48 protein-coding genes and 1 other RNA gene (1 of these 49 only partly in view) are annotated in these 57671 nt (G+C 61.5%); 24 read left to right on the forward strand and 25 right to left on the reverse strand.

Going from position 1 to position 57671, the window contains the following annotated elements; all coding sequences use genetic code 11:
• A protein-coding gene (locus GJA_RS05025) for a putative bifunctional diguanylate cyclase/phosphodiesterase (RefSeq protein ID WP_061301581.1) crosses the window boundary here: on the forward strand, positions 1-648 show its 3' end. 1224 nt of this gene lie to the left of the window's left edge; only the last 648 of its 1872 coding nucleotides appear in the window; its start codon lies beyond the left edge, outside the window; the stop codon is at positions 646-648.
• 222 nt (positions 649-870) lie between these two features.
• On the opposite strand, the gene GJA_RS05030 is transcribed toward GJA_RS05025, so the two are convergent.
• The gene (locus GJA_RS05030) at positions 871-1206 is read right to left on the reverse strand and encodes a DUF3649 domain-containing protein (RefSeq protein ID WP_051780334.1); all 336 of its coding nucleotides are present in this window, start codon (positions 1204-1206) and stop codon (positions 871-873) included.
• Positions 1207-1559: 353 nt separating this feature from the next.
• On the opposite strand from GJA_RS05030, the gene GJA_RS05035 reads away from it, so the two are divergent.
• Positions 1560-3191, forward strand: a complete 1632-nt coding sequence (locus GJA_RS05035) for an alpha-D-glucose phosphate-specific phosphoglucomutase (protein ID WP_038489392.1) — start codon at positions 1560-1562, stop codon at positions 3189-3191.
• Between the two features lie 395 nt (positions 3192-3586).
• Here the strand turns inward: GJA_RS05035 and GJA_RS05040 are convergent, their stop codons facing one another.
• On the reverse strand, positions 3587-5143 hold the full coding sequence (locus GJA_RS05040) for a POT-type proton-dependent oligopeptide transporter (RefSeq protein ID WP_038489395.1): 1557 nt from the start codon (positions 5141-5143) through the stop codon (positions 3587-3589).
• 271 nt (positions 5144-5414) lie between these two features.
• Between GJA_RS05040 and GJA_RS05045 the strand changes: the two genes are divergently transcribed.
• A complete protein-coding gene (locus tag GJA_RS05045; RefSeq protein ID WP_038489399.1) occupies positions 5415-5933 on the forward strand; it encodes a PadR family transcriptional regulator in 519 nt (172 codons plus the stop codon).
• 36 nt (positions 5934-5969) lie between these two features.
• Positions 5970-7238 (forward strand): MFS transporter, encoded by a 1269-nt coding sequence (locus GJA_RS05050; protein ID WP_038489402.1) that lies wholly within the window; start codon positions 5970-5972, stop codon positions 7236-7238.
• A 10-nt stretch (positions 7239-7248) separates the two neighbouring features.
• Here the strand turns inward: GJA_RS05050 and GJA_RS05055 are convergent, their stop codons facing one another.
• The 3 genes from GJA_RS05055 to groES form a co-directional block, all read right to left on the reverse strand.
• Complete coding sequence (locus GJA_RS05055; RefSeq protein WP_038489406.1) at positions 7249-7764, reverse strand: hypothetical protein; 516 nt, start codon at positions 7762-7764, stop codon at positions 7249-7251.
• 221 nt (positions 7765-7985) lie between these two features.
• Entirely contained in the window at positions 7986-9635 is a 1650-nt protein-coding gene (gene groL / locus GJA_RS05060) for a chaperonin GroEL (protein ID WP_038489409.1), read from the reverse strand.
• 55 nt (positions 9636-9690) lie between these two features.
• Positions 9691-9981, reverse strand: a complete 291-nt coding sequence (groES, locus tag GJA_RS05065; protein ID WP_010400979.1) for a co-chaperone GroES — start codon at positions 9979-9981, stop codon at positions 9691-9693.
• 664 nt (positions 9982-10645) lie between these two features.
• On the opposite strand from groES, the gene GJA_RS05070 reads away from it, so the two are divergent.
• The 10 genes from GJA_RS05070 (at position 10646) to GJA_RS05110 (ending at position 21006) form a co-directional block, all read left to right on the forward strand.
• Positions 10646-10894, forward strand: a complete 249-nt coding sequence (locus GJA_RS05070) for a hypothetical protein (RefSeq protein ID WP_038489413.1) — start codon at positions 10646-10648, stop codon at positions 10892-10894.
• Positions 10891-11202 carry a cell division protein ZapA gene (locus GJA_RS05075; protein WP_038489416.1) on the forward strand — a complete coding sequence of 104 codons (312 nt, stop codon included), beginning with the start codon at positions 10891-10893 and terminating at the stop codon, positions 11200-11202. Before GJA_RS05070 ends, GJA_RS05075 begins: the two co-directional genes overlap by 4 nt.
• Before the next feature lie 58 nt (positions 11203-11260).
• Positions 11261-11438: non-coding RNA, 6S RNA (ssrS, locus tag GJA_RS26545), on the forward strand.
• 90 nt (positions 11439-11528) lie between these two features.
• The gene (locus GJA_RS05080; RefSeq protein ID WP_038489419.1) at positions 11529-11987 is read left to right on the forward strand and encodes an EVE domain-containing protein; all 459 of its coding nucleotides are present in this window, start codon (positions 11529-11531) and stop codon (positions 11985-11987) included.
• A 435-nt stretch (positions 11988-12422) separates the two neighbouring features.
• Complete coding sequence (vioA, locus tag GJA_RS05085; protein ID WP_051780336.1) at positions 12423-13733, forward strand: flavin-dependent violacein biosynthesis tryptophan-2 monooxygenase VioA; 1311 nt, start codon at positions 12423-12425, stop codon at positions 13731-13733.
• Positions 13730-16780 (forward strand): iminophenyl-pyruvate dimer synthase VioB, encoded by a 3051-nt coding sequence (gene vioB / locus GJA_RS05090; RefSeq protein WP_038489422.1) that lies wholly within the window; start codon positions 13730-13732, stop codon positions 16778-16780. The genes vioA and vioB overlap by 4 nt, the downstream gene beginning before the upstream one ends.
• 1 nt (position 16781) lies before the next feature.
• Positions 16782-18071: an NADP-dependent violacein biosynthesis oxygenase VioC gene (vioC, locus tag GJA_RS05095; protein WP_038489425.1), complete on the forward strand. Its 1290-nt coding sequence runs from the start codon at positions 16782-16784 to the stop codon at positions 18069-18071.
• Positions 18071-19189 (forward strand): flavin-dependent violacein biosynthesis monooxygenase VioD, encoded by a 1119-nt coding sequence (vioD, locus tag GJA_RS05100; protein ID WP_038489429.1) that lies wholly within the window; start codon positions 18071-18073, stop codon positions 19187-19189. The genes vioC and vioD overlap by 1 nt, the downstream gene beginning before the upstream one ends.
• A 9-nt stretch (positions 19190-19198) precedes the next feature.
• On the forward strand, positions 19199-19822 hold the full coding sequence (gene vioE / locus GJA_RS05105) for a violacein biosynthesis enzyme VioE (protein ID WP_242404451.1): 624 nt from the start codon (positions 19199-19201) through the stop codon (positions 19820-19822).
• A 20-nt stretch (positions 19823-19842) separates the two neighbouring features.
• Positions 19843-21006: an MFS transporter gene (locus GJA_RS05110; protein WP_038489434.1), complete on the forward strand. Its 1164-nt coding sequence runs from the start codon at positions 19843-19845 to the stop codon at positions 21004-21006.
• A 55-nt stretch (positions 21007-21061) separates the two neighbouring features.
• Here the strand turns inward: GJA_RS05110 and lgt are convergent, their stop codons facing one another.
• Both lgt and GJA_RS05120 read right to left on the reverse strand, forming a co-directional pair.
• Positions 21062-21883 carry a prolipoprotein diacylglyceryl transferase gene (gene lgt, locus GJA_RS05115; protein ID WP_038489437.1) on the reverse strand — a complete coding sequence of 274 codons (822 nt, stop codon included), beginning with the start codon at positions 21881-21883 and terminating at the stop codon, positions 21062-21064.
• Positions 21877-22779, reverse strand: a complete 903-nt coding sequence (locus tag GJA_RS05120) for a LysR family transcriptional regulator (protein WP_038489440.1) — start codon at positions 22777-22779, stop codon at positions 21877-21879. Before GJA_RS05120 ends, lgt begins: the two co-directional genes overlap by 7 nt.
• Positions 22780-22910: 131 nt before the next feature.
• Here GJA_RS05120 and ilvD point away from each other — a divergent pair, with 131 nt between their 5' ends.
• Positions 22911-24773, forward strand: a complete 1863-nt coding sequence (ilvD, locus tag GJA_RS05125) for a dihydroxy-acid dehydratase (RefSeq protein ID WP_038489444.1) — start codon at positions 22911-22913, stop codon at positions 24771-24773.
• Between the two features lie 42 nt (positions 24774-24815).
• Here the strand turns inward: ilvD and GJA_RS05130 are convergent, their stop codons facing one another.
• Positions 24816-25040 carry a TIGR04438 family Trp-rich protein gene (locus GJA_RS05130; protein ID WP_038489446.1) on the reverse strand — a complete coding sequence of 75 codons (225 nt, stop codon included), beginning with the start codon at positions 25038-25040 and terminating at the stop codon, positions 24816-24818.
• 189 nt (positions 25041-25229) lie between these two features.
• Between GJA_RS05130 and GJA_RS05135 the strand changes: the two genes are divergently transcribed.
• Both GJA_RS05135 and GJA_RS05140 read left to right on the forward strand, forming a co-directional pair.
• Positions 25230-25547 carry a c-type cytochrome gene (locus tag GJA_RS05135; RefSeq protein WP_038489450.1) on the forward strand — a complete coding sequence of 106 codons (318 nt, stop codon included), beginning with the start codon at positions 25230-25232 and terminating at the stop codon, positions 25545-25547.
• Positions 25548-25732: 185 nt separating this feature from the next.
• On the forward strand, positions 25733-26983 hold the full coding sequence (locus tag GJA_RS05140) for a glycoside hydrolase family 99 protein (RefSeq protein WP_144241428.1): 1251 nt from the start codon (positions 25733-25735) through the stop codon (positions 26981-26983).
• Positions 26984-27074: 91 nt separating this feature from the next.
• On the opposite strand, the gene GJA_RS05145 is transcribed toward GJA_RS05140, so the two are convergent.
• The 8 genes from GJA_RS05145 to folD all read right to left on the reverse strand — a co-directional run bounded on the left by GJA_RS05145 (position 27075) and on the right by folD (position 35616).
• A complete protein-coding gene (locus GJA_RS05145) occupies positions 27075-28211 on the reverse strand; it encodes a branched-chain amino acid ABC transporter substrate-binding protein (protein ID WP_038489453.1) in 1137 nt (378 codons plus the stop codon).
• 268 nt (positions 28212-28479) lie between these two features.
• Positions 28480-29616, reverse strand: coding sequence for a branched-chain amino acid ABC transporter substrate-binding protein (locus GJA_RS05150; protein ID WP_038489456.1), 1137 nt, complete (start codon positions 29614-29616; stop codon positions 28480-28482).
• A 208-nt stretch (positions 29617-29824) separates the two neighbouring features.
• Positions 29825-30961 (reverse strand): branched-chain amino acid ABC transporter substrate-binding protein, encoded by a 1137-nt coding sequence (locus GJA_RS05155; protein ID WP_038489460.1) that lies wholly within the window; start codon positions 30959-30961, stop codon positions 29825-29827.
• A 153-nt stretch (positions 30962-31114) separates the two neighbouring features.
• On the reverse strand, positions 31115-31507 hold the full coding sequence (locus GJA_RS05160) for a hypothetical protein (protein WP_038489463.1): 393 nt from the start codon (positions 31505-31507) through the stop codon (positions 31115-31117).
• Positions 31504-31935 carry a DNA polymerase III subunit chi gene (locus tag GJA_RS05165; RefSeq protein WP_038489466.1) on the reverse strand — a complete coding sequence of 144 codons (432 nt, stop codon included), beginning with the start codon at positions 31933-31935 and terminating at the stop codon, positions 31504-31506. The genes GJA_RS05160 and GJA_RS05165 overlap by 4 nt, the downstream gene beginning before the upstream one ends.
• 68 nt (positions 31936-32003) lie before the next feature.
• Positions 32004-32609: a glutaredoxin family protein gene (locus tag GJA_RS05170; protein WP_144241429.1), complete on the reverse strand. Its 606-nt coding sequence runs from the start codon at positions 32607-32609 to the stop codon at positions 32004-32006.
• Positions 32610-32625: 16 nt separating this feature from the next.
• Positions 32626-34704, reverse strand: coding sequence for a M3 family metallopeptidase (locus GJA_RS05175; RefSeq protein WP_038489471.1), 2079 nt, complete (start codon positions 34702-34704; stop codon positions 32626-32628).
• A 66-nt stretch (positions 34705-34770) separates the two neighbouring features.
• Entirely contained in the window at positions 34771-35616 is an 846-nt protein-coding gene (gene folD / locus GJA_RS05180; RefSeq protein WP_038489473.1) for a bifunctional methylenetetrahydrofolate dehydrogenase/methenyltetrahydrofolate cyclohydrolase FolD, read from the reverse strand.
• Between the two features lie 288 nt (positions 35617-35904).
• Here folD and aceE point away from each other — a divergent pair, with 288 nt between their 5' ends.
• The 4 genes from aceE (at position 35905) to GJA_RS05205 (ending at position 43628) form a co-directional block, all read left to right on the forward strand.
• Entirely contained in the window at positions 35905-38601 is a 2697-nt protein-coding gene (aceE, locus tag GJA_RS05185; protein WP_038489476.1) for a pyruvate dehydrogenase (acetyl-transferring), homodimeric type, read from the forward strand.
• A gap of 100 nt (positions 38602-38701) precedes the next feature.
• Positions 38702-40390, forward strand: a complete 1689-nt coding sequence (aceF, locus tag GJA_RS05190; protein ID WP_038489479.1) for a dihydrolipoyllysine-residue acetyltransferase — start codon at positions 38702-38704, stop codon at positions 40388-40390.
• Between the two features lie 10 nt (positions 40391-40400).
• Entirely contained in the window at positions 40401-42176 is a 1776-nt protein-coding gene (gene lpdA / locus GJA_RS05195) for a dihydrolipoyl dehydrogenase (RefSeq protein WP_038489482.1), read from the forward strand.
• 294 nt (positions 42177-42470) lie between these two features.
• Positions 42471-43628: an STAND family AAA ATPase gene (locus tag GJA_RS05205; protein WP_038489488.1), complete on the forward strand. Its 1158-nt coding sequence runs from the start codon at positions 42471-42473 to the stop codon at positions 43626-43628.
• Here GJA_RS05205 and GJA_RS05210 read toward each other — a convergent pair.
• Positions 43618-44364, reverse strand: coding sequence for a TetR/AcrR family transcriptional regulator (locus tag GJA_RS05210; protein ID WP_081905260.1), 747 nt, complete (start codon positions 44362-44364; stop codon positions 43618-43620). The genes GJA_RS05205 and GJA_RS05210 overlap by 11 nt on opposite strands.
• A gap of 136 nt (positions 44365-44500) precedes the next feature.
• Between GJA_RS05210 and GJA_RS05215 the strand changes: the two genes are divergently transcribed.
• The 3 genes from GJA_RS05215 to GJA_RS05225 are packed head-to-tail and all read left to right on the forward strand — an operon-like array spanning position 44501 to position 48785.
• Entirely contained in the window at positions 44501-45667 is a 1167-nt protein-coding gene (locus tag GJA_RS05215) for an HlyD family secretion protein (protein WP_038489490.1), read from the forward strand.
• 9 nt (positions 45668-45676) lie between these two features.
• Entirely contained in the window at positions 45677-47275 is a 1599-nt protein-coding gene (locus GJA_RS05220; RefSeq protein ID WP_038489493.1) for a DHA2 family efflux MFS transporter permease subunit, read from the forward strand.
• Between the two features lie 43 nt (positions 47276-47318).
• Entirely contained in the window at positions 47319-48785 is a 1467-nt protein-coding gene (locus GJA_RS05225) for an efflux transporter outer membrane subunit (RefSeq protein WP_038489496.1), read from the forward strand.
• A gap of 18 nt (positions 48786-48803) precedes the next feature.
• On the opposite strand, the gene GJA_RS05230 is transcribed toward GJA_RS05225, so the two are convergent.
• The 8 genes from GJA_RS05230 to pcaH form a co-directional block, all read right to left on the reverse strand.
• Complete coding sequence (locus GJA_RS05230) at positions 48804-49484, reverse strand: chitosanase (protein ID WP_277914393.1); 681 nt, start codon at positions 49482-49484, stop codon at positions 48804-48806.
• A 760-nt stretch (positions 49485-50244) separates the two neighbouring features.
• Positions 50245-51150, reverse strand: a complete 906-nt coding sequence (locus tag GJA_RS05235) for a chitosanase (protein WP_081905261.1) — start codon at positions 51148-51150, stop codon at positions 50245-50247.
• A 302-nt stretch (positions 51151-51452) separates the two neighbouring features.
• Positions 51453-52325, reverse strand: a complete 873-nt coding sequence (locus GJA_RS05240) for a chitosanase (RefSeq protein WP_197539782.1) — start codon at positions 52323-52325, stop codon at positions 51453-51455.
• A 300-nt stretch (positions 52326-52625) separates the two neighbouring features.
• Positions 52626-53492 carry a chitosanase gene (locus tag GJA_RS05245; RefSeq protein ID WP_051780342.1) on the reverse strand — a complete coding sequence of 289 codons (867 nt, stop codon included), beginning with the start codon at positions 53490-53492 and terminating at the stop codon, positions 52626-52628.
• A gap of 271 nt (positions 53493-53763) precedes the next feature.
• Complete coding sequence (gene pcaCD / locus GJA_RS05250; protein WP_038489505.1) at positions 53764-55026, reverse strand: bifunctional 4-carboxymuconolactone decarboxylase/3-oxoadipate enol-lactonase PcaCD; 1263 nt, start codon at positions 55024-55026, stop codon at positions 53764-53766.
• Positions 55023-56411: a lyase family protein gene (locus GJA_RS05255; protein WP_038489508.1), complete on the reverse strand. Its 1389-nt coding sequence runs from the start codon at positions 56409-56411 to the stop codon at positions 55023-55025. The genes pcaCD and GJA_RS05255 overlap by 4 nt, the downstream gene beginning before the upstream one ends.
• Before the next feature lie 18 nt (positions 56412-56429).
• Positions 56430-56951, reverse strand: coding sequence for a peptidase associated/transthyretin-like domain-containing protein (locus GJA_RS05260; RefSeq protein WP_038489510.1), 522 nt, complete (start codon positions 56949-56951; stop codon positions 56430-56432).
• A 10-nt stretch (positions 56952-56961) separates the two neighbouring features.
• Complete coding sequence (pcaH, locus tag GJA_RS05265; RefSeq protein ID WP_038489513.1) at positions 56962-57654, reverse strand: protocatechuate 3,4-dioxygenase subunit beta; 693 nt, start codon at positions 57652-57654, stop codon at positions 56962-56964.
• Positions 57655-57671 lie beyond the last annotated feature (17 nt).

The following is a 57671-nucleotide window of genomic DNA, read 5'->3' on the forward strand; positions in this document are numbered from 1 at the left end:
TTCCTGCCGATCCTGGAAGAGAGCGCGCTGATCCTGCCGGTCGGCGCCTGGGTGCTGGCCACCGCCGCCGCGCAAGCCCGGCGCTGGATGCTGCAGGGCCAGCCCTTGCGGGTCTCGGTCAGCCTGTCGGCGCGGCAGTTTTACCAGCGCGACATCGTGCAGAATTTCACCGCGATACTGGATGCGGCCGGCGTGCCCGGTTCCTGCATCGAGCTGGAAATCGCCGCCGCGATCCTGATCGACAGCAACCAGAATTGCGAAGCGATCCTGCGCCAGTTCCGCCAGATGGGCATGGCGATTTCGATCAGCGATTTCGGCACCGGCGACGCGTCGCTGAATTACCTGAAACGCTTCCCGGTCGATGCCGTGAAAATCGAAAAATGCTTCATCGAAGATCTCGACAAAACCGATGCGGAGGGCGACGCCGAAGCCGGTGCGATGGCGCGCGCCATCGTGGCGATGGCGCACACCCTGAAGTTGCGCACCATCGCCAGCGGCGTCGAAACCAGCGCGCAACTGGAACAGCTGGCGTTGATGGGCTGCGATGAAGCGTTCGGCTTTTACCTGGGCCGCGCGGTGGCGCCGGCCGAGATCGACGGTTTGATCAAGAGCGGCATCGATCCTTCCGCGCTGGCCTGGCCCGATTAAGAGCCTATCCCAGTAGATGAATACGTCCCCTGCTGGCGCCCCTCAGCAGCGGGGACTGCGTTGATCGTCGTCGCGTGGCGCGCCACGCTTGCTCCTCACGCCTGGTCCGCGCTGCTGATGCGCGGCCAGAACAAGACGCTTACTACTGGGATAGTCTCTAAGACCACCAGATAAACGCTCATCTGCATCCGTAGCGTGATTTCATGCGTCTGAAACCTTCTTTCATGCGGCACTCCAGGGCAGGCGATCCATCGCATATAACAGCGCCGCGATCACCAGCGACGGCGTTAATAGCCCCAGCCAGGCGCGCCATGCGCTACGGGCGGCGAACACCCACAGTACCGCGCACGCATAGATGGTGAACGACAGCAGCGTGGCGCTCGGCGCCGCCTCGGCGCGGGCCAGCGGCAGGCCGGCCGCCATCAGCGCGGTGACCAGCGCCGCCAGCAGATAGCCGCCGCAAATGGCGGCCAGCGCGCGCGAGGCGACCGCCAGGCGGTCGCGCACCACGCCGGTCAAGCCGATTCGCCGCAGCGGGGGCAGTTTGAAGGACGGCATCGGCGGGTCAATACTGGTAACGCAGGTTCAGCGACGCATTGCGCGGATCGCTGGCGGCACGGATGGAAAGAGCGTGGCGTCGCGCCATGAAGCATCCTTTGATGACGGCGCCTGGTCGGGGCCGGAAGTGGTCAAGGCAAGGCTGGCGTGGCGGGAAGCGTGCTGGCGGTCTGGTCGCCAGCGGCGGCGTTGGCGGCGGGCCTGTCCGCACTGGCGGCGATCATTTACCCGCATAAATGAGAGTGATTCCTATTCTATTGCAAAGATAATAGTCATGCAAGTGTGTCAACTTGCTATGGATGCGCCGAGTACCGTATGGCTACGGTAAAATTGACCATGAATATGGAGGCAATATGGCGATTCTGACAGTCAACACTACGCCGATTCCCGATCAGCGTCCCGGCACGTCCGGCTTGCGGAAGAAAGTCGCGCTGTTCCGGCAAGCGGCTTATCTGGAAAATTTCGTGCAAAGCGTGTTCGACACGCTGGGCGATTGCAGCGGCCAGACGCTGGTGCTGGGCGGCGATGGACGATTTTATAACCGCACGGCGATCCAGACCGTGCTGCGCATGGCGGCGGCGCACGGTTATGCGCGGGTGCTGCTGGGGCGCGGCGGCATCCTGTCGACGCCGGCAGTCAGTTGTGTGATCCGTAAACATCGCGCCTCGGGCGGCATCATCTTGTCGGCCAGTCATAATCCGGGTGGCCCGGACGGCGATTTCGGCATCAAGTACAACATCGCCAACGGCGGCCCGGCGCCGGAAAAGATCACGGAAGCCATTTTTGCACATACGCAAACCATCGCTGCCTACCGCATCAGCGATACGCCTGACATCGACCTCGATACGCTGGGCTCGGTGCGCATCGGCACCATGCTGGTCGAGGTCATCGATCCGGTGGCCGACTATGCGGAACTGATGCAGGACCTGTTCGATTTCGACGCGATCCGCGCGCTGTTCGGCGGCGGTTTCCGCATGTGCTACGACGGCATGCACGCGGTTTCCGGACCGTACGCCAAAGCCATCCTGGAAGACTTGCTGGGCGCACCGGCCGGCACGGTCATCAATGCGCTGCCGCTGGAAGATTTCGGCGGCCACCATCCCGATCCGAACCCGGTCAACGCCGCTGAATTGATTGCGCGCATGGCCGGCCCCGACGCGCCCGATTTCGGCGCCGCGTCCGACGGCGACGGCGACCGCAACATGATCGTCGGCCGCGACTTCGACGTGACCCCGTCCGACAGCCTGGCGCTGCTGGCCGAACACGCGATGCTGACGCCCGGCTACCGCGGCGGCATCAAGGGCATCGCGCGCTCGATGCCGACCTCGCGCGCGCCCGACAAGGTGGCGGCCGCGCTGGAAGTCCCCTGTTTTGAAACGCCGACCGGCTGGAAGTTTTTCGGCAACCTGCTCGACGCCGGCAAAGTGACTTTGTGCGGTGAAGAAAGCTACGGCACCGGATCGTGTCATGTGCGCGAAAAAGATGGCTTGTGGGCAGTGCTGTTCTGGCTCAACGTGCAAGCGGCCAGCGGCAAACTGGTGCCGCAACTGGTGCGCGAACATTGGCGCCGCTTTGGCCGCCACTATTATTCGCGCCATGATTACGAAGCGATCGACGGCGCTGCCGCCGACGGCCTGATGCAGCAGCTGCGCGGCAAGCTGGCCGGATTGGCAGGGCAAACGCTGCAAGGTTACACGGTGGAGTTGGCGGACGATTTCTGCTACACCGATCCGGTCGACGCTGGCGTCTCCGAGCGGCAAGGCGTGCGCATCTTGCTGACCGACGGTTCGCGCATCGTATTGCGGCTGTCCGGCACCGGCACCGAAGGCGCGACATTGCGGGTCTACCTGGAGCGCTACGAAGCCGACCCGGCGCAACATGCGATCCCGACCCAGCAAGCGCTGGCCGGCCTGATCGCGCTGGCGGAACGGATCGCCGACATCAAGGCGCGCACCGGCCGTGCCGCACCAACCGTGACAACTTGAATGTCCGGCTTTCGGTTTTATCTGGTTAGCTGTAGAGATTTCGCCGATTGCCGGTTTGCCCCATCGGTTTGTCTATGCGCTGTTCAGTGTCTGGGGCGAGTTGGACGGATATGCTCATGTCGCCTCTCCTTGTCGCTACATCCGCATGGCATCACTGTAGCGCAAGCGAAGAGCCTATCCCAGTAGTGAGCGTCTTGTTCTGGCCGCGCATCGGGAGCGCGGAGCAGGCGTGAGGAGCAAGCGTGAGGAGCAAGCGTGGCGGGCCACGCGACGACGATCAACGCAGTCCCCGTTACTGAGGGGCGCCAGAACAGGACGTATTCATCTACTGGGATAGGCTCTTAAGCGGCACACCGTGGACAGAGCACAATGATGTGGCCTGTCCACGGTTGTATTCAAGCTTTGCGGTAGTTGTCGAGCATTTTGTAGCGCTTCGCATACAGGCCGAAGGCCAGCGTCGCCAGTGCGGCGAAGGCGGCGAAGAAGAACATCTGGAAGGCGGTCACGCTGATGCCGCTGTGGCCGATCTGGCCGATGACGGTTTCATTCATGACGCTCTTGTTGACGATTAAGACCCACAGGTTGCCGACCGTGGTGGACAAGTTCCAGAAGCTCATGATCGCGCCTTTCATCGACGCCGGCGCCTGGCTGTACGCGAACTCCAGGCCGGTTGCCGACACCAGTACTTCGCCGAAGGTCAGCAGCGCATACGGCAGGATTTGCCACATGATCGACACTGCCGAACCGCTGTCGAGCGACAGTTGCAAGGTGCCGATGACGATCCAGGCCAGCGCCGAAAAGCCGATGCCGGCGGTCATGCGGCGCAATGCCGTCGCTTCCCAGCCGAAACGGTTCAGCATCGGGTACAGCACTAGGTTGTTGAATGGAATCAGCAGCATCACCAGCATCGGGTTCAGCGCCTGCATTTGCGCCGGCAAGAACCACTCGGGCTTGGTCATGCCGTTGGCCTGCACGATCCAGGTCGACGCTTTTTGGTCGAACAGCGAAAAGAAGGGCGTGACCAGCGCGAAGATGATCAGGATGCGCAATACCGCGCGCACGCCTTCGACCGCTACGTCCGGATGGATGCCGCGCGCCCGCTCCAGTTGCAGCGCGGTGCCGATGCCGCCGAACGCCAGCAGCAAGACCAGCGCGGTACAGGCCGAGATGACGAAGCCCCACGCACCGGCCATGCACAGCGCGCCGAACGCCGCCGCCGCGCCGAAGCCGGCCACCACCAGGCCCGGACGCGACTGGCCCGGCGCGCGCGCCAGCAAGGCGCTGCGCGACACGCGCAGGAATGAATCGGGATTCGGCGGCGCCGGCGGCACGTGCACGTATTTCTTGCTGCCCATCCAGAACACGATGGTCGCCATCAGCATCATCACGCCTGGAATGCCGAAGGCAATCGCCGGACCGTAGTCGCGCAGGAAGATCGGCATCAGCAGCGATGCGAAGAACGAGCCGAAATTGATGATCCAGTAAAACATGTCGAACACCAGCTTGGCTTTGTGCTTGTTGCTCTGGTCGAACTGGTCGCCGACAAACGACGCCACCAGCGGCTTGATGCCGCCGGAACCGAAGGCGATCAGGAACAGGCCGAAATAAAAGCCCTTGATATTGTCCTCAAACACGGCCAGGCAGGCGTGGCCGGCGCAATAGACCAGACTGAGCCATAAGATGGTGTTGTATTTGCCGAAGAAGCGGTCGGCCAGCCAGCCGCCCAGCAGCGGAAAGAAATACACGCCGATGACGAAGGTGTGGAACACATCCTTGGCTTCGCCGGTGCGCTGTTCGTACGGGATCAGCAGCAGCAGGGTGCTGATCAGGAATGGCGTCAGGATGTTGCGCATGCCATAGAAACTGAAGCGTTCACACCCTTCATTGGCGATGATGTACGGTATTTGCCGGGGCATGCGCCCGGTTGCGGTGGGTGTTTCGGCCTGTGACATGGCGCGCGCTCTCCTAATTTTTATAAGTCCGCGATGCTAAGCTGAAGCGGCGCGCACTGGCAACACCAAATGTGGCTTTGATGCTATTTGTCGTGTTTTTTTGATAGATAAAGATCATACAGGTATAAGGCTGATAATATTTTTCTATCTGCAATATTTTGTGCTGTTGCCGTGCCGTGCTTGCGATTGAATGTCATGCTGAAATAAAACTTGAATTTTTACATTGTCAAGTTAAGATATATCTTATTACGATATATCTTATGGGACTATCATGTTGCATTTATTGCGCGGTTCGCACCGCTTGCACGTTCATGCCCATCATGGCGGCGCTGCTGGCGGACGTGGTCCGAAGCGCTTCGACGCCGGTGCGATGCGTTATGTCGTCTTGCAACTGATCGCCGATAAACCACGCCATGGCTACGAAATCATCAAGGCTATCGAGCAGCGCGCCGGCGGCGGTTATGCGCCGAGTCCGGGGGCGATTTATCCGCTGCTGGCGATGTTGCTGGACCTGGGCCATGTATCGGCGACCCCGGATGGCAACAAGAAGTTGCACAGCATTACGCCGGAAGGGCTGGTTTTCCTGCAAGATAACCGGCAATACGCCGATGCGATCCTGGCGCGGATGGATGGCGCCGGCGAACATTGCGACGACTTGCGCCATTTGATGCATCAACTGAAGGAAGCGGTCGCGTCGCGTGTCCATCTCGACGGCCCGACGACGGCGCGGGCCGATGGCGTGCGCGCGATATTGCGCCAGGCCATACGCGATATCGATGCACTGAAGTAACTCCGGGTTCCCCCTTTACCTGTAAAAGAAGAAAAAATGCATACACCTGTCTTACCCTCTGCCTTACCGTTATTATCGGCCGGCCGCGAACGAGCCCTGCTGTGGCTGCTGGCGCTGATTCAATTTACCGTCATCATGGATTTCATGGTGATGATGCCGCTGGCGCCGCAATTGATGCACGCCTTCGCCATCGGTCCGGCCGCCGTGTCGGGCGCGGTGTCGGCCTACGCCTGGTGCGCCGGTTTGTCCGGCTTGCTGGCCATCACGTATATCGACCGTTTCGACCGCAAGAACTTGTTGCTGATGATGTTTTGCCTGTTCACGCTGTCGAACCTGGCGTGCGCGATGGCGCCGAATTTCCACGTGCTGGTGCTGTCGCGCGCGTTTGCCGGACTGACCGGCGGCGTGCTGGGCGCCATCATCATGGCCATCATCGGCGACGTGATTCCCGCCGAGCGCCGCGGCGCCGCGTCCGGCATCGTCATGACGTCGTTCAGCCTGGCCGCGGTGGCCGGCGTGCCGCTCGGCGTCAGCCTGGCGGCGCACTTCAACTGGGCCGCGCCGTTTTATTTGCTGGTCATCTTTTCGCTGCTGATCTGGCTCGGCGCGGCGCGCGTCTTGCCGGAATTGAACAGTCACCGTGCCGGCAAGCCGGCCACGCTGGCCGAAGTCTTGCCCAACCTGCTGAACCTGTTCCGCGAGCGGCGCCATCTGTATGCGTTCTTGCTGTCCATGATGAATATTACGGCCAGCATGCTGGTGATCCCGTTTATTTCGCCTGTACTGGTCGGCAATCTCGGCATCGCGCCGGGCGATATCGGCTGGGCTTACCTGGCGGGCGGCGCGACGACGCTGTTCACCGCGCGCTGGATCGGCAAATGGTCGGACCGCAGCGGCAAGCACCGGGCGTACCGCCTGGTGGCGCTGTTTTCGATCTTGCCCATGCTGTTTGTCACGCATATGCCGCAACTGTCCTTGCTGGCGGTTATGGTGACTTTCTCTTTCTTTATGATCCCTGTTTCCGGGCGTAATATCCCGATGCAAGCATTGCTGACCACGATACCGGAACCGTCGCGGCGCGGCGCCTTTCTCAGCGCCAATTCGGCGATCCAGCAAGTGGGCAGCGGGCTGGGCGCATGGCTGGGCGGCCTGACCTTGCAGGTCGACAGCGCCGGCCACATCAGCGGTTATGGCATCAATGGCTGGATCGCGGCCGGGGTGACCTTGTTTACCGTGCTGTGGGTGGGCCGCGTGCAAGCGCAGTCGCCGGCGACGATCTTGCCGACGACGCCAACAGCGGCTTGACGCGGATGAGTTACTGGGCGCCGCTGCGCTGCATCGGCCGCTTTTCCTTGCGCCAGCGATCCAGGCTCAGCAATTCATCGCCGATCAAGTCTTCCACCAGGATCTCTGTGCTGTGCTGGGCGACCAGGAAGCTTTCCCAGCGGTGCGCCGCTTCGGGAGTATTTTCGACAAAGCTCAATTGCCAGTAGCTCTTGCCTTCGATCAGCATCGGCTCGGGATCGTATTCGATCACCGCGCCATGCGATTTGCCGGCCGATTGTTGTTCGATGCAGGCCGACCATGCTTGCAACTCAGGCAGGCTCATCAGGTCTGCCAGCGCTTGCTCCTTGCTGCGCGCGCCAGCTTTCGGCGCGGTTGCCGCCGGCGCAGCCGCTGATGCGGTAGCGGATGCCGTAGCTACGGCAGCAACCGGCGCAGTGACTGCCGGTTGAGCGTGCCAATAATAGCCGGCCAGTCCGGCCGCCAGCAAGCCGGCCAGTGTCCCTGCGATAACCGCGGTTTTCGACGATGATGCGGATTGCGACATGATGGACGGCCTTTGCTGGGTGACGTTGCTGAAATAGTTGCAGGAGTAGTTGCGGGAATACTAAACCAAAGTCATGCAGGGGACAATCATTGTCCGTGAGTGGCGTTCACTGCGACGGTTTTTTCCAGAAAAAAAGGCTATCTCCAACAGAAGATAGCCTTTCGGTGATGCCGATGGCAGGTCTGGCGCAGTCGTTACCCCGCGCCTTGACCCGCCCGCAATTACATCATGCCGTCCATACCGCCCATGCCGCCCATACCACCCATGCCGCCGCCCATGCCGCCGGCTGCTTTGTCTTCTGGGACTTCGCATACCATGCAATCGGTGGTCAGCATCAGCGATGCGATCGATGCGGCGTTTTGCAGGGCCGAACGGGTGACTTTTGCTGGATCCAGCACGCCCATTTCAACCATGTCGCCGTAGGTGCCGTTGGCGGCGTTGTAACCGTAGTTACCTTTGCCGGCCAATACCGCGGCCACGACCACCGAAGCTTCGTCGCCGGCGTTTTGCACGATCATGCGCAGCGGCTCTTCCATTGCGCGCAGAACGATCTTGATGCCTGCGTCCTGGTCGGCGTTGTCGCCTTTGACGGTGATGTTGGCGCGTGCGCGCAGCAGGGCTACGCCGCCGCCTGGCACGATGCCTTCTTCCACGGCGGCGCGGGTCGCGTGCAGTGCATCTTCAACGCGGGCTTTTTTCTCTTTCATTTCGACTTCGGTGGCTGCGCCAACCTTGATCACTGCAACGCCGCCGGCCAGTTTGGCCACGCGCTCTTGCAGTTTTTCACGGTCGTAGTCCGAGGTCGCTTCTTCGATTTGCACGCGCACTTGCTTGACGCGCGCTTCGATCGAGCCAGCTTCGCCGGCGCCATCGATGACGATGGTGTTTTCTTTGCCGACTTCGATACGCTTGGCCTGGCCCAGTTCGGCCAGCGTGACTTTTTCCAGCGTCAGGCCGACTTCTTCGGCGATCACCTGGCCGCCGGTCAGCACAGCGATGTCTTCCAGCATGGCTTTGCGGCGGTCGCCGAAGCCTGGTGCTTTCACTGCGCAAGTTTTCAGGATGCCGCGGATGTTGTTGACCACCAGGGTCGCCAGCGCTTCGCCTTCGATGTCTTCTGCGATGATCAGCAGTGGACGGCCGGCTTTGGCGACTTGTTCCAGTACCGGCAGCAGATCGCGGATGTTCGAGATTTTCTTGTCGCACAGCAGGACGAATGGATTGTCCAGGATGGCAACTTGTTTCTCTTGGTTGTTGATGAAGTATGGCGACAGGTAGCCGCGGTCGAATTGCATACCTTCAACGATATCCAGTTCGTCGTTCAGCGATTTACCGTCTTCCACGGTGATCACGCCTTCTTTGCCGACTTTTTCCATCGCTTCGGCGATACGCTCGCCGATCGACGCATCCGAGTTGGCCGAGATCGAACCGACTTGGGCGATTTCCTTGGTGGTGGTGCAAGGACGGGCGATTTTAGCCAGCTCTTCGACGGTGGCTGCAACAGCCTTGTCGATGCCGCGCTTCAAGTCCATCGGGTTCATGCCGGCGGCAACGAACTTCATGCCTTCGCGCACGATGGCTTGCGCCAGCACGGTCGCGGTGGTGGTGCCGTCGCCGGCGTTGTCGCTGGTGCGGGAAGCGACTTCCTTGACCATTTGCGCGCCCATGTTCATGAGCTTGTCTTTCAGTTCGATCTCTTTAGCGACCGACACGCCGTCCTTGGTGACGGTAGGGGCGCCGAACGAACGCTCCAGTACCACGTTGCGGCCTTTCGGACCCAGCGTGACCTTGACTGCGTTGGCGAGGATGTTGACGCCTTCAACCATTTTGGCGCGCGCTGCGTCGCCGAAAACTACTTCTTTAGCTGCCATGTTTAATGCTCCTGAATTTCGTGGAATAAGTATCTAAAACGAAACAATTCGTTGATTACTTGACGACGATCGCCATGATGTCTTCTTCGCGCATGACCAGCAGCTCATCGCCGTCAACCTTGACGGTTTGGCCGGCGTACTTGCCGAACAGGACGCGGTCGCCGACTTTGACATCCAGAGGACGTACTTTGCCGTCGTCGAGAATCTTGCCATTGCCTACGGCCAGAACTTCGCCTTGATCCGGTTTTTCGGCAGCTGCATCAGGAATGATGAGGCCGGACGCGGTTTTGGTTTCCTGGTCGAGGCGTTTGACGATAACGCGATCGTTCAATGGGCGCAGATTCATACAAAACTCCTTAAAGATCAATGGATAGATATTGCTTGGTTGATTGCAAGGTACCCTCGTTACAGGGTCCGCAGTCGGTCGATTGCCGTTTCAGTTTGCTTAAAGCGGCTAGAAAGAGTTGTTAGCACTCTCTACTAACGAGTGCCAATTATAGGGACGGTATGTGGCTAATTCAAGTGTGCATGCATTTATTTCATAAGCATGCTCGAATTCCGCAGCCCTGAATGCATGCGGCTTGCGCTGTCTCAAGCAGTTCCCCGGGCGTCGGCGGGATTATGTCGATTTACTATCAACTATCAGATGTCGATTGTCTTTGTTCATGGAGCCTCTTGCAGTGGGCAAATTGACGCTCCAGGGCTTGCCTATGCTGCGATATGGTCAGCCTTTATTTGTTGCACTTGCATCATTTTCAGCTGGCGGTGCCGGATTCATGGAGATCCGGCACCGCCATGAACCTGGCGCATCGCGGCGGCAGCCAGGCTGCACGTAAAGTACAAATAAGCGGCAAATAAGCGTCACTTTCGAATCCGATGCCTGCCTGATGCCGATAATGGCACTTTGGAAAGCATGCTGGCCGGGAAATCTTGATGTAGATTCCGTAAATATGTGTTACAGCTGCCTGATTCGATTGACGCCTGTACGGCAGCCGCCCTATAGTGGCGGGATGATTTCCGAATTCCATGAATTATCCGAAAAGATCGGCCTGCTGGCCGAGATGACGCACGAGTTGCGTCGCGAAAACGCACAACTGCGCCAGGCGAACGCCGTCCTGAGCGCGGAAAATGCCGCCTACGTCCAGCGCATGAGCGAAGCGCAGCAGCGGGTGGTCGCCTTGCTGGAAAAAATCCCTGAATTGGTGCAGGCCGGACTGGAGCAGGCGCAAATCGAATCGGCCGGGAAGGAAGCACAATGACGCGTGTCGATGTCAACATCATGGGCCAGTCCTACAGCATGGTGTGCCGCGAAGGCGAGGAGCGCGCGTTGCGCGAAGCGGCGATTTATCTCGACAGCAAGATGAAAGCGATCCGCGACGCCGGCAAGGTCAAGGGCAACGACCGCATCGCCGTGCTGGCCGCGCTGGGCGTGGCGGCGGAATTCCTGTCGGTGAAATCGCCGCAGGGACCTCTTTCCGAATTGACCATACTGGAAGTGAAGCAAAAGATCGGCGCCATGCACAAGGTGCTCGACGCGGCGCTGACGCCGCAGGAAAATCTGTTTTAATTCGAGATTAATTCAAGAATTCGCTTTGACATGGGCGGGCATAGGAGTAAACTTCCTTCCTACCCTGCGGTGTTCGCGATTGCCATATATTCCTTGAACCATTTATGCGCATCGGTTGCGAATTTTGTTTGATGGGAGTGAGCGTCGCTCGTTCGACGAACCCGAAATTGAACTAACGTGACCACCTTGAACCGTTTGGTTCGGGATGCCGGCACAGCGGCACAGGCGGGGTTCCACATCCAGAGCGGCTGCGCATATGCATGTATGCGCAGCCGCTTTTTCATGCGCGGTCGCTTTGTGCCAGCCGCACTTTTCAGGAGCAGTCCATGCAATACTGGTTGATGAAATCCGAGCCCGACGAAGTCAGTATCGACGATGTGATGGCGGCGCCGCGGCACACGGTGGCCTGGTTTGGCGTGCGTAATTACCAGGCGCGCAATTTCATGCGCGACGGCATGAAGGTCGGCGACGGCGTGCTGTTTTATCACTCCAGTTGTCCGCAGCCGGGCGTGGCCGGCTTGGCGGTGGTGGCCAGCCACGCTTATCCGGATCACAGCCAGTTTGAAACCGGCGGCAAGTATTTCGACCCGAAGGCGACCCCGGCACAGCCACGCTGGATCAGCATCGATGTGCAGGGCACCAGGAAGACCGCATTACTGCCGTTGGCCGAGTTGCGCCGCACCGAGGGACTGGAACAGATGCCGCTGCTGCAAAAAGGCAGCCGGCTGTCGATCACGCCGGTCACGCCGGCGCAGTGGCAGATTATTGTCGCCATGCTCAAGTAAGCCGGTACCCGCGCCGATGCCGCCAGGAAGGCCAGGCCGGCCTGGCATCCCCATGCCCGGCGCGCGTGGTGCGCCGCGGCCAGCAATGCTCCCTGTCCAAACAACGCGAACATTCATTTCCCTCACTTGAGTGCGGCACGATGTGCTTAACGATGACCTTCGCCGGTCAGGATGGTTCTCGTCTTGATAATAATTTTTTTTGCACTAAATTCAGAACTATGTCGCCGGTGAGTAGTCCAACTGACACGAGAAACCCGTCACGCCGGTGCAAACAGGGCGATCAATCAAACTTAGTTTCAGAACGGACTTTCGCTGACGGATTTTCTTGCCGATGACGGCACCCAAGAGCAATTTTCGCTATGCCACAACACGCTGGCGGCATGTCTGCGGGGGCCTTTTGCTGATCGGTTCTTGATTAACTAAAAGGAATTCGGGATGACAAATTATTCTGACATTTGCATCGTTGGCGCTGGCATAGGCGGATTGGCATGTGCGGCCCGATTGAGCGACACCGCCATCGCCAGGCATTTACGCATACGGGTATTCGACCTGAATGCGGCGGTCGGCGGCCGTATCCAGTCGCAGAAAATAGATGGCGAGGAAATCGCCGAACTCGGCGCCGCGCGCTATTCGCCGCAGCTGCACCCGCATTTCGAGCAACTGATGCAGGGCAGCGGACTGCCGCATGCGGTCTACCCTTTCACCCAGGCGCTATTTCATGATCGCGTGCAAGAGAAACTGAAGACCACCCTGCTTGGCTTGAAGAAGATGCTGAAAGAGCATCCGAATGACTCCTTCCTGGCCTTCCTCAGCCAATACCTGGGCGCCGCCGAAGCCACCCGCATGATCAAGGCGACCGGCTATGACGCCTTGCTGCTGCCGATGGTCTCGGCGGCGATGGCTTACGACATCATCAAAAAGCATCCGGAGACGCAACACTTTACCGAAAATGCCGATAACCAGTGGCGCTACGCCACCGACGGCTACGGCCAGCTGCTTGGCCAGTTGCAGCGCCAGGCGCAGGCCGCCGGGGTGGAGTTCCAGCTCGAGCATCGTTTGCTGTCGCTTGAAAAGTCCGGCGCCGAGCATGTGCTGTCCTTCCAGCATCGCGGCGCGACGCAGGTGCACCGGGCACGCCATCTGATCATGGCCATCCCGCCGTCCGCGATGGCGCGCCTGAACCTGGATTTTCCAGCCGCCTGGAGTCCGTTCCAGTACGACTCGCTGCCTTTGTTCAAGGGATTCCTGACGTTCGATACACCTTGGTGGCAGGCGCTGGGACTGACCGATAAGGTGTTGATGGCCGATAATCCTCTGCGCAAAATCTACTTCAAGAGCGACAAATACCTGCTGTTCTACACCGACAGCAAAAGCGCCACCTATTGGCAAGACAGCCTGGAGCAAGGGGAAGGCGTGTACCTGCAACGCGTGCGCAGCCATCTGGAAGCAGTACTGCCGCTTGACGGCCAGCCGCTGCCGCCCATCAAGACCCATTTTTACAAGCATTGGCCGCATGGCGTCGAGTTTTGCCTGGAGCCGGAAGCCGAGCACCCGACCGTGCTGCTGCACCAGGACGGCATCATCTCGTGTTCGGACGCCTACACCCCGCATTGCGGCTGGATGGAGGGCAGCCTGATCGGCGCCCGGCAAGCCAGTCGTTTGCTGCTGGAACGGCTCGGCCAGTCGACTGAAACAGCCGGCGCCGGCAAGCGGCCCCTTACCTCCGCCGATGAAGAGCGAGCATGAGCATTCTTGATTTCCCGCGCCTGCATTTCCGGGGATTTGCCCGCGCCAATGTGCCGACCGCCAATCGCAATACGCACGGCCATATCGACATCGCCACCAATACGGTTTCGATGGAGGGAAAACCTTTCGACCCGAACCGGGCGCCGTCTGAATTTCATGCGTACTTGAAACAGCTGGCACCGAGGTTCAATGCCGCCGGCATGCCTGATCCGGAAGGCATTTTCAGCCAGGCGGCAGGTTACAATTTTTGCGGCAATAATCATTTTTCTTGGGAAAATACCAGCATCACCGGCGTCCAGCTGCACGACGCTAGCGTCGATACCGAGGACAGCCTGGTCGGCGCCAGGCTGGCCTTGTGGGGACATTACAACGATTATCTGCGGACCACGTTCAACCGCGCCAGATGGGTCGACAATCACCCCGGCCGGCCGGACAGCACGCTGATTTACGCCGGCCAGTTCACGCTGAGCGGCAAGCAGGCCACGCCCAGCACGCCGGCCCTGTTCAGTGCCGACATCAGGCAGGCGCACTCGGTACGCTGGCTTGGCAGCGGCCATATCACCGAGCGCAGCGGGCATTTCTTGGACGATGAATTCGGCCGTTCCAGGCTGTTCCAGTTTTCCGTGGCGAAGTGCGAACCGCATTTTGTCTTCAACCAGGACGCGCCGCTGCCGGCCAGCCTGCGCGCCTTGCGGCAGGCGCTGGACGACGACGATGTGCTGGGACTGACAATCCAGTATGCCTTGTTCAATATGTCGACGCCGCACAAGCCCGATACCCCGGTGTTCTACGATTTGACCGGCAGCATCGGTCCATGGCGCCGCGACGAGCTGGCCACCTATCCGGCCGGCCGGCTGCTGCTGCCGCGCCAGCGCAGCCTGGGGCCGGTGCTGGTGAAGGTGCATGCGGGGCGGGTCTCGCTCAATATGCCGACCGCGATTCCGTTCACCACCCGCGCCGCCAGCGCCGTATCCGAACAGCATCCTACACATGCGCTGGGCGGCCAGCAGGCGCTGGGCGACCTGCTGCTGCGTGATGGCTGCGGCACGCTGCTGGCCCGCATCCCGCAGCCGCTGTACCTGGATTACTGGCGCCATCATGGCGTCGTCGATGTGCCGCTGCTGCACGCCGCCGCGGCCTCGGGTTCGCTTTGCCTGGGCAGCGCGCAGGCGCAGTGGGATGAAGCCGACTGGGTGCTGCAGTCCGACAGCAACCAGCTGTATCTGGAAGCGCCCAACCGGCACAAGCAGCAAGAGTTTCCGCAGACCATCACGCTGCAAAGCCGTTTCCGCGGCGCGCTGGCGGTCCATCCGGCGCTGGCGGCGCAGGTGCAAGAGGCGGAAGACGGCGCGCTGCTGGCGCTGCAGCTGCAGCCCTCCGTGCTCGGGCATGGCTACGCGGAGTTGCGTGTCACGGGCCGCCGTTCCGGCGCCACCCGCATCATGCTGGGCGAAGGAAAGGAACAACAGTGCCTCGGCGTGCGGGTGCTGCCCGACGACTGGCATCTGGACGAGGTAGCCGCCGAGCAGGTCGATTATGCCTTCCTGTACCGGCATGTGATGAGCTATTACGAACTGGTCTATCCGTTTATGGCGGACAAGGTGTTCAGCCTGGCCGACCAGTGCAAGTGCGAAACCTATTCGCGTCTGATGTGGCAGATGTGCGATCCGCAAAACCGCGACAAAAGCTACTACATGCCGAGCACCCGCGAACTGTCGCTGCCGAAATCGCGCTTGTTCCTGAAATACCTGGCCCAGGTCGAAGCCGCCGCCAAGGCGGCGCTGCCGGAACCGGCCGCGGCGCATGTCATCCGTGGCAAGGACGAGTTGATCGGGGAGCTGAAACAGGCGATCGACCTGGAATTGTCGCTGATGCTGCAATACCTGTATGCGGCCTATTCGATTCCCAACTATGCGCAAGGGGTCAGGCTGGTCGATGCCGGCCGCTGGCTGCCGGCCGAGCTGGAGCTGGCTTGCGGTACCGAAGACCGGCGCCGCAATAGTGGAACGCGGGGAGCTTTGCTGGCAATCGCCCATGAAGAAATGATTCACTACTTATTGATCAACAATGTGCTGATGGCGCTCGGCGAGCCGTTCCATGCCGGCGCCCCGATGCTGGGACAGCAGGCGCGGCAACGTTTTGGCCTCGACACGGAATTTGCATTCGAACCGTTTTCCGAGCTGGTACTGGCCAGGTTGGTGCGGTTCGAGTGGCCCGATTATCTTCCCACGCCAGGCAAATCGATCGCCACCTTCTATACCGCGATCCGCCAGGCGCTGGCCGACCTGCCCGGCCTGTTCGACGACAATCGCGGCAAGCGCGGCGGCGAACACCACCTGTTCCTGAAAGAGCTGACCAACCGCGCCTATCCCGCGTATCAGCTGGAAGTGTGCGACCGCGACAGCGCGCTGTTCGCGATCGACTTCGTGACCGAGCAGGGCGAGGGCGTGGCGGTCGATTCGCCGCATTTCGCGTCGTCGCATTTCCAAAGGCTGCGCACGCTGGCAGGCAGGTTTGCGGCGCGCGGGCAGCCGTTTGAACCGGCCGTGCCGGCGCTGAAAAATCCGGTGCTGGAAGCGCGCCCCGATTGCACCGTGGTGACCGATCGCCAGGCGCGTTCGCTGATGCGGCTGTATCAAGGCTGTTACGAACTGACCTTCTTGCTGATGGCGCACCATTTCGCGCAGCAGCCGTTGGGCAGCCTGCGCCGCTCGCGGCTGATGAATGCTTCGATCGACATCATGACCGGTGTGCTGCGGCCCTTGTCGGTCGCGCTGATGAACATGCCGTCGGGTCTGCCCGGCCGTAACGCCGGCCCGCCGGTGCCGGAACCGGTCGAGGGCAATCGGGAGGACCAGGCCGGCGACAAGATCAGCGGCGACTACCGCCTGGGATGCGAAATGTTGGCGCAGAAATGCCTGGCGCTGGCCCAGTACGCGCGTTGCCTTGAGACCGATCTGGTCGGCATGGCGCCCATCGACATGCTGGAATTCTTTCATCGGCAACTGACTGATTTATCGCGGGGAACGATGTCAAGAGAGGCTTGAAATGCACAAAATCATCATCGTTGGCGGCGGCCTGGCGGGCAGCCTTGCCGCCATCTATCTGGCGCAACGCGGACATCAGGTCCAGGTCATTGAAAAGCGCGCCGATCCGCTGCTGGAAAATTCAGCCGGCGCCGATCCGGTCAGCTCGCGCGCCATCGGCGTCAGCATGACAGTGCGCGGCATCAAGGCGGTACTGGGGGCCGGCATCGATAAGCAGGAGTTGTACCGGTGTGGCGAGCCCATCGTCGGCATGGCGTTTTCGGTCGGCGGCCGCTACAGGGTACGCGAGTTGAGCTCGCTCGAAGGCATGTTCCCGCTGTCGCTGGACCGGACCGCGTTCCAGCGGCTGTTAAACCGATACGCCGCCATGCATCAGGTGACCTATCACTTTGAGCATAAATGCCTGGATGTCGACCTGGAAAGGAAAGTCGTGCTGATCCAGGGACGGGACGGCGCATTGCAGCATCTGCATGGCGACCTGATCATCGGCGCCGACGGCGCTCATTCGGCGGTGCGCAGCGCGATGCAAAGCGGCATGCGGCGCTTCGAGTTCAAGCAGAGTTTTTTTCGCCATGGCTACAAGACGGTGGTGTTGCCGAATGCCGCCGAGCTCGGCTACAGGAAGGATCTGCTGTATTTCTTCGGCATGGATTCCAAGGGCCTGTTTGCCGGCCGCGCCGCCACCATCCCGGACGGCAGCATCAGCTTCGCGATTTGCCTGCCTTACTCGGGCACGCCCAGCCTGGCCACGCATGACCGGGAAGCCATGGCAGGCTTCTTCAGCCGCTACTTCGGCGGCCTGCCGCCGGCCAGCCGGCAAGAGATGCTGGACCAGTTCATCGCGCTGCCCAGCAACGACCTGATCAATGTCCGCTCCAGTACCTTTCATTACAAGGGCAATGTCTTGCTGATCGGCGATGCGGCGCATGCTACCGCCCCTTTCCTCGGGCAGGGCATGAACATGGCGCTGGAAGACGTCCACGTTTTCATTAATTTACTGGAACAGCACGGCGATGCGCTGCGCCTGGCATTGTCCGAGTTCACCCGCCAGCGCAAGGTGCAGGCGGACGCGATGCAGGATATGGCGATCGCCAACTACGAAACGCTGAGCAACCCGAATCTGATGTTTTTCCTGCAAACCCGCTACACCCGCTACATGCACAAGAGATTTCCGCATGTTTATCCGCCCGACATGGCGGAAAAACTGTATTTCACATCGGTTCCCTACGATGAGCTGCAGCAGATCCAGAAGAAGCAAAACGTTTGGTATAAACTCGGGAGGGTCAATTAATGAACATACTCATTATCGGCGCCGGACCGGCAGGGCTGATATTTGCCAGTCAAATGAAGCAAGCCCAACCGGGCTGGGATATCAGCATTGTCGAAAGGAATAACCTGGAAGACGTGCCCGGCTGGGGCGTGGTGTTGCCGGGGCGGCCGCCGCGCCATCCCGCCAATCCGCTGTCCTACCTGGAGCAGCCGGAACGGCTCAATCCGCAGTTCCTGGAACAATTCAAGCTGGTGCACCATGACCAGCCCCATCTGATGGGCATAGGCGTCACGCTGTGCGGCGTCGAACGCCGGGCGCTGGTGCAGGCGCTGCGCGCCAAATGCGTGGCGGCCGGCATCACGCTCAATTACCAGACATCGCTGCCCGGCAGGGCCCAGCTGGAAGCGGAATACGACCTGGTGGTGGTGTCCAATGGCGTCAATCATAAATCGCTGGAGTTGCCGCCGGCGCTGGTCCCGCATGTCGATTTCGGGCGCAACAAATACATCTGGTACGGCACCACGCAACTGTTCGACCAGATGAACCTGGTGTTCCGCAGCAATGACCAAGGCATGTTCATCGGCCATGCGTACAAATATTCGGACACGATGAGCACCTTTATCGTCGAGTGCAGCGAACAGACTTATGCCAGGGCCGGGCTGGAAATGCATGCCGAGCGCGAAGCCGCGGCCTATATCGCCCGGACCTTCCAGCCCGAACTGGGTGGGCACGAGCTGTTCAGCCAGCCGGGCCAGGGCTGGCGCAACTTCATGACCCTCAGCCACGACCGTGCATGCGACGGCAAGTTCGTGCTGATCGGCGATGCGCTGCAATCCGGCCATTTCTCGATCGGCCATGGCACCACCATGGCGCTGGTGGCGGCCCAGCTGCTGGTGAAAACACTCAGCGCCGAAGCCGGCATCGGCGCCGCCCTGGACAGCTTCAACACCCGCGCGGTGCCGTTGGTGCAGTTGTTCAAGGCGCATGCCAACAGCAGCCGGCTGTGGTTTGAAACCGTGGACCAGCGTATCGGACTGAGCAATGCGGAACTGAGCGCCAGCTTCGACGCCCGCCGCCAGGGCCTGCTGTCGCTGCAGGAAGCGCTGATGACCAGCCTTGCCTATGCGCTGGGGCGATAGGGGCAGAGCGTGGATAAACACAAGGAGCGCCGCGCCATGCCAGCCCCTGCCGGACCGCCGCTGCTGCCGATGCAATGGAGCAGCGCCTATCTGTCGTATTGGTCGCCGATGCGGGAAGAAGACCAGCTGACCTCCGGCTATTGCTGGTTCGACTATGCCCGTAACATTTGCCGCATCGACGGCCTGTTCAATCCCTGGCCGGAAAAGGAAACAGGGCACCGGCTGTGGATGTCGGAAATCGGCGACGCCAGGCAGGGACAAAGCCGCAGACAGAAAGTGGCGTATGCCAGGGAAACGGCGGCCGCTGGCAGCACGCTGCGCGAGACGGCGCTGGAAGATGAACTGACGCCGTTTCATGCGCTGTTCCTGCCGCAGGCGATCCTGCTTGAGGGCAATGCGCTGCACGGCGGCCGCCACACCGTGCTGGGCCAGCCGGTCGACGCCTGGGTGGTGCAGCGGCCGGCCAGGGTGCCATCGGTGTTCTATCTGCAAGCCGGCGGCAACCGGTTGCTGCGCATGGTCACCGGCAACGACCCGCGGCATCTGTCGGTACGCGACTTCCCGAACTTCTGTGCCGGCGCCATCCCGGACAGCGTTTTCAGCCTGGAAAAAAGCGCAGTCCGGTCCGATTAACCGCATCGAAGGAAACCGCTATGCCTTTGCTTGTCTATATCCTGGGGGTGACGATCTTTTCGTTAACCACGTCCGAATTCATGGTGGCGGGCATGATGCCGTCGCTGGCGCTGGCCTTGGGCGTGCCGGTGGCGCAGATCGGCTACCTGATCTCGCTGTACGCGATCGGCATGGTCATCGGCGGGCCGCTGATCACTATTGCCTTGCTCCAGTTGCGCGTGGCAAATAAAAAGGGATTGCTTTGGCTGCTGGGCCTGTATGCGCTTGCCCAATCCCTTGCGGCATCGGCTGGCAGCTATGACATCATGGCCGTCGCGCGGGTGGTCACCGGCGTGGCCGGCTCAGCTTGCTTTGGCGTGTCGCTGGCGATCTGCGCCAATGTCGTCGGCTTTGCAGCGCGGGCGCGCGCCGCCTCTGTCGTGGTCGGCGGCCTGATGCTGGCTTCCGTGGTCGGCCTGCCGATCGCCACGCTGATCGACCAGCACCTGGGATGGCGCGCCAGCTTCTGGCTGGTGGTGCTGCTGGCGTTATTGTGCATGGCGCTGATCGCGCGGCTGGCGCCGCGATCAGCGCCATCTGAAAAAACCGGCCTCGGCAACGAACTGGCGGCGTTCAGGAATCGCCACCTGTGGGCGGCCTATGCCAGCAGCGGCCTGATCATCGGCGCGATTTTCGCGGCCTTCAGCTACTTCACGCCCATCCTGACCCAAGTCACAGGCTTTCCAGCGTCCTCGATTCCCTGGCTGCTGGGGCTGTATGGCGCCGCAAACGTGGTGGGCAATGCGGTGGTGGGGCGTTATGCGGACCGGCATACCGCCGTCATCATGGTCTGGGGCATGCTGGTGCTGAGCAGCAGCCTGGCGCTGTTCGCCGTCTTTGCCGATAATAAAACGATCAGCGTTGCCTTGCTGATCGTGATAGGCCTGGTCGGCATGTCGATGAATCCCGCCATCATCGCGCGCGTGATGAAGACCGTGCATCCCGGCCCGCTGGTCAATACCGTGCACACCTCCGTCATTAACATCGGTTTGGGCGCCGGGTCGTGGATCGGCGGCCTGGGTATTGCGGCCGGTTATGGCTTGCGGGCGCCGCTGTGGGTCGGTGTCGCGCTGGCGCTGCTTGGACTAATCAGCTTGCTGCCTTACCTCGGCAAAAGCCGCGTGATCCGGGTTGTGCCGCATTAAATATTCACTCGTTAACTGCATTCATCGCGGCGGCGCCCGATCCGGTAATGGCCGCTTAAACCCGCGCCTTGCCTGGCGCGGTGCCGCCGATATTGTGTTGGTACGACCATGCCAGCAGCGCGATGGCGACCACGATCATCGGCAGCGACAGCATTTGTCCCGATGTGATCGGCACGCCGAACCACACTACTTGCCAGTCTGGCGTGCGGAAATATTCGGTGAAGAAGCGGGCGCAGCCGTAAAGCAGCGTGTACATCGCGCCCACCGCGATGCGCGGACGCTGCTTGCGCGAAAACAGCCACAGGATGATGAATACCAGGATGCCGTCGATCAGCATCTGGTACAACGGCGACGGGTGTACCGGATACGGAATGCCCGGCCATTGCATGGCCCAAGGCAAGCCTTGCGGTGCTATGCGGCCCGGCAATTCGGCATTGATGAAGTTGCCGAGGCGGCCGGCGGCGTAGCCCAGCGGCACCAGTGGCGCGATAAAGTCGAGCACGTCGAACAGGTTGCGGCCAGCCTTGCGGCTCCACAGGTACATGGCCAGTATCACGCCGAGGAAACCGCCGTGGAAAGACATGCCGCCTTTCCACACCATGAAAATTTCCAGCGGATGGTGCAGGAAGTAGACCGGGCGGTAAAACAGCACTTCCCCCATGCGTCCGCCGATCACTACCCCGAGCATGCCATAGAACAGCATGTCGTCCAGGTCCTCTTTCCTCCAGCCCAGTTTGGCAATATGCGGCTGCTTGATGCGCACCCGGCCCAGCGCGATAAACAGGGCGAAGGCCAGCACATACATCAAGCCGTACCAGTGCACGGCCAGCGGTCCGATCGAAAAGGCGATCGGGTCGGGATTCGGGTGTATCAGCATGGAATATTCTTTCTTAGTAAATCCAAAAAGCCTTGCAGCACCGGCGAGTCATTGTCGCGGCGCCAGGCAAGGCCGGTTTCCACCAGCGGAGTGGGGTCTTGCAACGGACGGTATTCTACGCCGGGCCGCATCAAATTCGATACCGATTGTGGCACAAGTGCGATGCCCATGCCAGCCGAGACCAGGCTGACGATGGTTTGCATCTGGATCGCTTCCTGGCCGATCAGCGGCGTGATGCCGGCCGCGCGGAACACGCCGAGTATCGCGTCGTGCAGCGCCGGCGAAATAACGCGCGGAAAAATAATCAGCGGCAGCGCAGGCAAGCTTTTCAGCGCCACCGGGCCGGGCTGGCGCAACGCGTCCAGTCCGCTTGGCGCGGCCAGGATCAGCGCTTCGGCCAGCACCGGCAGGTAGTCGAGCTCGGCGCGCGCCCTGTCGGGCAGCGGCGGGATCAGCAAGCCGGCATCGATGCGCTTGTGCAGCAACTCGTCGACTTGCAAGTCCGAGGTCGCCTCTTGCAGGCCGATGGTGACTTGCGGGAACGCTGTGCGGTAGGCGCGCAGGAAGGGCGGCAGCACGCTGTAATCGGCCGACGACACAAACGCCAGCGCCAGCCGGCCCGCTTCGCCATGCGCGGCGCGGCGCACCAGTTCCGGCAATTCCTGTGCCTGGGCCAGCAAGCGGCGCGCTTCCGGCAGCAGCGCGACGCCGGCCGGCGTCAGGCTCACTTCGCGGCGGCTGCGCAAGAACAGCGCGGCGCCCAGCAATTCTTCCAGCGCCTGGATGGTTTGCGACAGCGGCGGCTGGGTCATGTGCAGGCGCCTGGCGGCGCGGCCGAAGTGCAATTCCTCGGCCACCGTGACGAAATAGCGCAACTGGCGCAGTTCCAGGTTCATTGATATCCATTTCCATGTGAAATAAATGCTGTGATATTTTATTCGACTCACAGCCATGTGCATCATATATTTGACAGGCGGCCATGGGCAAGGCAATCTGACACTATCATTTATGCCATTGAAAGCTGATCATGCCGCAATATCGTTCCCGAACCACCACCCACGGCCGCAACATGGCTGGCGCACGCGCCCTGTGGCGCGCCACCGGCATGAAAGATGGCGACTTCGACAAGCCTATCATCGCCGTCGTCAATTCCTTCACCCAATTCGTGCCGGGTCACGTGCACTTGAAAGACCTGGGCCAGCTGGTCGCGCGTGAAATCGAAGCGGCCGGCGGCGTCGCCAAGGAATTCAATACCATCGCGGTCGACGACGGCATCGCCATGGGCCACGGCGGCATGCTGTATTCGCTGCCGTCGCGCGACCTGATCGCCGATTCGGTCGAATACATGGTCAACGCCCATTGCGCCGATGCGATGGTATGCATCTCGAACTGCGACAAGATCACGCCGGGCATGCTGATGGCGGCGATGCGCCTCAATATCCCGGTGGTCTTCATTTCCGGCGGCCCGATGGAAGCGGGCAAGGTGATCAAGGTGGTCGACGGCGCCCGCAAGATCATCAAGCTGGACTTGATCGATGCGATGATCAAGGCCGGCGACAGCAGCGTCAGCGACGCCGACGTGGCCGAGATCGAGCGCGCCGCCTGTCCGACCTGCGGTTCCTGTTCCGGCATGTTCACCGCCAATTCGATGAATTGCCTGACCGAGGCACTGGGCCTGGCGTTGCCGGGCAACGGTACCATCGTCGCGACCCACGCCGACCGCAAGGAACTGTTCTTGAAGGCGGGCCGCCTCATCGTCGAACTGGCCAGGCGCCATTACGAGCAGGACGATTATTCGGTCTTGCCGCGCAGCATAGCCACCAAGGCCGCCTGGGAAAACGCGATGGCGCTCGACGTCTCGATGGGCGGTTCGACCAATACCGTGCTGCACTTGCTGGCCGCCGCGCATGAAGCGGAAGTCGCATTCACGATGGCCGACATCGACCGCATTTCGCGCAACGTGCCTTGCCTGTGCAAGGTCGCGCCGATGACCGACAAATACCATATCGAAGACGTGCACCGCGCCGGCGGCATCATCGGCATCCTCGGCGAACTGGCGCGCGCCGGCTTGCTCGATACCAGCTTGCCGACCATCCACAGCCCGACCTTGGCCGACGCGATCGCCAAATACGACATCAAGCGCAGCGACGATCCGGCGGTGCATCAATTGTTCCGCGCCGCGGCCGGCGGCGTGCCGACCCAGGTCGCGTTCTCGCAGTCGAGCCGCTTTGAAAGCCTGGACGACAACCGCAGCACCGGCTGCATCCGCGACAAGGAACATGCGTACTCGAAAGATGGCGGCCTGGCCGTGTTGTACGGCAACCTGGCCGAAAAGGGGTGCATCGTCAAGACCGCCGGCGTCGATGAATCGATCCTGACATTCAGCGGCAAGGCGCGCGTGTTCGAAAGCCAGGATGCGGCGGTCGAAGCGATACTGGCCGATGAAGTCCATGCCGGCGACGTCGTCATCATCCGCTACGAAGGGCCGAAAGGCGGCCCGGGCATGCAGGAAATGCTGTACCCGACCTCCTATATCAAATCCAAGGGGCTCGGCAAGGCGTGCGCCTTGCTGACCGACGGCCGCTTTTCCGGCGGTTCGTCCGGCCTGGTGATCGGCCACGCGTCGCCGGAAGCGGCCGAAGGCGGCGCGATCGGCCTGGTGCAGGAGGGCGACATGATCGACATCGACATTCCGAATCGCCGCATCGGCTTGCGCATCAGCGATGCCGAACTGGCCGCACGCCGGGCCGCGATGGAAGCGAAGGGCGCCGACGCCTGGCTGCCGGTCAAGCGCGAGCGTTTTGTGTCGCAGGCGCTGCAGGCGTATGCGGCGCTGACCACCTCGGCCGACCGCGGCGCGGTGCGCGACCTGTCGCAGCTGAAACGCTGAGGCGGCATGGCCGCGCCGCCGGAGCGATCTTCGGCGGCGCGCTCATTTGCGCTTGTCGAAGGTTTGCCTGATGCGGTCCTTGCGCCGCTTGTCATCGACATCGTGGGCCTTGCGCTTGTCCAGTCCCAGCATCGGCTCGATGAATTCAAACCACAGGAAGGCGGCCAGCATCAGGCCGACGATCCACCACCACGACAGCGCGGCGAAACGCCATACTTCAAAGTAGCGTAAAAGACACAGTGCGAGGATGGCAAAAATGACAGGCATGGCCGGCTTCCGGTAGGCAAGGGAGAGAACTTACATCATCTTACAAACAAAAGTGCCGCCGGGCCAGTATTACGGCACAATGAGTCAACCTTGTCGGACAGCGCATCGTTGTGGCCTTGAGCGGTGCAAATTACCGCCAGTGCAAAACACGGTAAAATGCGGCGAGCAGTAGTAACTTTGGAGAAAACAATGAAACGTTCCATCTTGGTAGGTGTATTGACGATTTCCGCATTCGCGTCGCAAGCGGCGCTGGCCGATGCCGGCGGCGACCTGGCGAAAGCAAAAAGCTGCATGGCTTGCCATGCGGTCAGCAGCAAAGTGGTGGGCCCGGCTTTTAAAGACGTGGCGGCCAAATACGCGGGTCAAAAAGACGCCGAAGATAAACTGGCGGCAAAAGTCATGAAGGGTGGTTCCGGCGCCTGGGGCGCGATCCCGATGCCCGCCAATCCGCAAGTGAGCGAAGCTGAAGCCCATACGCTGGTGAAATGGGTGTTGTCGCAGAAATGAGCTGACAATGACCTTCGACGGTTAAAAAACGCGCAGACCCTGGTCTGCGCGTTTTTTTTTGTCGGCGCCATCTTGCGCATGCCAGCGTGTTCGAGTTAAGTTGCTGAGTGGTAACAGTAATGGATTACCTGGGTAGAAAACCACAACCCGTCTTGATGGACGGGGCCACTTTACGGGAGAAAAAAATGCAAAGAACAATAGGTAGCATGCTGTGCATGGCGCTGGTCGGCGGCATGCTTGCCGGCTGCGGCGGCGGGACTGCCGGGAATGGCGGCAATACGGTCCTGCAATCGGCATCGGCGCAAGCGGGAGTCGCGGCCGTCGCCGTGCCCAAGAGCTCGACCAAAAAAATCTATATGCACATGATGCCGTGGTTCGAAACCAATGCCTCGTCGGGCAACGGCGCGTGGGGACAGCATTGGACCATGGCGAATCAAAATCCGAACATCGTCGATGCAAACGGAAAACGCCAGATCGCCTCGCATTATTATCCGCAAACCGGGCCCTACGCTTCCGGCGATCCCTATATCATCGAATATCAATTGCTGCTGATGAAGTATGCCGGCGTCGATGGCGTATTGATCGACTGGCCAGGCAGCCAGAACGTGTGGGATTATCCTAAAAATCGGCAAAACGCCGAGGCCATCGTGGCGCAGACCGCAAAGATGGGCCTGAGCTTTGCGATGGTCTATGAGGATCACAATATCGGCATGGCGTATGACGCCGGGCTGATCCCCAACAAGATGGCGGCGGCTCAGCAAGACATCGCTTACCTGAAGTCCCGCTACACCACGCAAAGCAACTACATTCAAATCAATGACGCGCCGCTGATCCTGGATTTCGGGCCGCAAACCTTCGTCAACGGGGACGACTGGAGCACTATCTTTTCGACCTTCCCGAAACCGCCCACGTTCCTGACGCTGTGGTACCAGGTTGGCCAGGCTGGCGCCAGCGGCAAGGGGGAATTCGCATGGATTTATTTCGACGGCATGGCGGGCCTGGATAATTTCTACAGTAACCACCCGTTGAATCTCAAGTTCGGTATCGCGTATCCTGGATTTAATACCTTCTATGCGGCCGGTAACTGGCAAGGCCCGACCTGGACATTGCCATACGGTTCGACATTTGCGACGACGCTCAATAAAGCGCTTGCCGCCCCCGGCGTCGACAATATCCAGGTCGCAACCTGGAATGATTATGGCGAAGGCACCATGGTCGAACCGACGCGGGAGTTTGGCTACAGCTATTTAACAACGATGCAGCAAGCGCTCGGCGTGAGCTCGAATCAAAGTGAATTGCAATTGATCTATGCCTTGTACCAGAAGCGAGTCCAGTATGCCGGCAATGCGGCGCAACAGCAAAAACTGAGCAACGCAGCCAATTATCTGGCCGCGCATCAGGTGTCGCAGGCCGCCGCGATCATCAACGCAATGTAGCTCCGGATCGGGTCGTAAAAAAAGCGCGCCGGCGGTAGCCGGCGCGCTTTTTTGCGCGGCAGCCTGCACAGGGCTGCCGTTCCGCAACGACTTACTTGACCACTTCGATCTTGGTCTTCTTGCCGCCTTTGTAGGTGAACAAGGTCACCGCGCCATCCTTGATGTCGCCATACTGGTCGAACGTGATCAAGCCGGTCACGCCCTGGTATTTGACCTTGGCCAGGAAGGGCAGGTATTTGGCCGGTTCGGCCGATTTGGCGTCGGCCATGGCGGTGGCCATGGTCATCACCGCATCGTAGACATACGGCGCATACAGCTGCACGTCGGCATTGTATTTTTTCTTGTAGCGGGCCTGGAAGTCGTCCATCGCTTTTTGCTGGTCGCCGGTCACGCCGCCAGCTTCCGCGCAAGTGACGACGCCTTCGCCGATGCCGTCGCCGGCCAGTTTGGCCAGCGGCTCGGTGCACAGGCCGTCGCCGCCGAGGAACTTGGCCTTGATGCCCAGCGCCTTCATCTGGCGCAACATCGGGCCGCCGACCGAATCCATGCCGCCGAAGAACACGGTATCCGGCGCCTTGCTCTTCAGCGAGGTCAGGATGGCGTTAAAGTCGGTCGCGTTGGCGGTGGTGAATTCCTTGCCGACGATTTGTGCGCCCTTGGCCTTGGCGCCCTTCAGGAATTCATCGGCCACGCCCTGGCCGTAGGCGGTGCGGTCGTCGATCACGGCGACTTTCTTGGCTTGCAGCTTTTCAACCGCATAAGCGCCCAGCGTGCCGCCCAGCTTGCTGTCATTGGCCAGCGAGCGGAATGCGGTATTGAATTTTTGCTTGGTGTATTGCGGATTGGTCGCGGCTGGCGAGATTTGCGGGATGCCGGCGTTGAAATAAATGCGCGACGCCGGGATGGTGGTGCCGGAATTCAAGTGACCGATCACGCCGTTGACCTTGGCGTCGACCAGTTTTTGCGCTGCGGCCGTGCCCTGTTTCGGATCGGCCGCGTCATCTTCCGACAACAGCACGAATTTGACGGCTTTGCCATTGATCTGGAAGCCTTTGGCGTTCAAGTCCTCGATCGCCATCTTGGCGCCGTTTTCATAATCCTTGCCCAGGTGGGCACTGGCGCCGGTGATCGGCGCGACGCTGCCGATCTTGACGACTTCCTGGGCAGAGGCGCTGCCGGCGAATGCCAGGGCGATAGCCAGCGGGATGAATTTGGTCTTGAGCAGCATAAAACATTCTCCTATTAGTATGTATAGAAGCGGTGCCTGGTCGGCACCGCCGGATTTATTTTGAGCATTCAAACTGGGTTTCAGCTTGATACAGGGCAGAACGGTACAACAAAACAGGGAGCGCGCAAAGCGCGATTTGGCGCTTTTTGACATTCGTGGCGACAATTACCACGGATGTGCGCTATTCATCGCCGATAGAGCGCTGTTCACACCAAAAAGAAGCGCAATAGCGAAAAATATGCTTATAAAAACCGCCGCGCCGGCGCTATTACTTGACTACTTCGATCTTGCTCTTTTTACCGCCCTTATACGTGTACAAGGTGATCGCGCCATCGTTGATGTCGCCGTAGCGGTCGAACGACACCAGCCCGGTCACGCCCTGGTATTTGACCTTGGCCAGATAGGGCAGGTAGCGCGCCGGCGCGGCCGATCTGGCATCGGCCATCGCGCTGGCCATCGTCATCACCGCATCGTAAACGTAGGGCGCATACAGCGGTGCGGTGCTGTCGTATTTCTTTTTATAGCGGGCCACAAAATCATCCATGACTTTTTGCTGCGCACCGGTGACGCCGCCGGCTTCCGCGCACGTGACGACGCCTTCGCCGAGCGCATCGCCGGCCAGTTGCTCCAGCTGTTCGGTGCAGACGGCGTCGCCGCCGATGAGTTTGGCCTGTATGCCCAGCGTCTTCATCTGGCGCAGTATCGTGCCGGCGATCCCATCGTAGCTGCCTAAAAAGATCGTGTCGGGATGCTTGCCCTTGATCGACGTCAGGATGGCGCTGAAGTCGCTGGCATTGATATTGGTGAATTCCCGGCCGACGATTTGCGCGCCCTTGCTTTTTGCGCTTTTGATAAATTCATCGGCCAAGCCCTGGCCATAGGCGCTGCGGTCGTCGATGACGGCGATTTTCCTGGATTGCAATTTCGCGACCGCATACGCGCCCAGCACGCCGCCCAGTTTTTCATCGTTGGAGATCGAGCGGAATGCCGTGTTGAATTTTTGCCGGGTGTATTGCGGGCTGGTCGCGGCCGGAGAAATTTGCGGAATCCCGGCGCCGAAGTAGATGCGCGATGCCGGGATGGTGGTGCCGGACGTGGCATGGCCGATGACGCCGTTGACTTTGGCGTCGACCAGTTTTTGCGCCGTGGCGGTGCCCAGTTTCGGGTCGCCGGCGTCATCTTCGGACAACAGCATGAACTTGACGGCTTTGCCATTGATCTGGAAGCCTTTGGCATTTAAATCTTCGATTGCCATTCTGGCGCCATTCTCATAATCCTTGCCCAGGTGGGCGCCGGGGCCGGTCAGTGGCGCGACGCTGCCGATGGTGACGATTTCTTGCGCAGCGGCGCTGCCGGCCGCCGTCAGCGCGAAGGCAAGGGGAATGAGTTTGGTGTGCAACGACATCGGGATCTCCGGATAGGTGGCAATACAGCTGCGACCGGGTAATGTGGCCGCCATAGTATGCTGTCAGTTTGACAGTAGTTTCCACAGTACAATAAAACCGGAGGGAATTCAAAGCATATAACAGTGTTTCTTACATTTGGTAGCAATCCTGTTCAAGCAGGCAGCCGCGCGCCGGGCTATCAAGCGCGGCGCGTGCGCTGGCATGTGCTTATTTAACCACGTCAAGCTTGGTCTTTTTGCCACCGGTAAAGGTGTACAAGGTCAGCGCCGGGTCCTTGATGTCGCCATACGGGTCGAACGTCACCAGGCCGGTCACGCCCTGGTATTTGACCTTGGCCAGGAAGGGCAGGTATTTGGCCGGTTCGGCCGATTTGGCGTCGGCCATGGCGGTGGCCATCGTCATCACCGCGTCATAGACGTAAGGGGCGTACAGTTGCACGTCGATGTTGTATTTCTTTTTATAACGGGCCTGGAAGTCTTCCATCCCTTTTTGCCGGTCTTCGGTGACGCCGCCCGCTTCGGCGCAAGTGAAGATGCCGTCGATCATGCCGTCGCCGGCCAGCTTGGCCATTGAGTCGGTGCACACGCCGTCACCGCCCATGAACTTGGTCTTGATGCCGAGCGCCTTCATCTGGCGCAACAAGGGGCCGCCGACCGGGTCCATGCCGCCGAAAAAGACCAGGTCCGGACTCTTGCTCTTGATCTTGGTCAAGATGGCGTTGAAGTCGGTCGCATTGGCGGTGGTGAATTCCTTGCTGACGATTTGCGCGGACTTGCCCTTGGCGCTCTTGGTGAATTCATCGGCCAGGCCCTGGCCGTAGGCGGTGCGGTCGTCGATGACGGCGATTTTTTTGGCTTGCAGTTTTTCTACCGCGTAATGACCCAGCGTGCTGCCCATTTTATTGTCGTTGGCGACCATGCGGAACGCGGTATTGAATTTTTGCCGGGTGTATTGCGGGTTGGTGGCCGATGGCGAAATTTGCGGGATGCCGGCATTGAAATAGATGCGCGAGGCCGGGATGGTGGTGCCGGAGTTCAAATGGCCGATGACGCCATTGACCTTGGCGTCGACCAGCTTTTGCGCGGCCGAGGTGGCTTGTTTCGGGTCGCCGGCATCGTCTTCGGACAACAGCACGAACTTGACGGCCTTGCCATTGATCTGGAAGCCCTTGGCATTCAAGTCTTCGATGGCCATCTTGGCGCCGTTTTCATTATCCTTGCCCCATTGGGCGGTCGGGCCGCTGATTGCCGCGACGTTGCCGATCTTGACGACTTCTTGTGCGCTGGCGCTGCCCGCAAAAGCCATGGCGATGGCAAGTGGAAGGAATTTGGTCTTGAACAGCATTAACATTCTCCTGTGGTGGCTAGGGTAGCTATTTTTGTGGCGCCGCCTTGATATAGCGGTTTTTAAAAATATGCCAAGGCCAGAACGTTACAACTAAACGGGCGCCGTGCAAAGCACGATTTGCGGTTTTAGCAACGTTGACACGCAGAGAACTTACTTTTTCAGCGTTTTCAGCTGCATCAATTCTTCGCTGACGGCGCCGCTGACGATTTGTTCCATGGTTTCTTGCAAGCCGTTGCGGATGTCGCCGCTCAAGTTGTCCAGCGCCTGCCGCAGCACCTGGGCCATGCACTGTTCGAGCACGAAGTCGATTTTTCCCTGCAGTTGGCGCAAGATCCGCTCGGTCAGGCGTTGTTCCAGCAGCGCCCATTGCTGTTCATCCCAGCGGTGCAATGTTTCGCTTTCCAGTTGTCCGGCGCAATCGGCGGGTGGCGCCATGGCTGCCGCATTGGCTGCCATCTCGGCTGCCGGCTCCGCGGCCTCCGCTACGGCACTGAGTACTTCGGTCAATACCGGGATACTGGCGTCGAACACCGGCTGGTTCATGTTTTGCCTGCGACAAAGTGGGTGGGCTGCCAGGATTCCCGCTTGTAAAACGCATAGCGTTTGCGGCCGGCCTCGGCGTCCTGTTCTTCTTGCGACACGATTTCAAACACGCGCTGGAATTGCCCGAAATGGGCTGGCGTGTGCGACGACAGGTTGATCAGGATATCGTGGTGCGGCAAGGGGACGGTGGTGTCGTCGCTGTCGGTCAGCACGATCGGCGTGTGGGGCGCCAGCGCATCGCCGGCCAGCACATGCGGCAGGTAATCGGTGTCGGACAAGGTCCACAGCGCGCCATTCAAGGCCGCCAGTTGCTGCGCATCCTCGGCCAGCAGCACCACCTGATTGCGGGCCAGATAGGCTTTACGGACCAGGCGGCAGGCGTAGGCGATCTTGTCGGGGACGTTGGTATGGAAATCGATGCGTGTCATATAAGAATAAAAGTGTCCGGGCGCGCTATGGTTAAACCGCTGTTATTAATTTTACACCTGGTCCGGCGTTAAAACTGAAAATTTGGCGGGGCGTTCAACGGTGGCGGTTTTTGCGATGGCAAGTCGTCCGGTTCAGGCTGGACTGCCGGCGCGGCGGCCGGCAGCGGCGGCGCGGCCGGCACGGTGGCCGCTGCTCGGTAGCCGGGCGGCAAGCGGCGTTGCGCCGGATAACTCGCGGCGCTCAAGGCCGCATTCCACGCGCTGGCCTCGAAACCGCTGTGTTTATCATTGCCAACCAGCAGCAGCGGCAATTTGCCGGCGCCGCCGGCCCGGTTCAGCGCGGCCAAGTCGGCCGAACTGTCGACGGTTCTTTCCTGGAACGGAATGCCGCGCGCCTGCAACAGCGCGCGGCCCTGGTCGCACGCGTCGCACTGGTTGCCGGTGTACAACACCACCGGGTGGCGCTTGACGGCGTCGGCCAGCGCGTACGGCAAACCGTTTGGCTCCGGCGCACTGTTATCGCCGGGCCGGACCTTGACCTTGGAAACGGAAGGCGGCGGGGGCGTGTCGCTGAAATGCCGGACGCCCTTGTCATCCTTCCATTCATAGACCTGGGCGCCGGCCGCCGCCGCTGCACATAGCAGCAACAGCAGCGGAGCCGGTTTCCAGGACATCTTCATTCCTGCGCGGTCAAGCCGCCATGCCGCTGTGGCGCAGCAAGGCGTCGATGCTCGGTTCGCGGCCGCGGAAGGCGGTGAATGATTCCAGCGCCGGCCGCGAACCGCCGACCGCCAGGATTTCTTGCTGGAAGCGTTTGCCGGTTTCAGCCGACATCACGCCGCCGCCCAGCGCGGCCGCTTCTTCAAACGCGCTGTACGCGTCGGCCGACAGCACTTCGGCCCATTTGTAGCTGTAATAACCGGCCGCGTAGCCGCCGGCGAAGATGTGGCCGAAGGCATTCTGGAAGCGGTTGTAGGCTGGCGGTATCATCACCGAGAACTTGCGCCGCACGTCGTCGATCACTTCCTGCACGGTCTTGCCGCTGTTTGGATCGTAGTCGTAGTGCAAATGCATATCGTGCAGCGAAAACTCGACATGGCGCAGGGTTTGCAGGCCGGACTGGAAGTTCTTGGCTGCCAGCATCTTGTCGTACAGTGCGCGCGGCAGCGGTTCGCCGGTCTTGACGTGGGCCGTCATGTGTTCCAGCACTTCCCATTCCCAGCAGAAATTTTCCATGAATTGCGACGGCAATTCGACCGCATCCCATTCGACGCCGAGGATGCCGGACACGCTGATTTCATCGATCTGTGTCAGCATGTGGTGCAAGCCGTGGCCGAATTCGTGGAACAGCGTGATCACTTCATCGTGCGTGAACAGCGATGGCTGCAGTGCGCCGTCGATGACGGCCGGTTCGGTGAAATTGCAGGTCAGGTAGGCCACCGGGGTTTGCAGCTTGCCGTCCGGCATGCGGCGCCGGCCGCGCGCGTCGTCCATCCACGCGCCGCCAGCCTTGCCGGCGCGCGCGTACAGGTCGAGGTAGAACTGGCCGACCAGCTCGCCATCGCGTTCGATGCGGTAGAAGCGCACCGATGGATGCCAGGTGCTGGCCTGGTCCGCGACGATGGAGACCGAGAACAGGCTTTGCACCACGCGGAACAGGCCGGCGATGACTTTGTGTTCAGGGAAGTATTGTTTGACTTCTTGGGCCGAAAAAGCGTAGCGGCGTTCTTGCAGTTTTTCCGACGCGTACGGCATGTCCCACGCGGCCAATTCGGCCAGGCCCAGTTCTTCGCTGGCGAAGGCGCGCAATTCGGTCAGGTCCTGTTCGGCGTACGGGCGCGCGCGGGTGGCCAGGTCTTCCAGGAAGGCGATCACCTGTTCCGGGCTTTGCGCCATCTTCGGCACCAGCGACACTTCGGCGAAGTTTTTATAACCGAGCATCCTGGCTTCTTCGTCGCGCAATCTCAGCAAGGTGCTGATGTTGGCCCCGTTGTCCCATTTATCTTTTTCGCTGAAATCGACGCCCATGTCGGACGCCTTGGTGGCGTTGGCGCGATAAATGGTTTCGCGCAGCGAGCGCTGGTCGGCGAATTGCAGGATCGGGTAATACGAGGGGAAATGCAGGCTGAACTGATAGCCTTGCTTGCCGTCTTTTTCGGCGGCGGCCCGGGCCGCGTGCCTGACGTCGTCCGGCAAGCCGGCCAGGTCGGCTTCGTCGGTCACCAGCAATGTATAGTCGTTGGTGGCGTCTAGCGTGTTTTCGGAAAAACGGGTCGAGGTGGCCGCGTGTTCTTCCTGGATCTCGGCAAAGCGTTCTTTCTTGTCCGCTGGTAATTCGGCGCCGCTCAGGCGGAAGCCGCGGATCGCCTGTTCGACGATGCGCTGGCGGGTGGCGCCCAGGGTGGCGAATTCCGGGCTCGCTTGCAGCGTCTTGAATTTGTCGAACAATACTTCGTTCTGGCCCAGCTCGGTCCAGAATTCGGTGACCTTGGGCTGGTTTTCATTGTAGGCGGCGCGCAATTCAGGCGTATCGACCACGCCATTCAAATGGTTGACGATACTCCAGGCCCGGCCCAGAGTTTCTGAAACGTCATCTTGCGGCGCAACAAAATTGTCCCAGGTGACTTGCTCGGCGGGGCTGACCAGCCGCGCCACGGTGGCCCGCGCCTGTTCCAGCAAGGTGTCGATGGCCGGGGTGACGTGTTCCGGCTTGATGGCATCGAAACGCGGCAAGCCCGAGAAATCCAGCAAAGGGTTTTGAGTAGTCATCAGTGTTTCCATTTGGTCATGTGGGGCGCCCGCTTGCTGCGCCCCGCTATATTAGTAAGCCCCGTATCAGATCCGTTCCGCCGCTTCCACCGTGTTCATCAGCAACATGGTGATGGTCATCGGACCGACGCCACCCGGTACCGGGGTGATGTGCGAAGCGACTTCCCTGACGCCGGCAAAGTCCACGTCGCCGCACAGCTTGCCGGCGTCGTCGCGGTTCATGCCGACGTCGATCACGATCGCGCCGGGGCGCACCATGTCGGCGGTCAGCGTGTTGCGGCGGCCGACGGCGGCGACCACGATATCGGCGTTGCGGGTGTAATGGCCCAGATCCGGGGTGGCACTATGGCAGATGGTGACGGTGGCGTTGGCTTGCAAGAGCAGCAGCGCCATTGGTTTGCCGACCGTGTTGCTGCGGCCGATCACTACCGCGTGCTTGCCGCGCAGATCGACGCCGGTGCTTTCGATCAGTTTCATGCAGCCATACGGGGTGCAAGGGCGGAAGCCCGGCAAGCCGGTCAGCAATTCGCCGGCGCTCAATACGGAATAACCGTCGACGTCCTTGGTGGTGGCGATCGCTTCGATCACTTTGTGCGGGTTGATGTGTTTTGGCAGCGGCATCTGCACCAGGATGCCGTGGATGGCCGGATCGGCGTTCAGCGCGGCGATGCGTTCCAGCAAGGCGGCTTCGCTCAGGTCGGCTTCGTATTTTTCCAGTACCGAGTGGAATCCGACGTCGCCGCACGCCTTGACCTTGTTGCGCACATATACCTGGCTGGCAGGATCTTCTCCGACCAGTATCACGGCCAGGCCCGGCTGGCTGCCCTTGGCGGTCAGCGCGGCGGCGCGCGTGGCGATTTCGGCGCGCAGTTTTTGGGAGAGTTGGATTCCGTCTATCAATTGAGCTGGCATGGTATAGGCTGGTGGGATTGAAGAAAACGCCATTATAAGGTCTGGAGCCGGGCGCGATGATTTTTGCCTCTGCCACAAGATAGATTTTCTGCCAAAAAATGCGGCACTGCACCATTTTTCTCATAGGTGAATTCCACAATGTGAAAAGCTATACCGTAATTTGAAAAAGCAGGAATGACCTGTTAGAATCCCAGCACTAATCTACATTATTAGTAAATAATCAGCGAAATACCGTCCGACAGCGATCAGGAAATCGGGGTGGGGCGCTCACAAAAGGAGACTCAGCAGATGTCAGAGCAAATCAATCAGGTGACGGCGCAACCCGCCCTGGACCCGGATACGCAGGAAACCAAAGAATGGCTGGACGCGCTTGAAGCGGTGCTGGAAAATGAAGGCCCCGAGCGCGCGCACTACCTGATGGAAAAGCTGGTCGATCTGGCGCGCCGCCGCGGCTCGCAAATCCCGTTCTCCAGCAATACCGCCTACGTCAACACCATCCCGACCCACCTCGAAGCACACTGCCCGGGCAACCTGGAATACGAAGAGCGCCTGCGCTCGTGGATGCGCTGGAACGCGATGGCGATGGTGGTCAAGGCCAACCGCGCCGACGGCGACCTGGGCGGCCACTTGTCGAGCTTCGCCTCGCTGGCCAATATGCTGGGCATCGGCTTCAACCATTTTTGGCACGCGCCGACCCTTGATCACGGCGGTGACCTGCTGTACATCCAGGGTCACTCGTCGCCCGGCATCTACGCGCGAGCCTTCCTCGAAGGCCGCTTGAGCGAAGACCAGTTGCTGAACTTCCGCAAGGAAGTCGACGGCAAGGGCCTGTCCTCGTACCCGCATCCTAAATTGATGCCGGACTTTTGGCAGTTCCCGACCGTGTCGATGGGCCTCGGGCCGCACATGGCGATCTACCAGGCGCGCTTCCTGAAGTACCTGCACGCACGCGGCATCGCCAAGACCGACAACCGCAAGGTGTGGGCATTCTGCGGCGACGGCGAGATGGACGAGCCGGAATCGCTGGGCGCGATCGGCCTGGCCGCGCGCGACATGCTGGACAACCTGGTCATCGTGGTCAACTGCAACCTGCAGCGCCTGGACGGCCCGGTACGCGGCAATACCAAGATCATCCAGGAACTGGAAGGCGAATTCCGCGGCGCCGGCTGGAACGTCGTCAAGGTCATCTGGGGTCCGGGCTGGGACGCGCTGCTGGCGCAAGACAAGGAAGGCATCCTGCAGCAAGTGATGATGGATACCGTCGACGGCGAGTACCAGAACTTCAAGGCCAAGGACGGCGCCTACGTGCGCAAGCACTTCTTCGGCAAGCATCCGAAGCTGCTGGAAATGGTCGCCAACATGAGCGACGACGACATCTGGCGCCTGACCCGCGGCGGCCACGATCCGCACAAGATCTACGCCGCCTTCAAGGTCGCCCAGGAAACCAAGGGCCAGCCTACCGTGCTGCTGGTGAAAACCGTCAAGGGCTACGGCATGGGCAAGTCCGGCGAAGCGCGCAACACCGCGCACCAGACCAAGAAACTGGACGACGAGGCGATCCGCGAAATGCGCGACCGTTTCTCGCTGCCGATCCCGGACGACAAGCTGGCCGATATCCCGTTCTTCAAGCCTGCCGACGATGCGCCGGAAATGGTCTACCTGCACGAGCGCCGCAAGGCGCTGGGCGGCTACCTGCCGCAGCGCCGCCGGCAAGCGGAAGAAACCCTGCCGGTGCCGGCCCTGGACGTGTTCAAGAACGTGCTGGAAGCGACGCCTGAAGGCCGTGAAATCTCGACCACCCAGGCCTTCGTGCGCGTCATTTCGACGCTGCTGAAAGACCCGAACCTGGGGCAGCGCGTGGTGCCTATCCTGGTCGATGAGTCGCGCACCTTCGGCATGGAGGGCCTGTTCCGCCAGATCGGCATCTACAACCCGAAAGGCCAGTTGTACGAGCCGGTCGATAAAGACCAGGTGATGTACTACCGCGAAGACAAGGCCGGCCAGATCCTGCAAGAAGGCATCAACGAAGCGGGCGGCATGAGCTCGTGGATCGCCGCCGCGACGTCGTATTCGACCAACGACCGCATCATGATCCCGTTCTACACCTTCTACTCGATGTTCGGCTTCCAGCGCATCGGCGACCAGGTGTGGGCCGCCAGCGACATGCGCGCACGCGGCTTCCTGATGGGCGGCACCGCCGGCCGCACCACGCTGAACGGCGAAGGCTTGCAGCACGAAGACGGCCACAGCCATATCTTCGCCGCGACCATCCCGACCTGCATGCCGTACGATCCGACCTTCAGCCATGAAGTCGCGGTCATCATCCAGGACGGCTTGCGCCGCATGGTCGCCAACCAGGAAGATGTGTTCTACTACATCACGATCATGAACGAGAACTACGCCCAGCCAGGCATCAAGCCAGGCCAGGAAGCGGGTATCTTGAAGGGCATGTACAAGCTGCAGGAAGGTCAGGCCGACGCCAAGCTGCGCGTGCAGCTGATCGGTTGCGGCACCATCCTGCGCGAATCGATCGCCGCCGCCGAATTGTTGCAAAGCGACTGGGGCGTGGCCGCCGATATCTGGTCGGCGCCATCGCTGACGCTGGTGGCCCGCGACGGCCAGGACGCCGAACGCTGGAACATGGTCAACCCTAGCCAGCCGCAACGCGTGCCGTACGTCACGTCGCTGCTGCAGGACAGCCAGGGCCCGATCGTCGCCACCACCGACTACATGCGCGCATTCGCCGAACAGATCCGCGCCTTCATGCCGAAGGGCCGCACCTATAAAGTGCTGGGCACCGATGGTTTCGGCCGCTCGGACAGCCGCGAGAAACTGCGCGAGTTCTTTGAAGTGAACCGTTATTATGTGACGGTCGCGGCATTGAAATCGCTGGCCGACGAAGGCAAGATCGAGGTTGCGGTGGTGGAGCAGGCGATTGCCAAGTACGGCATCAACGCCAACAAGCCAAATCCGGTGACCCAGTAATCGTTTTTGCGGGCTCCCTGACAACCGTGCCGTGCGGCGTAATAACGCCGCGGCCGGCTGCAGGGAGCCTTTCTGACACTATAAGAACGGAGCACACGCTATGAGCATTGTGGAAGTGAAAGTCCCGGATATCGGCGATTTCAAGGAAGTGGAGATCATCGAACTGATGGTCAAGGTTGGCGATACGATCAAGGTCGATCAATCCCTCATCACCGTCGAATCCGACAAGGCCAGCATGGAAATTCCATCGAGCCACGCCGGCGTCATCAAGGAAATCAAGGTCAAGGTCGGCGAGAAAGTCGCCGAAGGTTCGCTGTTGCTGGTACTGGAAGCTGAAGGCGCCGCAGCAGCGCCGGCTACCGCACCGGCTACCGCGCCGGCTGCCGCACCGGCTACCGCTCCCGCCGCCGCGCCAGCGCCAGCCGCAGCAGCGCCTGCGGCCGCTGCTCCTGCGCCAGCCGTTAGCGGCGGCCTGGTCGAAGTCAAGGTGCCGGATATCGGCGACTTCAAGGAAGTCGAAGTCATCGAACTGATGGTCAAGGTGGGCGACACCGTCAAGGTCGACCAGTCGCTGGTGACGGTGGAATCCGACAAGGCCAGCATGGAAATCCCGTCCAGCCACGCCGGTGTCGTCAAGGAACTGAAAATCAAGGTTGGCGACAAGGTCGCCGAAGGCAGCCTGGTGCTGGTCCTGGAAGCCAGCGCTGGCGCACCCGCCGCCGCGCCAGCCGCCGCACCGGCTCCGGCTGCCGCCGTCGCGGCCCCGGCCGCTGCCGCCCCTGTCGCCGCCGCGGCGCCTGTGGCTGCCCCTGCGCCAGCCGCCGCGTCTGCCGTCAACGGCAAGCTGGCGCACGCATCGCCATCGATCCGCAAGTTCGCGCGCGAACTGGGCGTCGAGCTGGCCCGCGTGGGCGGTTCCGGTCCGAAAGGCCGCATCACCCAGGAAGACGTGCAGAATTTCGTCAAGGGCGTGATGTCGGGCGCCGTCGCCGCGCCAGGTGCTGCCAATGCGGCGCCGGTCGCCAAGGCCGGTTCCGGCGTGGGCCTGGACTTGCTGCCATGGCCGTCGCTGGACTTCAGCAAATTCGGCGCCACCGAATTGCTGCCGCTGTCGCGCATCAAGAAAATCAGCGGCCCCAACCTGCACCGCAACTGGGTCATGATCCCGCACGTCACCCAGTTCGACGAAGCCGACGTGACCGACCTGGAAGCGTTCCGCGTCGACACCAACGCCGCCAACGCCAAGAACAAGGATGCCGCCAAGCTGACCATGCTGGCGTTCGTCATCAAGGCGTCGGTCGCCGCGCTGAAGAAATTCCCGGCATTTAACGCTTCGCTGGACCCCAAGGGCGAAAACCTGATCTTGAAGCAGTACTACAACATCGGCTTCGCGGCCGACACGCCGAACGGCCTGGTGGTTCCTGTGATCAAGAACGCGGACCAGAAGAGCGTGACGCAAATCGCCAGGGAAATGACCGATTTGTCGCTGCAAGCGCGCGAAGGCAAGCTGAAACCGGCCGACATGCAGGGCGCCAGCTTCACCATCTCGTCGCTGGGCGGCATTGGCGGCACGCATTTCACGCCGATCGTCAATGCGCCGGAAGTGGCCATCCTGGGCCTGTCGAAAGCGTCGATCAAGCCGGTATGGGACGGCAAGGCCTTCCAGCCGCGCCTGATGATGGGCACCTCGCTGTCCTACGATCACCGGGTGGTCGACGGCGCGATGGGCGCGCGGTTCTCGGTGTACCTCGGCGAAGTGCTGGCCGACATGCGCAAAATTCTGCTGTAAGGAGCGATTGATGAGCACAGTAGAGGTAAAAGTACCGAATATCGGCGACTTCAAGGAAGTCGAAGTCATCGAACTGATGGTCAAGGTGGGCGACACCATCAAGGTGGACCAGTCGCTGATCACCGTGGAATCGGACAAGGCCAGCATGGAAATTCCTTCGACCCACGCCGGCGTGGTCAAGGAATTGAAGATCAAGGTCGGCGATAAAGTCGCCGAAGGCAGCGTGCTGCTGGTGGTCGATGCGGCTGGTGCCGATGCAACTGCCCCGGCACCAGCCGCTGCTGCTGCGCCTGCACCGGCAGCAGCACCTGTTGCTGCGCCAGCGGCCGCGATCGTCCCGGCCGGCAATTACAGCGGCCAGGTCGATATCGATGTCGACATGATGGTGCTGGGCGGCGGTCCCGGCGGTTATTCGGCGGCGTTCCGCGCGGCCGACCTGGGGCTGAGCACCGTCATCGTCGAGCGTTATGTAACGCTGGGCGGGGTCTGCCTGAACGTCGGCTGCATCCCGTCGAAAGCGCTGCTGCACGTGGCGTCGGTGATCGACGAGACGGCGCATATGTCCCACACCGGCGTCACGTTCGCCAAGCCGGCCATCGACATCGACCAGGTGCGCAAGTACAAGGAAGGCGTGATCAAGAACATGACCGGCGGTCTGGCCGGCATGGCCAAGGCACGCAAGACGCAAGTGGTCACTGGTGTCGGCCAGTTTCTGAGCGCCAACCACATCGAAGTGACGGCTGCTGACGGCACCAAGAAGGTTGTGCAGTTCAAGCAGGCCATCATCGCCGCCGGTTCGTCGGTGGTCAAACTGCCGTTCGTGCCGGAAGATCCGCGCATCGTCGATTCGACCGGCGCGCTGGAGTTGCGCCAGATCCCGAAACGCATGCTGGTCATCGGCGGCGGCATCATCGGCCTGGAAATGGCGACGGTGTACTCGACCTTCGGCGCGCGCATCGACGTGGTTGAAATGATGGATGGACTGATGCAGGGCGCCGACCGCGATGCGGTCAAGGTCTGGCAAAAGTTCAACGAAAAACGCTTCGACAACATCATGACCAAGACCAGGACGGTTGCTGTCGAAGCCCTGCCGGAAGGCATCAAGGTCAGCTTTGAAGCAGCGGAAGCGGGCGCCACCGCGCCTGCGCCGCAGCTCTACGACCTGGTGCTGGTGGCCGTCGGCCGCAGCCCGAACGGCAAGAAACTGGCCGCCGACAAGGCTGGCGTGCAAGTGACCGACCGCGGCTTCATCAATGTCGACAGCCAGATGCGCACCAACGTGCCGAACATCTTCGCCATCGGCGACCTGGTCGGCCAGCCGATGCTGGCCCACAAGGCGGTGCATGAAGGCCACGTTGCCGCTGAAGCGGCGGCAGGCCAGAAGTCGCACTTCGACGTCAAGGTGATTCCATCGGTGGCCTACACCGATCCGGAAGTGGCATGGGCCGGCATTACCGAAGACGAAGCGAAAGCCAAGGGCATCAAGGTCGAGAAGGGCCACTTCCCTTGGGCCGCTTCCGGCCGCGCCGTGGCCAATGGCCGCGCCGAAGGCTACACCAAGCTGCTGTTCGACGCGGAAACCCACCGCATCGTCGGCGGTACCATCGTCGGCACGCACGCCGGCGACATGATCGGTGAAATCGCGCTGGCGATCGAGATGGGCGCCGACGGCACCGACATCGGCAAGACCATCCATCCTCACCCGACGCTGGGCGAATCGATCGGCATGGCGGCCGAAGTGTACGAAGGCGTGTGCACCGATTTGCCGCCGCCGCGCAAGCGCTAAGCTGTCAGCAGCATAGAAAACCGGGACCGCCGCCAGGCCGTCCCGGTTTTTTTACGTCCCCGGCAGTTGATTTCACCAATCGAAGAGTCCGCGGGGATTGATATTTCAACGTCGTGTAGATTGGAGAGTATTGCCCTACGGTAAAAGTGTGAAAATTCTTTCTCCAGGGATTTTATATTGCCAAGCTGTTGATCAGTCATTGCCAACCGCCGTGTATCGGTCGTGCTTCCGGACCAGGGCTCAACAATGTAGCTTTTCCCCAAGCCCGTGATGGATACCACAAGCCGTAGGATCATGAAAAAATTTACCGCGCTCCATATCTCCGACGCGAAGCTCAGGCGCAGCGATTTCCAGCAAGAGGGCATCTGCGCGCTGTTCGCCGATATCGCCGCGTACCGCGCCAGCGGCCAGCACATCGATGCGATTTTCTTCAGCGGCGAACTGGTGGCGCGCGACGCGGCTCCCGATTCCGGTGGCGGCGCCACGCCAGCCTATGTGTATGAACAATTCCTGCGCCCGGTGCTGCAGGCGGCCGCGTCGCCGGGCATGCGCTTTTACCTGGTGCCGGGCGGCCGCGCGCCGGGCGGGATCCGGCAGGACAGTTTTGGCGGTACCGGCTTCAGTTTTTTCTCGACCCTGGCCGAAGCTGGCGCCGGGCAGCGGGCGCACTACAAGAATATCCACGCGGTGTTCCACGGGCATAAACAGGCCGACAGCGCAGTGTCGCTGATGAATGCGCTGGGAGTTTTATATAAAAGCAATCCCGGCGGCCTGTGCCGGTCTGAAGGCTGTTTTCCCGCGTATGCGCTGCTGGAGTTCAATGCCGAGCCGGAACCGCGCTGGACCGTCGCGCTGCGGGTCTACGATGAGCAGCGCAACGATTTCCGGGCCACCTCGGTGTACACGCCGAACGGCAAGGAAACCTATCGCATGGATGCGGAATATGTGTTTGCCACCTTGTTGCCGCGTATTAATCCGGCCGATGGCTACATCGATGGCTTGCTGGGCAAGCCGAATCCGGGGCTGCCTGCCGATGAGACGGTTCCAGGTGCCACGGCGGCGCGCGGCTTCCTGATCGAGCTGGCGCTGTGGCTGTTCGAGGCGGACCGGCTGGCCTTGCAACAATCCGAGCTGGAACGTTTCGCCAGCGATTATTGCGCCGTGGCCGGCATGTGCTGGAGCGCCGAAGTGTTGCTGGACAGTTTGTACCAGAATGGCTTGTTGCTGAAAACAGATGGCCAGGTGGCGTTTCAGTTTGATTATTTCCGCACTTTTTTCCTGGCGCAGCGCTTTGAAACATCTAGCGACCTGATGCGTTACGGGCTGGCGCAAGCGAGCGGGCCGGACGCCGATCCGGAATCCGCAACGGAATCCTTGCCGGCGTCCGGCCTGGCGCTGCCCGGCATGCCTTACCTGAGCCGCAGCATACCAGCTGACCTGATCAAGACTTGAGGGTGCCCTTGAAGAACAGGTCCAGTCCCTGTTCCGCGTTGCGGCGCGATTCCTGGTCGCTCGGCATATGGGTCGACGGGAACAGCAGGCGCGACATTTGATCGCCCATCAGGCAGTTGATCAGGTGCAACGCCAGCATGTCGACCGGCACTTGTTCGCGGAAATGGCTGCGGATGGCGGGCCGGCTGAAAAAGCGTATCAATAATTCGCGGGTCTGGCCCGGGCCGACCTTGTGGAAGGTCAGCGCCAGTTCCGGCGAGGCTTCCGCCTCGGCGACCACCATCCGGTTCAGGCGCACCGCTTCCGGCTTGTTGATCAGCCTGACGAAGCGCAGCGCAAAATCGCCCAGTATCTCTTGCATCGGACGGCGATCGGCATCCATCGCCGTCATCGTCGAGAAATAGGCCGAACGGCGCCGTTCCACCACCGCATTGAACAAGCCGGCCTTGCCGCCGAACTTGACGTAAATCGTACGTACCGCGACGTGCGCTTCGCGCGCGATGCTTTCCAGGCTGACCTTGCCGTAACCATGTTGCAGGAACAGGCAACCGGCCGTATCGAGCAAATGTTCGAGGCGCGCTTCCTGGTCGGCGGCGCGCGGGCGTCCGGCCGGCTTGCTGGCGCAACAGAATTCGGGATCTGACGCCGGCGCCGGTGTGCTGTCGGTGGAAATCGGGTCGGCCACGTCCGGCTGGGCATGATCCGACGCGTCATTTTTGCGGCTGGCTAATGACATGTCTCTGCGATCTGTACTTGTTGTGAATGTCCGTACTGTAGTTCAAAATAAAATGAAATGCAATCGTTTCATTTCTTGACTTTGGATTTTCTTTGCCCAATAATGAACCTATATCATTTCATTTTTGGAGCGCAGTATGTCTGAGCAGCACAACCTGGCCGAACAAAAAGTACTTGGCGCGGTACCGCCAGCAGTCCCGGCGTCGGCCCCTGTTGCGCCCGCCGCGGCGACGCCGCCGAACCGCCGTGTGATGGTCATCGCCGGCCTGATCGCGATCGCCGCGATCGGCGCCGGCGGCCGCATGTGGTATCGCAGCCATTATTTCGTCGATACCGACAATGCCTATGTGTCCGGCCACGTACATCCGGTGTCCTCGCGCATTGCCGGCGTGGTCACCCGCGTGCTGATCGACGATAACCAGGTGGTCAAGGAAGGCGATGTGATCGCCGAACTCGATCCATTCGACCAGCGCGTCAAGGCCGAGCAAATCCAGGCCCAGATCGCCAGCGCCGAGCAGCAAGTCTTGCAATCCGATGCGCAAATCGCCCAGGTGAAGGCGCAAGCGAGCGCGGCGCAGGCGCAAGTGGTGCAGTCGGAAGCGCTGCTGCTGCGCGCCAGACAGGACGCCGACCGTTTTGGCCAGTTGTATACCAGCCAGATGAAAGCCGTGTCGAAAGCGGAAGTGGATGCCGCCAACGCCGGCCGGACCAGCGCGGTGGCCGACCTGGCCGCGCGCCGCGACAGCGCGGCCGCCGCCAAGGAGCAGATCGCCGCAGCCGGCGCGGCCCGCGACGTGTTGAAGGCGCAAGTGGAAGTATTGCGTGTGCAATTGAAAGACGCGCAACAACAATTGGCGTATAACCAGATCCTGGCGCCGGTATCGGGCCGCATCGGCAAGCGCAATGTCGAGACCGGCATGCGGGTGCAGCCCGGCCAGCAATTGGCCGCCATCGTGCAAGACAATGTATGGGTCACCGCCAACTTCAAGGAAACGCAGCTGGCCGACCTGCATCGCGGCCAGGCTGTGCATGTCCGCGTCGATGCGCTGCCGGGCAAGAAACTGGTCGGCACGCTGGACAGCTTCGCCCCTGCATCGGGCGCGCAATTCGCGTTGCTGCCGGCCGATAACGCCACCGGTAATTTCACCAAGATCGTGCAGCGCGTGCCGGTCAAGGTCGTGTTCAAGCCGGAAGACATCAAGGCCCTCGACGGCCGCCTGGTGCCGGGCATGTCGGTGGTCGCCGAAGTGGAAGTGAACCAGCCCGAGGCCGCCGGCGGCGCCACCAAGACCGCGACCCGCTAAGCAGCAGCCATGAGCAGCTCGACAACCACACTGGCACGGCCGCCAGCCTTTCCTGCCATCAGCGAACACGTGTCCGGCCGTACCTGGATCGCGGTCGCGGCCGGCATGCTGGGCGCCTTCATGGCGGTGCTCGACATCCAGATCACCAACTCGTCGCTGAAGGATATCCTCGGCGCGCTGTCGGCCACCCAGGAAGAAGGCTCGTGGATTTCCACCGCCTACCTGGTGGCGGAAATCATCGTCATCCCGCTGACCGCGCTGTTGACGCGGGCGTTCGGCTTGCGCACCTATATGATCGGCACCACTTCCTTGTTCCTGCTGTTTTCGACCTTGTGCGGCGCGTCGTGGAACCTGCAAAGCATGATCGTGTTCCGCATGCTGCAAGGCTTTACCGGCGGCGCGCTGATACCGATGGCGTTCACGCTGGTGATGACCAAGCTGCCGCCGGCCAAGCGCTCCACCGGCGTCGCCATTTTCGGCCTGACTGCGACGCTGGCGCCGGCGATGGGACCGACGCTGGGCGGCTACCTCAGCGAAATCTATGGCTGGCCATCGATTTTCTACATCAACTGGGTGCCGGGCGTGCTGCTGATCGCCGGCATGATGTACGGCCTGGAGCGCGAGCCGAAGAACTTGACATTGCTGTGGAAAGCCGACTGGCTGGGCATCGCCTGCATGGCGCTCGGTCTCGGTTCGCTGACGATTTTCCTGGAAGAGGGCAATACCAAGGATTGGTTCGATTCGCTGTTCATCATCACCTTCGCCGGCCTGGCGATCGCCGGCCTGCTGGGCTGGGTCATCACCAATGCCACCAGCAAGGAGCCGTTCGTCAACCTGTCGCTGTATGGCACGCGTAACTTCCTGGTGGCCACCGTGCTGTCGGCGGTGACCGGCATGGGCTTGTACGGTTCGGCCTTTTTGCTGCCGCTGTTCCTCGGCCAGATCGCCGGCTATTCGCCGATGCAGATCGGCGAAGTGATCATGTGGGTCGGCTTGCCGCAATTGCTGATCATGCCGTTCGTCGCCAGGATGTCGTCGCGGGTCGACAACCGCATCCTGTGCAGCTTCGGCTTGCTGTTGTTCGGCGGCTCCTGCCTGATGAACGCGTACATGGACGCGGGCACCGGCTACGACCAGCTGCTGTGGTCGCAAGTGGTGCGCGCGCTGGGCCAGCCGTTCGTCATGCTGACCTTGTCGAACTTCGCCATGAAAGGCGTGGCGCCGAAAGACATGCCGTCGGCGTCGAGCCTGTTCAACATGACCCGAAACCTGGGCGGTTCGATCGGCATCGCGCTGCTGGCGACGGCGCTCAGCACGCGCGAACATTTTCATTCGCAGCGGCTGGGCGAATCGGTCAGCATGCTGGCAAGCGCCACCCAATTGCGGATCGACCAGCTGACCCAGTCCTTCATCGGCAAGGGCTACGACGCGGTCACCGCCGGCCAGCAGGCGCTGGCGGCGATCGACGGCGTGGTGCGGCGCGAAGCGTATGTGATGGCTTACAACGACGGCTTTTTCCTGATTGGCTGCATCTTGATCGGCTGTATCGTGCCGCTGTGGCTGGCCGATAAATTGAAGGCGCCGGGCAGCGGTGGCGGCGGGCATTAAGCGCCTGAGCATGCCCCGATAAATAATGACAGAGGTATTGATTATGTTGACACGTTTAAAAAGCATCACCGTGGCCGTTGGCGCCGCGTTGGCGGTGGCCGGCTGCACCACGGTCGGCCCGGATTTCAAGGCGCCGGCGCATGTCGCCGACAGCGCTTTCCGGTACCAGGCCGGCGCCAGCGACAATACCGCGCAGTTGCCGAAAGACTGGTGGAGCGTGTTCGGCGACGCGACCCTGGACCGCCTCGAACAGGGCGCGCTGCGCGACAATCCGAGCGTGCGCGTGGCGGCCCAGCGCCTGCTGCAGGCGCTGGCGCAAACCAACCGCGCGCACGCGGCCCGGATGCCGGAAGTGGACGGCGGCATCGGTGTGTCGAATACCCGCAGTTCGGCCTATACTTCGCAAGGACTGGCGCTGGGCGGACAGTCGATCAGCGGCAACAACTACAGCGCCGGCGTGTCGTTTTCGTATGAACTCGACCTGGTCGGCCAATTGCGCCGACTGGTCGAGGCGGCCGATGCCGAGGTGCTGGTGGCCGAGGCCAGCCGCGACGGCGTGCTGCTGATGCTGGCGTCGCAAGTGGCGACCAACTACTGGCAATTGCGCGGCCTGGACGCCGAGATGGCGATCCTGGACGGCGCGCTGGCCACCCGCCGCGAATCGGAGCAACTGGTCGAGGCGCGCTTCAACGCCGGCTTGACCAATGAACTGGACCTGGCCCGCGCGCGGGTCGAACGGGCCAACGCGCAGGCCGATTTGCACGAGGTGCGGCGGCAGCGTAATTTGCTGGAAAATAAATTGGCTGTGTTGATCGGCAAATCGCCGGCCGAGATGTCATTGCCGGCCGCCGAGCATGCCGAAGCGTTGCCGCAACCGCCGGCGATTCCGGTCGGCTTGCCGGCCAGCCTGCTGGCGCAGCGTCCCGACCTGGCCGGCAGCATGGCCAACCTGCGCTCGACCAATGCGCAAATCGGCATCGCCGAAGCCGCGTTTTACCCATCGGTGAAATTGACCGGCAGTTACGGCTATGCGTCGGAAAGCTTGCGCGACCTGGCCAAGGGCGGTGCGCGCCAGTTCAGCGCCGGGCCGTTGTCCTTGTCGCTGCCGATCTTTTCCGGTGGCCGCAACGAGGCCAACCTGGCGCTGACCAAGGCGCGTTACGAAGAAGCGCTGGCCGACCATGAAAGCAAGCTGCTGACCGCCTTGCGCGAAGTGGAAGACGCGTTGTCGGACCTGGAACAGCGCCAGTTGCAGGGCCAGGCCCAGCAAGAGTCGCAGCAGGCGGCGGCGCGCGCCTACCTGGTGGCGCGCGCGCGTTACGAGCGCGGCGTGTCGAACTACCTCGACGTCACCGACGCGCAGCGCAGTTCGCTGGCGGCCGACCGCGCGGCGGTACAGATCAAGACCCAGCGCCTGCTGGCGACGGTCGCCGTGGCGCGTGCGCTGGGCGCCGGCTGGCAGCCCAGCGCCGCGCTGGCGGCGGTGGCTGACGGCGCCAGCGCACAATAACGCCAGCCTGTAGCAGGATCAGGGGATCTGGTATGAATCGCCGTTGACGCTCCAGCTCAACGGCGTTTTCAAGTCCAGGTTGCCGTTTTTCAGGAACAGGCGCTGCTGGGTGTCGATCCGGTCGACATTGCCGGCATGGTCGGATTCACCGGCCATCAGCGCGCGCCGCACATCCAGGAACGCATTCAGGTACGCCGTCTCATTGCCGCCCTGCGACGGCGGCAATGCGCGGCGCAGCGCCTGGGCGCGCAAGCCGTAAAAACTATTGCTGAGCGTGTCGCCGCCCGGCCCGTGCATGACGATCGCGTCGTAGTAGATGAATTGTCCCAGCGTCCCCAAACCGTCTTGCTTGGCCTGTGCCACGGACGGATTGAAATACATATTGTCGCGCAGCGTGTCCTGGCCTTTCTGGAACGCCGGATCCTTGGCGGCGACTTTCCAGTGGGCTACAAAATTCGGATCGAGGCCGGCGTGCGACGCGGTGCCGTTGACCTTGCGCAGCGCCGGCAGGTATGTGCTCAGCACATTGCCTGAGTTGGTCTTGGTGTAGGCTTCGACCAGTTCCAGCATGTCGCCGGTGCCGGACGTGAAACCGATGATGCCGCCGGTATAACCCCGGCCGTCGCTGATGTCTTCGATATAGGCATATTGCGCCTTCCAGTCCAGCGATGAATTTTCGGCGCTGGCGACCAGTTGCATCGCGATTTCCTTTTTGTCCACTGCGCTCAGGCCGTCCGCCGCGGCGGCCACTGACTGGCCTGGCAGCAATGATGAACTGGAATTTCCTGTCTGCCCGCTGCCACCGCCGCAAGCGCTTAAGACCAGCGCCAGTGCCATGGTAATGAGCACGGTAGCGTGCCGCTGGCCAGAATGTGTCGTCTTGTAAGTCATGGTTGATACCCTGTGGTTTTTGTCCGGCGATGCTGGTCAGCCGACCTGGACTGAAGTCCAGCTCGTCGGTCTAGTTGAATTGCGGAAGATGAAAAACAGAGGGGAGGTTCACATCGGATACAGGATATGGTCCTCTCCGAAACCTGGCGGCGGCGTGATTTCGCCTTCAATTCTAAAGGATCAAGACTGACTTTTTCTATAGCTATTTTTGCAAATTGGATTGCGAAAAACTGAGGCAGCCTCAGGTATACGGGAGATGCTTAGGGGATCTACTTAGAGCCTGTCCCAGTAGATGAATATGCCCTGTTCTGGCGCTCCTCAGGAACGGGGACTGGGTTGATCGTCGTCGCGTGGCCCGCCACGCGTCCTCCTCACGCCTGGTCCGCGCTCCCGATGCGCGGCCAGAACAAGACGCTCACTACTGGGATAGGCTCTTAGAGCCTGTTCCGGCAGACAATACATCGCCTGCCGGGACAGGTTCTGACAGACCCGTCGCGCGGCTGCGGCCGGGCCGGGCCGGCGCCGGCCATCGCGGCCGCCGGCCTGTTTTTGTCAGCGCGGATGCGCGTCAGGGAATGTGGAAAGAGGTCTGGTTGACCTTCCAGTTCAACGGCGTTTTCAAGTCCAGGTTCGCATTTTGCAGGAACAGGCGCTGCTCGGTATCGATCCGGTCGATATTGCCGGCGTGGTCGGATTCGCTGAGCATCAGTGCGCGCCGCACATCCAGGAACGCGTTCAGGTACGCTGTTTCATCGCCGCCCTTCGATGGCGGCAGCGCCTTTTGCAGCGCAACGGCGCGGATGCCGTTAAAACTGCTGCGCTGGGTATCCGAACCCGGGCCGTGCATGACGATCGCGTCGTAGTAGATGAATTGGCCCAGCGTGCGCAAACCGTCCTGCTTGGCCAGCGCCACGGCGGGATTGAAATATTCATTATCGCGCAGCGTGTCCTGGCTTTGCTTGAATACCGCATCTTGGGCGGCAATGCCCCAATCGGCGACGAAATTCGGATCGAGGCCATCGTGCGAGGCGCTGCCATTGACCTTGCGCAGCGCCGGCAGGTATTTGCCCAGCACATTGACTGGCTGGATCGCGTTATAGGCGGTGACCAGTTCCAGCATGTCGCCGGTGCCGGAGGTGAAGCCGATGATGCCGGCGGTATAACCGCGACCGTCGCCGATATCCTCGATATAGCCGTATTGCGCCTTCCAGTTCAGCGATGAGTTTTCGGCGCTGGAGACCAGCTGCATCGCGATTTCCTTCTTGTCGGCCGCGCTCAAGCCGTCTGCAGAGGCCGGTGGCGGTGACGGCGGTGGCGGCGGGGTCACGACCGGCGTGTCCGGGCCGGCCGGTGCGCTGGGGTTGGCCGGCTGGCCGCCTGCGCCTCCTCCACCGCCGCAAGCGCTTAACGTCAATCCGATGACGAACAGCACGGTAGCGTTGCTCCGGCCAAAATATGTGGCGAAATAAGTCATGATTAATACCCTGTGGTTTTTTGTGCGAGCATGCCGGCCACACAACCTTGTCAAGTGGCCAGCTGGTCGTTTGAGTTGACGAGAAAAAAATAACAAAAGATCACAGGCGTGCGGGTCCCGGTCTTCGCTGAAACTTTGCGGCGCAATGATGCCGCAGAGATTTTACGTGAAGGGAGCTTTTCTTGCCTGCCGTGCTTCGACAGAACAGCGGCCCCTCGATCGGGCCGGCTATCGGTGTCGCTTTTCGCGGCAGGTGCCTGGCCGGTGCCCGACTGCGCTCGCCGGCCGGGCGCCAGCGGACGTCAATTGATTTGATAGGGATCGTGGTTGACTTTCCAGCTCAGCGGCGTGTTCAAGTTCAGGTTGCCGCTTGTCAGGAACAGGCGCTGCTGGGTGTCGATCCGGTCGATATTGTGCTTGTGGTCGGACTCGGTCAGCATCAGCGCGCGGCGGGCATCCAGGAAGGCGGCCAGGTACGCCGTTTCATCGCCTTTCCGGGCCGGCGGCAGGGCCTTGAGCAGCGCCGCGGCGCGGATGCCTTGCAGGCTGTGCGGTTTCTTGGCGCTACCCGGACCGTGCATGACGATGGCGTCGTAGTAAATGAATTGTCCCAGCGTGCCCAGGCCATCCTGCTTGGCCAGGATCACGGCGGGATCGAAATATTGCGCATTTAATACGTTCATCTGGGCTTGCTGGAACACGGGATCGGTGGCGGCGTTCTTCCAGTCCGGCACAAAATTCGGATCGAGGCCGGCGTGCGAGGCGCTGTGATTCACTTGCTGCAGCGCTGGTAAATATTGACTCAGGATATTGCCTGGCTCGGCAACGGTATACGCCTTGACCAGGTCGAGCATGTCGTCGGTGGCCGAGGTGAAACCGACCAGGCCGGCGGTATAACCGCGCTCATCGCCGATGTCTTCGATAATCGCATATTGCGACTTCCAGTCCAGCGTCGAGTTTTCGGAACTGGACACCAGTTCCATCGCGAGCTCCTTTTTATCCGGTGCGTTCAGGCCGTCCGGCGTATTGACCACGACCACGCGGCCTTGCAGCGAGGTCGCGGCGGCGCCCGGTTCGGCATTGCCGCCGCCGCACGCGCCTAATGTCAATCCAACGCTGATGGCGAGCAGCACGGCCGCATGCTTGCGCCTCATATATGGTGCGATATAAGTCATTTGTCATTCCCTATGTTTTTTATTCGACAATCCCGGTGCGCCAACGCGCGGCTATTCCGGTGCATTGTGTTGAAATTAACTCAGATGAGAAATAGTCAGGGAAGGCATCGCATGGGACATGCAATGCCTGCTGAAACCCGTGGCGATAGGATTTCAGTAGCGATTCTAAGGGGGGAGGGCGAGATTTTTCTACCGCTATTTTTGCAAAGCGGATGTCGAAAAAACAGATAGATAATTGGTAAGGGCCGGACTTCCTGGCCGGGCCTGCGCCCGCGATGGCGGACGCAGGCTTGCTGGCGCTTAGCGGATCTGGTATTGGTCGCCGTAGACCGACCAGTTCAATGGCGTGTTCAAGTCCAGGTTGCCATTGCGCAGGAACACCCGCTGCTCGGTGTCGATCCGGTCGACATTGCCGCCGTGATCGGCTTCGCTGAGCATCAGCGCGCGCCGCACATCCAGGAAGGCGTTCAGATAAGTCGTTTCGTTGCCGCCCTTGGATGGCGGCGTCGCGCGGCGCAGCGCCTCGGCGCGTATCCCTTGCAGGCTGCTGCGCTGGTTGTCGCTGCCCGGGCCGTGCATGACGATCGCATCGTAATAGATGAATTGTCCCAGCGTGCGCAAGCCGTCCTGCTTGGCCAGCGTAACCGACGGATTGAAATATTGATTATCGCGCAGCGTGTCCTGGCTTTGCTGGAACACCACGTCTTTGGCGGCGGTTTTCCAGTCCGGCACAAAATTCGGATCGAGGCCGGCGTGCGAGGCGCTGCCATTGACCTTGCGCAGCGCCGGCAGATATTTGCTCAGCACATTGTTCGGCTTGGTCTTGTTATAGGCTTCGACCAGTGCCAGCATGTCGCTGGTGCCGGACGTGAAACCGATGATGCCGCCGGTGTAGCCGCGGCCGTCGCCGATGTCTTCGATGTAGCTGTATTGCGCCTTCCAGTTCAGCGACGAGTTTTCGGCGCTGGACACCAGTTGCATCGCGATGTCTTTCTTGGCCGGGGCGCTGAGACCGTCCGGCGCGGCGGCGACCACCGCCTGGCCCTGCAGCGACGTGGCGCCGGCGCCTTCCGATCCGGCATTGCCGCCGCAAGCGCCCAAGGCCAGGCTGACGGCCAGGAAGACGGCGCTGTTAGTCCTGTTAAAATGTGTCTTTGTAGAAGTCATAATTGTTACCCTATGGTTTTTTTATCCGACGATCTTGGCTCCAACTTGGCACGGAGCCCAGTTCCTTGCTTTTGAAGTAATTCAGATGAAAAATAATCAAGGATCATTGGCTAGGTAAGCGTGGCCCTCATGAAACAGTTGCTGTGGCAACGGTTCCACACCGATTTTAATAATTAATATAGATTATTTGTATACTTATTTTTGCAAATCCGATTGCGAAAAATCTGCTGTGGCTAGCCAGCCCTGGTCGCCGTTCTGGCCACAGCTGCCATTACAACTCCTGCAAGAATTCACACACCAATCCGGCAAACACCGATGGCTGTTCGATGACACTGATATGCGACGCCTGTGCGATCAGCCGCAACTGTGTATTGGGCAGCTGCGCGGCCATGATCCCGGCCATCGCCGGCGGGGTGCCGCTGTCGAGTTCACCGGCGATCAGCAGCACCGGCACCGTTATCTGTTGCAGGCGGGCAGTGGTGGCGATGTCCGCCACCGCGCCGCAACAGGCGATATAACCGTCGCTGTCGGTGGCCAGCAGGCGGCGCCGGAAGCGTTCCACCGTGGCCGGATCGGCCGCGCGATAAGCGTCATGGAAATAACGCTGCATGACGCCATCGGCAATCGCCGCCATGCCGCCGGCGCACACGCTGGCCACGCGTTGCCGCCACATGTCGCGCGCCGCTTCCGGATAGCCGGAGGTGGTGTTGGCTGCCACCAGCGCGGACAGCAGCGCCGGATGGCGCAGCGCCAGTTCCTGGCCGACCATGCCGCCCATTGACAGGCCGATCCACACCACCGGGCCGGTGTCGAGTTCCAGCAGCAGGCGCGCCGCATCGTCGGCCAGTTCGGCCATCGTGTACGGTCCCGGCGGCGCAGCGGACCCGCCATGGCCGCGCTGGTCGTACACGATCACGCGGTGCTCCTCGGCCAGCACATGAGCCAGCCCATCCCACATGCTCAGGTCGCATCCCAGCGCGTGGCTCAGCACGATGGTGTGGCGCGGCGCCTTGCCATTGCGCGGGGCGCGCACGCTGTAGTGCAGCGCGGGCTTGCTGCTGGTGTATCCGGCCCGGCCATAACCGGGATGGCTGGCAGCGGCCGGCGCCATTGCTTCCAGCGCATAGCCGATGTGCGGACCGACTTCGCGCAAGATGGCTTGCGCGTGGCCGAACGCGGTATTGGCGGCCGGCACCCCGGCATACACCGCCGACTGCATCAGCACTTCCTTCAATTCGTCGGGCGACAGGCGATTGGCGGCCGGCGCCAGCAGCGCGGCGCGCACATGCAATTCGAACTCTTCCCAGCGGCCCAGCGCGATGGTGGTGGCGAGCACCATCGCGCGCCGGGTTTTTTGTTCCAGTCCGGGCCGGCCCCAGATATCGTGCCATGCAAAGCGGGTGATCAACTGCTGGAAATCGGCGTTGAAATTGTTGGCGTTCGATAGCGAACGCTCGACCCAGCTATCGCCGAGGATGGCGCGGCGCATCTGCAAGCCGCGCTCGAAATCATGATCCACATTGTCGAAGCTCATGCCGGTTTCTCCTGGTAAAAATTGACGGCGTCGAGCGCCGCGATATCGTGCCGCAGGCTGGCCAGTTGCTGTTGCGCCAGCCGGTGTCCGGGCGCGGTGGCGGCGACCGGATCGAACAGCGCAGCCAATCGGGCCGGCTCGATACGGCCCGGTCCGGGTTCATCTTGCAGCACGCTGGCCAGGTGGCGTCCGCTGGACGCGGCGGCGCCGGATAGGCGCTCCAGCAAGCTGTGCGCGGCAGGCTTGCCGATGGTGCCGGCCAGCTCGGCCGCGACCGCTTCGGCGAACACCAGTCCTTGCTGGGCGTCGATGTTACGCAGCATGCGGGCACTGTCGATGTGCAGGCCGCCGATGGCGTCGTTCAATGCGTGCAGCGCGCCGTGCGCGCCGAGGAAGAGCGCCGGCCATTGCGCCAGTTCGGCTTGCCAATTGCCGAGCCCGCGTTCGTGCTGCTGGCCCATGCTGGCCAGCAGCGCGGCGGCATGGTGCGGCGTGCGGGTGGCGGCGGCCAGTGCGATCATCGCCGAGACCGGATTGCGCTTGTGCGGCATCGCCGACGAGCCGCCGCGGCCATCGCCGGCCGGTTCCGCCAGTTCGCCGATATCGCCTTGCGCCATCAGGCTCAGGTCGGTGGCCAGCTTGCCGAGACTGCCGGCCAGCAGCGCCACTTCCAGGCCGAGCCGGACCCAGTCGTCGCGCTGGGTGTGCCAGGCCGCGTCGGCCGCTTTCAGCCCCAGCGCGGCGGCGGCGCAGACCGCCACGCGCGGGCCTGCGTCGCCCATCACCGCCAGCGTGCCGACTGCGCCGCCCAGCTGCAATTGCAGCGCGCGGGCGGCACACTCGCGCAGCCGGGTACGCGCGCGCACCAGCGGCGCCAGCCAGCCGGTCAGCTTGAACCCGAGACTGGTCACCTGGGCCGGCTGCATCAGCGTGCGCGCCAGCACCGGCGTCGCCAGATGGCGCTCGGCCAGGCTGGCCAGTTTGCCGCTCAATTGCGACAAATCCCGGTCCAGCAATTGCAGCGCATGGCGCGTGGCCAGCACCATCGCCGTGTCGATCACATCCTGGCTGGTGGCGCCCCAGTGGACCATCTGCGCCGCCTTGCCGTCGTGCAGCGCCACGGTCCTGGTCAATTCCCTGACCAGCGGGATGGCCAGGCTGCCGGCGCGGCGGCCGGCCTGTATCAGCGCCGCCATGTCGTACAAGCGCACGTCGCAGGCGTCGGCGATGGCTTGCGCGGCGGCCTGCGGCAGCAGGCCCTGGCTGGCTTGCGCCTCGGTCAGCGCCTGCTCGAAACGCAGCATGCCTTGCACGATCGCCGCGTCGTCGAACACGGCGATCATCGCGTCGGTGCTGAGGAAATTATCGAAAATGGATACGCTCATCGCAGCTCCGGTCCAGGCTCAGGCGTAGTCGAAAAACACGGTTTCCTGCGGCCCTTGCAGGTGGATGTCCCAGCGGTAGCGGCCGGCGCCGGTGTGACGGGCCAGCAGCGTGGCGCGGCGTTCGGCCGGCACCTGGGCCAGTAGCGCCGATTGTTGCAGGCCGCTGTCGTCGTCGAGGAACACCGCGCTGAACTGGTGTACCAGCAAGCCGCGCGCGAACACGGTGAGCAGCGCCAGCGGCGCGCCCGGCGGCTGTTCGACCAGCGACAAACGCAGGCTGAAAGCGCCTTGTCCATCGCTCGGCACGCGCCGGAAACCGGGCAGCATCTGTTGTTCCTCCGCTGCCGCCGCGGCCGGCTGCCAGGCTTCGATTTGCGCATCGCTGACGGGCGCGCCGGCGCCGTCGTAGATCACGCCCTCGATGGTGACGGTGGCCGCGTCGGTGCGCAGGTGCCGGGAGGCGCTCAGGTCGGCCGCCCATTGCCAGGCGGCGTGCGGGTACGGGCCGACGGTTTGCGAAGTGGTAATGTCATTGCTCATGGTGGGTTCCTCAAGATTCCAGCGGAGTGGCGTCCCGTCCGCGCAGGACGATGTCGAATGCATAGCCCAGCATCTGGTCGCCGACCGTGTGCTCCAGGCTGTAGCGCGCAATCAGCCGCTGGCGCGCCGCCAGGTCGCTGATGCTCTGGAAGATCGGGTCGTACGCGAACAGCGGGTCGCCGGGGAAATACATCTGCGTCACCAGGCGCTGCGCATACACATTGCCGAACAGTGAAAAATGGATGTGGGCCGGGCGCCAGGCCTTGTCGTGGTTGCCCCATGGGTAGGGGCCGGGCTTGATGGTGACGAAGCGGTAGCGGCCATCGTCGTCGGTCAGCATCTTGCCCCAGCCGTTGAAGTTCGGATCGAGCGGCGCATGGTGCTGGTCGCGCTGGTGGCGGTAGCGGCCGGCCGCGTTGCATTGCCACACTTCCAGCAGCGAGTTGCGCACCGGCCGGCCGTCCTGGTCCAGCACGCGGCCGGTGACGACGATTTTTTCGCCCAGCGGCGCGGCCTCGCCTTGCGCCGTCAAGTCCGTATCGTTCGGCAGCAGGATGCGCGGCGACGCGTCGATGTTGTGCCGGACCGCGTCTGGCCAGTTGAGCCGCAGTGCCGGCTGGGTCGGACCACGGCGCGCGGTCGATTGGTAGGGCGGATATATCAGCTCCGGATACAGGCCGGGGGCGATGGCGTCGAATTTCACAGCGGGTTTCCTTCGGT

Origin of the sequence: Janthinobacterium agaricidamnosum NBRC 102515 = DSM 9628, from assembly GCF_000723165.1 — a bacterium.
Lineage (GTDB): Bacteria > Pseudomonadota > Gammaproteobacteria > Burkholderiales > Burkholderiaceae_D > Janthinobacterium > Janthinobacterium agaricidamnosum.

Coding starts and splice junctions, on each gene's coding strand:
- GJA_RS05030 (WP_051780334.1), bottom strand. CDS start 1,206: ATGCCGTCCTTCAAACTGCCCCCGCTGCGGCGAATCGGCTTGACCGGC.
- GJA_RS05035 (WP_038489392.1), top strand. CDS start 1,560: ATGGCGATTCTGACAGTCAACACTACGCCGATTCCCGATCAGCGTCCC.
- GJA_RS05040 (WP_038489395.1), bottom strand. CDS start 5,143: ATGTCACAGGCCGAAACACCCACCGCAACCGGGCGCATGCCCCGGCAA.
- GJA_RS05045 (WP_038489399.1), top strand. CDS start 5,415: ATGTTGCATTTATTGCGCGGTTCGCACCGCTTGCACGTTCATGCCCAT.
- GJA_RS05050 (WP_038489402.1), top strand. CDS start 5,970: ATGCATACACCTGTCTTACCCTCTGCCTTACCGTTATTATCGGCCGGC.
- GJA_RS05055 (WP_038489406.1), bottom strand. CDS start 7,764: ATGTCGCAATCCGCATCATCGTCGAAAACCGCGGTTATCGCAGGGACA.
- groL (WP_038489409.1), bottom strand. CDS start 9,635: ATGGCAGCTAAAGAAGTAGTTTTCGGCGACGCAGCGCGCGCCAAAATG.
- groES (WP_010400979.1), bottom strand. CDS start 9,981: ATGAATCTGCGCCCATTGAACGATCGCGTTATCGTCAAACGCCTCGAC.
- GJA_RS05070 (WP_038489413.1), top strand. CDS start 10,646: ATGATTTCCGAATTCCATGAATTATCCGAAAAGATCGGCCTGCTGGCC.
- GJA_RS05075 (WP_038489416.1), top strand. CDS start 10,891: ATGACGCGTGTCGATGTCAACATCATGGGCCAGTCCTACAGCATGGTG.
- GJA_RS05080 (WP_038489419.1), top strand. CDS start 11,529: ATGCAATACTGGTTGATGAAATCCGAGCCCGACGAAGTCAGTATCGAC.
- vioA (WP_051780336.1), top strand. CDS start 12,423: ATGACAAATTATTCTGACATTTGCATCGTTGGCGCTGGCATAGGCGGA.
- vioB (WP_038489422.1), top strand. CDS start 13,730: ATGAGCATTCTTGATTTCCCGCGCCTGCATTTCCGGGGATTTGCCCGC.
- vioC (WP_038489425.1), top strand. CDS start 16,782: ATGCACAAAATCATCATCGTTGGCGGCGGCCTGGCGGGCAGCCTTGCC.
- vioD (WP_038489429.1), top strand. CDS start 18,071: ATGAACATACTCATTATCGGCGCCGGACCGGCAGGGCTGATATTTGCC.
- GJA_RS05110 (WP_038489434.1), top strand. CDS start 19,843: ATGCCTTTGCTTGTCTATATCCTGGGGGTGACGATCTTTTCGTTAACC.
- lgt (WP_038489437.1), bottom strand. CDS start 21,883: ATGCTGATACACCCGAATCCCGACCCGATCGCCTTTTCGATCGGACCG.
- GJA_RS05120 (WP_038489440.1), bottom strand. CDS start 22,779: ATGAACCTGGAACTGCGCCAGTTGCGCTATTTCGTCACGGTGGCCGAG.
- ilvD (WP_038489444.1), top strand. CDS start 22,911: ATGCCGCAATATCGTTCCCGAACCACCACCCACGGCCGCAACATGGCT.
- GJA_RS05130 (WP_038489446.1), bottom strand. CDS start 25,040: ATGCCTGTCATTTTTGCCATCCTCGCACTGTGTCTTTTACGCTACTTT.
- GJA_RS05135 (WP_038489450.1), top strand. CDS start 25,230: ATGAAACGTTCCATCTTGGTAGGTGTATTGACGATTTCCGCATTCGCG.
- GJA_RS05140 (WP_144241428.1), top strand. CDS start 25,733: ATGCAAAGAACAATAGGTAGCATGCTGTGCATGGCGCTGGTCGGCGGC.
- GJA_RS05145 (WP_038489453.1), bottom strand. CDS start 28,211: ATGCTGCTCAAGACCAAATTCATCCCGCTGGCTATCGCCCTGGCATTC.
- GJA_RS05150 (WP_038489456.1), bottom strand. CDS start 29,616: ATGTCGTTGCACACCAAACTCATTCCCCTTGCCTTCGCGCTGACGGCG.
- GJA_RS05155 (WP_038489460.1), bottom strand. CDS start 30,961: ATGCTGTTCAAGACCAAATTCCTTCCACTTGCCATCGCCATGGCTTTT.
- GJA_RS05160 (WP_038489463.1), bottom strand. CDS start 31,507: ATGAACCAGCCGGTGTTCGACGCCAGTATCCCGGTATTGACCGAAGTA.
- GJA_RS05165 (WP_038489466.1), bottom strand. CDS start 31,935: ATGACACGCATCGATTTCCATACCAACGTCCCCGACAAGATCGCCTAC.
- GJA_RS05170 (WP_144241429.1), bottom strand. CDS start 32,609: ATGTCCTGGAAACCGGCTCCGCTGCTGTTGCTGCTATGTGCAGCGGCG.
- GJA_RS05175 (WP_038489471.1), bottom strand. CDS start 34,704: ATGACTACTCAAAACCCTTTGCTGGATTTCTCGGGCTTGCCGCGTTTC.
- folD (WP_038489473.1), bottom strand. CDS start 35,616: ATGCCAGCTCAATTGATAGACGGAATCCAACTCTCCCAAAAACTGCGC.
- aceE (WP_038489476.1), top strand. CDS start 35,905: ATGTCAGAGCAAATCAATCAGGTGACGGCGCAACCCGCCCTGGACCCG.
- aceF (WP_038489479.1), top strand. CDS start 38,702: ATGAGCATTGTGGAAGTGAAAGTCCCGGATATCGGCGATTTCAAGGAA.
- lpdA (WP_038489482.1), top strand. CDS start 40,401: ATGAGCACAGTAGAGGTAAAAGTACCGAATATCGGCGACTTCAAGGAA.
- GJA_RS05205 (WP_038489488.1), top strand. CDS start 42,471: ATGAAAAAATTTACCGCGCTCCATATCTCCGACGCGAAGCTCAGGCGC.
- GJA_RS05210 (WP_081905260.1), bottom strand. CDS start 44,364: ATGTCATTAGCCAGCCGCAAAAATGACGCGTCGGATCATGCCCAGCCG.
- GJA_RS05215 (WP_038489490.1), top strand. CDS start 44,501: ATGTCTGAGCAGCACAACCTGGCCGAACAAAAAGTACTTGGCGCGGTA.
- GJA_RS05220 (WP_038489493.1), top strand. CDS start 45,677: ATGAGCAGCTCGACAACCACACTGGCACGGCCGCCAGCCTTTCCTGCC.
- GJA_RS05225 (WP_038489496.1), top strand. CDS start 47,319: ATGTTGACACGTTTAAAAAGCATCACCGTGGCCGTTGGCGCCGCGTTG.
- GJA_RS05230 (WP_277914393.1), bottom strand. CDS start 49,484: ATGCAACTGGTCGCCAGCGCCGAAAATTCATCGCTGGACTGGAAGGCG.
- GJA_RS05235 (WP_081905261.1), bottom strand. CDS start 51,150: ATGACTTATTTCGCCACATATTTTGGCCGGAGCAACGCTACCGTGCTG.
- GJA_RS05240 (WP_197539782.1), bottom strand. CDS start 52,325: ATGACTTATATCGCACCATATATGAGGCGCAAGCATGCGGCCGTGCTG.
- GJA_RS05245 (WP_051780342.1), bottom strand. CDS start 53,492: ATGACTTCTACAAAGACACATTTTAACAGGACTAACAGCGCCGTCTTC.
- pcaCD (WP_038489505.1), bottom strand. CDS start 55,026: ATGAGCTTCGACAATGTGGATCATGATTTCGAGCGCGGCTTGCAGATG.
- GJA_RS05255 (WP_038489508.1), bottom strand. CDS start 56,411: ATGAGCGTATCCATTTTCGATAATTTCCTCAGCACCGACGCGATGATC.
- GJA_RS05260 (WP_038489510.1), bottom strand. CDS start 56,951: ATGAGCAATGACATTACCACTTCGCAAACCGTCGGCCCGTACCCGCAC.